Origin of the sequence: Sphingobacterium sp. UBA2610, assembly GCF_002339225.1 — a bacterium.
Taxonomy (GTDB): domain Bacteria; phylum Bacteroidota; class Bacteroidia; order Sphingobacteriales; family Sphingobacteriaceae; genus Sphingobacterium; species Sphingobacterium multivorum.
Window position 1 is genome coordinate 57672 of record NZ_DDKA01000013.1, and the last position, 57671, is coordinate 115342.

General features: G+C 38.9%; 44 protein-coding genes (2 of these 44 cut by a window edge). 14 read left to right on the top strand and 30 right to left on the bottom strand.

Annotation, left to right across the window (positions count from 1 at the left end):
* The 9 genes from B4Z47_RS09160 to B4Z47_RS09200 all read right to left on the bottom strand — a co-directional run.
* Nucleotides 1-1892: the 5' portion of a TonB-dependent receptor gene (locus B4Z47_RS09160; protein WP_286727251.1), read on the bottom strand. 1330 nt of this gene lie to the left of the window's left edge; the window shows 1892 of its 3222 coding nt (coding positions 1-1892); it begins with the start codon at nucleotides 1890-1892; its stop codon lies beyond the left edge, outside the window.
* Between the two features lie 130 nt (nucleotides 1893-2022).
* Complete coding sequence (locus tag B4Z47_RS09165; RefSeq protein ID WP_112373605.1) at nucleotides 2023-3021, bottom strand: fasciclin domain-containing protein; 999 nt, start codon at nucleotides 3019-3021, stop codon at nucleotides 2023-2025.
* 3 nt (nucleotides 3022-3024) lie between these two features.
* On the bottom strand, nucleotides 3025-4368 hold the full coding sequence (locus tag B4Z47_RS09170; protein WP_112373606.1) for a fasciclin domain-containing protein: 1344 nt from the start codon (nucleotides 4366-4368) through the stop codon (nucleotides 3025-3027).
* Nucleotides 4358-5479, bottom strand: a complete 1122-nt coding sequence (locus B4Z47_RS09175; protein ID WP_112373607.1) for a fasciclin domain-containing protein — start codon at nucleotides 5477-5479, stop codon at nucleotides 4358-4360. Before B4Z47_RS09175 ends, B4Z47_RS09170 begins: the two co-directional genes overlap by 11 nt.
* A gap of 11 nt (nucleotides 5480-5490) precedes the next feature.
* Nucleotides 5491-6696 carry a hypothetical protein gene (locus B4Z47_RS09180; RefSeq protein ID WP_112373608.1) on the bottom strand — a complete coding sequence of 402 codons (1206 nt, stop codon included), beginning with the start codon at nucleotides 6694-6696 and terminating at the stop codon, nucleotides 5491-5493.
* Nucleotides 6696-8330 carry a DUF4397 domain-containing protein gene (locus tag B4Z47_RS09185; protein ID WP_146752991.1) on the bottom strand — a complete coding sequence of 545 codons (1635 nt, stop codon included), beginning with the start codon at nucleotides 8328-8330 and terminating at the stop codon, nucleotides 6696-6698. The genes B4Z47_RS09180 and B4Z47_RS09185 overlap by 1 nt, the downstream gene beginning before the upstream one ends.
* 103 nt (nucleotides 8331-8433) lie before the next feature.
* Entirely contained in the window at nucleotides 8434-11898 is a 3465-nt protein-coding gene (locus B4Z47_RS09190) for a TonB-dependent receptor (protein WP_236560125.1), read from the bottom strand.
* Nucleotides 11899-12029: 131 nt separating this feature from the next.
* Entirely contained in the window at nucleotides 12030-13223 is a 1194-nt protein-coding gene (locus tag B4Z47_RS09195) for a FecR family protein (RefSeq protein WP_112373611.1), read from the bottom strand.
* Between the two features lie 60 nt (nucleotides 13224-13283).
* On the bottom strand, nucleotides 13284-13904 hold the full coding sequence (locus B4Z47_RS09200) for an RNA polymerase sigma factor (protein WP_112373612.1): 621 nt from the start codon (nucleotides 13902-13904) through the stop codon (nucleotides 13284-13286).
* 198 nt (nucleotides 13905-14102) lie between these two features.
* Here B4Z47_RS09200 and B4Z47_RS09205 point away from each other — a divergent pair, with 198 nt between their 5' ends.
* Nucleotides 14103-14576, top strand: coding sequence for a DinB family protein (locus B4Z47_RS09205; protein WP_159332781.1), 474 nt, complete (start codon nucleotides 14103-14105; stop codon nucleotides 14574-14576).
* A 4-nt stretch (nucleotides 14577-14580) separates the two neighbouring features.
* Here the strand turns inward: B4Z47_RS09205 and B4Z47_RS09210 are convergent, their stop codons facing one another.
* Nucleotides 14581-14967, bottom strand: a complete 387-nt coding sequence (locus tag B4Z47_RS09210) for a winged helix-turn-helix transcriptional regulator (protein WP_112374037.1) — start codon at nucleotides 14965-14967, stop codon at nucleotides 14581-14583.
* A 167-nt stretch (nucleotides 14968-15134) separates the two neighbouring features.
* Here B4Z47_RS09210 and B4Z47_RS09215 point away from each other — a divergent pair, with 167 nt between their 5' ends.
* The 6 genes from B4Z47_RS09215 (at nucleotide 15135) to B4Z47_RS09240 (ending at nucleotide 19876) form a co-directional block, all read left to right on the top strand.
* Nucleotides 15135-16127 carry a quinone oxidoreductase family protein gene (locus B4Z47_RS09215; protein ID WP_159332780.1) on the top strand — a complete coding sequence of 331 codons (993 nt, stop codon included), beginning with the start codon at nucleotides 15135-15137 and terminating at the stop codon, nucleotides 16125-16127.
* Nucleotides 16124-16591 carry a cupin domain-containing protein gene (locus tag B4Z47_RS09220; protein ID WP_112373615.1) on the top strand — a complete coding sequence of 156 codons (468 nt, stop codon included), beginning with the start codon at nucleotides 16124-16126 and terminating at the stop codon, nucleotides 16589-16591. The genes B4Z47_RS09215 and B4Z47_RS09220 overlap by 4 nt, the downstream gene beginning before the upstream one ends.
* Nucleotides 16592-16693: 102 nt before the next feature.
* On the top strand, nucleotides 16694-17260 hold the full coding sequence (locus tag B4Z47_RS09225) for a Crp/Fnr family transcriptional regulator (RefSeq protein ID WP_112373616.1): 567 nt from the start codon (nucleotides 16694-16696) through the stop codon (nucleotides 17258-17260).
* A gap of 58 nt (nucleotides 17261-17318) precedes the next feature.
* Nucleotides 17319-17900 (top strand): NAD(P)H-dependent oxidoreductase, encoded by a 582-nt coding sequence (locus tag B4Z47_RS09230; RefSeq protein WP_112373617.1) that lies wholly within the window; start codon nucleotides 17319-17321, stop codon nucleotides 17898-17900.
* Nucleotides 17901-18022: 122 nt separating this feature from the next.
* Nucleotides 18023-19297: an adenylosuccinate synthase gene (locus B4Z47_RS09235; protein WP_286727255.1), complete on the top strand. Its 1275-nt coding sequence runs from the start codon at nucleotides 18023-18025 to the stop codon at nucleotides 19295-19297.
* Between the two features lie 12 nt (nucleotides 19298-19309).
* The gene (locus tag B4Z47_RS09240; RefSeq protein WP_286727256.1) at nucleotides 19310-19876 is read left to right on the top strand and encodes a Crp/Fnr family transcriptional regulator; all 567 of its coding nucleotides are present in this window, start codon (nucleotides 19310-19312) and stop codon (nucleotides 19874-19876) included.
* Nucleotides 19877-19987: 111 nt separating this feature from the next.
* On the opposite strand, the gene B4Z47_RS09245 is transcribed toward B4Z47_RS09240, so the two are convergent.
* From B4Z47_RS09245 to B4Z47_RS09255, 3 genes are all read right to left on the bottom strand, one after another.
* A complete protein-coding gene (locus tag B4Z47_RS09245; protein WP_286727257.1) occupies nucleotides 19988-21223 on the bottom strand; it encodes a porin in 1236 nt (411 codons plus the stop codon).
* A gap of 280 nt (nucleotides 21224-21503) precedes the next feature.
* Nucleotides 21504-23039 (bottom strand): RagB/SusD family nutrient uptake outer membrane protein, encoded by a 1536-nt coding sequence (locus tag B4Z47_RS09250; protein ID WP_286727258.1) that lies wholly within the window; start codon nucleotides 23037-23039, stop codon nucleotides 21504-21506.
* Nucleotides 23040-23050: 11 nt separating this feature from the next.
* The gene (locus B4Z47_RS09255) at nucleotides 23051-26296 is read right to left on the bottom strand and encodes a SusC/RagA family TonB-linked outer membrane protein (RefSeq protein ID WP_286727259.1); all 3246 of its coding nucleotides are present in this window, start codon (nucleotides 26294-26296) and stop codon (nucleotides 23051-23053) included.
* A 478-nt stretch (nucleotides 26297-26774) separates the two neighbouring features.
* On the opposite strand from B4Z47_RS09255, the gene B4Z47_RS09260 reads away from it, so the two are divergent.
* Nucleotides 26775-27134 carry a VOC family protein gene (locus B4Z47_RS09260; protein WP_145327684.1) on the top strand — a complete coding sequence of 120 codons (360 nt, stop codon included), beginning with the start codon at nucleotides 26775-26777 and terminating at the stop codon, nucleotides 27132-27134.
* 55 nt (nucleotides 27135-27189) lie between these two features.
* On the opposite strand, the gene B4Z47_RS09265 is transcribed toward B4Z47_RS09260, so the two are convergent.
* The 6 genes from B4Z47_RS09265 to B4Z47_RS09290 form a co-directional block, all read right to left on the bottom strand.
* The gene (locus tag B4Z47_RS09265; RefSeq protein WP_145330249.1) at nucleotides 27190-27882 is read right to left on the bottom strand and encodes an energy transducer TonB; all 693 of its coding nucleotides are present in this window, start codon (nucleotides 27880-27882) and stop codon (nucleotides 27190-27192) included.
* A gap of 66 nt (nucleotides 27883-27948) precedes the next feature.
* The gene (locus B4Z47_RS09270; RefSeq protein ID WP_145330251.1) at nucleotides 27949-28809 is read right to left on the bottom strand and encodes a DUF1735 domain-containing protein; all 861 of its coding nucleotides are present in this window, start codon (nucleotides 28807-28809) and stop codon (nucleotides 27949-27951) included.
* Nucleotides 28810-28821: 12 nt separating this feature from the next.
* A complete protein-coding gene (locus B4Z47_RS09275) occupies nucleotides 28822-30444 on the bottom strand; it encodes a SusD/RagB family nutrient-binding outer membrane lipoprotein (RefSeq protein ID WP_145330253.1) in 1623 nt (540 codons plus the stop codon).
* An 11-nt stretch (nucleotides 30445-30455) separates the two neighbouring features.
* Nucleotides 30456-33593: a SusC/RagA family TonB-linked outer membrane protein gene (locus B4Z47_RS09280; protein WP_145330255.1), complete on the bottom strand. Its 3138-nt coding sequence runs from the start codon at nucleotides 33591-33593 to the stop codon at nucleotides 30456-30458.
* Nucleotides 33594-34048: 455 nt separating this feature from the next.
* Nucleotides 34049-35257 (bottom strand): FecR domain-containing protein, encoded by a 1209-nt coding sequence (locus tag B4Z47_RS09285; protein ID WP_286727261.1) that lies wholly within the window; start codon nucleotides 35255-35257, stop codon nucleotides 34049-34051.
* A gap of 56 nt (nucleotides 35258-35313) precedes the next feature.
* Nucleotides 35314-35880: an RNA polymerase sigma factor gene (locus B4Z47_RS09290; protein WP_145330259.1), complete on the bottom strand. Its 567-nt coding sequence runs from the start codon at nucleotides 35878-35880 to the stop codon at nucleotides 35314-35316.
* Between the two features lie 291 nt (nucleotides 35881-36171).
* On the opposite strand from B4Z47_RS09290, the gene B4Z47_RS09295 reads away from it, so the two are divergent.
* Together B4Z47_RS09295 and B4Z47_RS09300 are read left to right on the top strand one after the other, a co-directional pair.
* Entirely contained in the window at nucleotides 36172-36738 is a 567-nt protein-coding gene (locus B4Z47_RS09295; RefSeq protein WP_145330261.1) for a MauE/DoxX family redox-associated membrane protein, read from the top strand.
* A gap of 158 nt (nucleotides 36739-36896) precedes the next feature.
* Nucleotides 36897-37220: a hypothetical protein gene (locus B4Z47_RS09300; RefSeq protein ID WP_145330263.1), complete on the top strand. Its 324-nt coding sequence runs from the start codon at nucleotides 36897-36899 to the stop codon at nucleotides 37218-37220.
* Between the two features lie 64 nt (nucleotides 37221-37284).
* Here the strand turns inward: B4Z47_RS09300 and B4Z47_RS09305 are convergent, their stop codons facing one another.
* The 5 genes from B4Z47_RS09305 to B4Z47_RS09325 form a co-directional block, all read right to left on the bottom strand.
* Entirely contained in the window at nucleotides 37285-38634 is a 1350-nt protein-coding gene (locus B4Z47_RS09305; protein WP_145330265.1) for a RagB/SusD family nutrient uptake outer membrane protein, read from the bottom strand.
* A gap of 19 nt (nucleotides 38635-38653) precedes the next feature.
* Nucleotides 38654-39022, bottom strand: coding sequence for a hypothetical protein (locus B4Z47_RS09310; protein ID WP_286727264.1), 369 nt, complete (start codon nucleotides 39020-39022; stop codon nucleotides 38654-38656).
* A gap of 71 nt (nucleotides 39023-39093) precedes the next feature.
* Nucleotides 39094-41850 (bottom strand): SusC/RagA family TonB-linked outer membrane protein, encoded by a 2757-nt coding sequence (locus B4Z47_RS09315; RefSeq protein WP_286727266.1) that lies wholly within the window; start codon nucleotides 41848-41850, stop codon nucleotides 39094-39096.
* Nucleotides 41843-43909 carry a TlpA family protein disulfide reductase gene (locus tag B4Z47_RS09320; protein WP_145330269.1) on the bottom strand — a complete coding sequence of 689 codons (2067 nt, stop codon included), beginning with the start codon at nucleotides 43907-43909 and terminating at the stop codon, nucleotides 41843-41845. The genes B4Z47_RS09315 and B4Z47_RS09320 overlap by 8 nt, the downstream gene beginning before the upstream one ends.
* 14 nt (nucleotides 43910-43923) lie before the next feature.
* On the bottom strand, nucleotides 43924-44298 hold the full coding sequence (locus tag B4Z47_RS09325) for a hypothetical protein (protein ID WP_145330271.1): 375 nt from the start codon (nucleotides 44296-44298) through the stop codon (nucleotides 43924-43926).
* Between the two features lie 615 nt (nucleotides 44299-44913).
* On the opposite strand from B4Z47_RS09325, the gene B4Z47_RS09330 reads away from it, so the two are divergent.
* On the top strand, nucleotides 44914-45504 hold the full coding sequence (locus B4Z47_RS09330) for a hypothetical protein (RefSeq protein ID WP_145330273.1): 591 nt from the start codon (nucleotides 44914-44916) through the stop codon (nucleotides 45502-45504).
* A gap of 31 nt (nucleotides 45505-45535) precedes the next feature.
* A complete protein-coding gene (locus tag B4Z47_RS09335; protein ID WP_286727267.1) occupies nucleotides 45536-46183 on the top strand; it encodes a hypothetical protein in 648 nt (215 codons plus the stop codon).
* A 198-nt stretch (nucleotides 46184-46381) separates the two neighbouring features.
* On the opposite strand, the gene B4Z47_RS09340 is transcribed toward B4Z47_RS09335, so the two are convergent.
* From B4Z47_RS09340 to B4Z47_RS09365, 6 genes are all read right to left on the bottom strand, one after another.
* Nucleotides 46382-47407 carry a hypothetical protein gene (locus B4Z47_RS09340; protein ID WP_145330277.1) on the bottom strand — a complete coding sequence of 342 codons (1026 nt, stop codon included), beginning with the start codon at nucleotides 47405-47407 and terminating at the stop codon, nucleotides 46382-46384.
* Nucleotides 47398-47685: a hypothetical protein gene (locus B4Z47_RS09345; protein ID WP_145330279.1), complete on the bottom strand. Its 288-nt coding sequence runs from the start codon at nucleotides 47683-47685 to the stop codon at nucleotides 47398-47400. The genes B4Z47_RS09340 and B4Z47_RS09345 overlap by 10 nt, the downstream gene beginning before the upstream one ends.
* 517 nt (nucleotides 47686-48202) lie before the next feature.
* Nucleotides 48203-49693 carry a SusD/RagB family nutrient-binding outer membrane lipoprotein gene (locus B4Z47_RS09350; RefSeq protein ID WP_075991327.1) on the bottom strand — a complete coding sequence of 497 codons (1491 nt, stop codon included), beginning with the start codon at nucleotides 49691-49693 and terminating at the stop codon, nucleotides 48203-48205.
* Nucleotides 49694-49706: 13 nt separating this feature from the next.
* On the bottom strand, nucleotides 49707-52943 hold the full coding sequence (locus B4Z47_RS09355; RefSeq protein ID WP_145330281.1) for a SusC/RagA family TonB-linked outer membrane protein: 3237 nt from the start codon (nucleotides 52941-52943) through the stop codon (nucleotides 49707-49709).
* A 647-nt stretch (nucleotides 52944-53590) separates the two neighbouring features.
* Nucleotides 53591-54862 carry a serine--tRNA ligase gene (gene serS, locus B4Z47_RS09360; RefSeq protein ID WP_286727269.1) on the bottom strand — a complete coding sequence of 424 codons (1272 nt, stop codon included), beginning with the start codon at nucleotides 54860-54862 and terminating at the stop codon, nucleotides 53591-53593.
* Between the two features lie 305 nt (nucleotides 54863-55167).
* The gene (locus B4Z47_RS09365; RefSeq protein ID WP_115049722.1) at nucleotides 55168-56241 is read right to left on the bottom strand and encodes a class I fructose-bisphosphate aldolase; all 1074 of its coding nucleotides are present in this window, start codon (nucleotides 56239-56241) and stop codon (nucleotides 55168-55170) included.
* A gap of 111 nt (nucleotides 56242-56352) precedes the next feature.
* Here B4Z47_RS09365 and rsmI point away from each other — a divergent pair, with 111 nt between their 5' ends.
* Nucleotides 56353-57018, top strand: coding sequence for a 16S rRNA (cytidine(1402)-2'-O)-methyltransferase (gene rsmI, locus B4Z47_RS09370; RefSeq protein ID WP_112373630.1), 666 nt, complete (start codon nucleotides 56353-56355; stop codon nucleotides 57016-57018).
* 36 nt (nucleotides 57019-57054) lie between these two features.
* Nucleotides 57055-57671, top strand: partial view of a PH domain-containing protein gene (locus tag B4Z47_RS09375; protein WP_145330288.1) — the 5' portion only. 145 nt of this gene lie beyond the right edge of the window; 617 of the gene's 762 nt are visible here — the first part of the coding sequence; the start codon lies at nucleotides 57055-57057; its stop codon lies beyond the right edge, outside the window.

Below are 57671 nucleotides of genomic sequence, written 5' to 3' on the forward strand. Positions count from 1 at the left end.
TCCCATCGAAAGCCAATTCTCGGAGACAACTGTATCCTATTTAGAAACTCATTTCTTAACCGATTCGGCGGTGTATAGGTGTAGGTTGTACCAAAAGTGGGGTCAGACCACATGTCATTGACTTTATCACTTCGTGTCGGCATTGTTGGCAAAGCTGCCAAATCCGCACGGAATCCAGGTATGATTTGAAAACGATCATTTATACGGATTTCATCCTGAATGTAGAGACTATACATATCAACGGAGAAGTTAGCCGCGGGATGATCCAAAATGTAAGAGTGTGAATTATCCTTATAGTTGTAACTTCCTCTTACGCGATACGGAACATTCGCGACGAAATCTGCAATACTATTGTAATCAACCCGGCCATTCCAGCTGTTAACAAACCCATACCGAATGCGATAAAGCTCATTATGTGTTCCAAATAACAATTTATGCCTGCCTTTTGTCCAATTTAGATTGGCCGTAATCTCCCAGGTACCTTGTCGCATGTTAAATATACTAGCTTCACGATCAGTTCCAAGATAAATTGTTGTGCCCGGTGTACGCCCTTGTATCTGTACTTGAGGTAAGGAGGGATCACTTAAAGGGTCACGTCGATCATTTACCTGTGTATATCCCAACACAATATTGGAAGAAAGATTATTACTGAATCTACTTTTCAATTCTGCAACGGTACTTGTTTGGTTGTTTTCTTGTTCAAAGGCCATACTACTGAACCGAAAATCCTGTTGATCCCGATCCATATGAGTTGCCTTACTAAAGATTGTATTGTTACGGATTGCCAACTGATGTTTGGCATTTATATTCCAGTCTAAACGATTGAAAAACTTGGTTGACCGGGACCAATTTGTATAATTACCTGCGGTTCCAATATTAAAAATATCACCATAGCGTGAACGAGCGGCTTCGGCTATTGCTTCTACATCGCGCTGCTCCAAAATATGAGCTGTTTCGATAGTCCCAACACGCAACTGCGTAGGATCTTGGCGCCTGGTAAACTCCTCATTACTGAAAAAGAATAATTTATCTTTTATTAAAGGAAACCCTATTCGGAAACCTGTTTGATAATCATAAAAATCTTTATTCATTTTCCCCAAAGTTCCCACCCGGTCCTTACCCGTTAACGCGGCATTCCGTCCATAGGCGTAAACCGATCCTTCAACTTGGTTTGTACCACTTCGCGTGACAGCATTGACCGAACCGCCTGTAAAATTTCCGATCTTGACATCGTAGGGAGCCAAATATATTTGCATATCCTGAATGGCGTCTATTGATATGGGGTTTGTTCTTGTACTGCTCCCCGCCATTCCTGAGGTCCCGGTTTGTCCGCCAAGAGAGGGGCTAAAACCTATTGCATCATTATTGATGGCACCGTCTATCGTGACATTATTATACCTAAAGTTTGTACCACCGAAACTATTATCGCGACTTCCTTGCGGTGTAAGCCGAGTTACATCGGTAATCGAACGGTTGACTGTAGGCATATTCCTTACTTGCGCGCCACTGAAATGATTTCCTGTCCCTACTGTCCCAGCCCTTGTATCACCTTTCCGGCCAGTCACAACGACCTCACTAAGTGTTTCATTACGCTGTTGCATAATAAAATCCGTCTGCAAGGTTTCTCCCAAACGCACAAATATATTTTCTTTACGTTCTGTTTGTAATCCAATGCTACTTACATCAACTGTATATGGACCGCCAATACGAATATTATTTAAAGTAAAACGTCCATCTTTATCAGTCGATTGCACATAACGGGTCCCTGTTGGTGTGTGTATCACAGTAACGGTCGCCTTCTCCACAAGAGTTCCACTGCTACTTTGCACCTTTCCGTTAATTGTACCCGAAGTTTCCTGCGCAAAAGAATTGAGCGCTTGCAAAAGAAACAAAAAGAGTAAAATTAGCTTTAGTATTGACATTATAGGGTAGAAAGTCATGGTTGGCCTTCCTATGCATATACTGTCATTTTGATATCTATTCATTGCTATGTTTCATTAATTCGTTAGATAAATCTTCTTATTACTGTGTTAGCCGGAGCCCCTGATCAACAATATGTAGTACCCCATCTCCGGTAAGGATATCCTGTTTCTGTAATAAGACATCATTTGTATTCCCCAAACCCCGAAGTGTTATGCCGCTGAAAGAGCCCGGAGAACTGGTATTTGGAACCAACTTAATGTCAACACTGTTACCATCTAGCATGGTTTGCTTAGACATATTTGTATTACCCGTACTCAAGATATAGTCGTACACAAAACGACGGTCATGGAGAATATGATAGCGGACTATTTTTTTCAGATCATCTAAATTGGCCAGCTCCACATCCTGCACGGATTGAAATCCCAGCAGATTCATAGCAGCATTATTCGGTGCAAAAACCGTATAGGCTCCCTGATTTGTTTTTTCGGATAAAATGCCGGTCCTTTTTATAGCACGAGCAAATATGCTGATACTCGCATCTGCGTTGATAGCATCGACAATCTTATCATGTACATAGGGAGTCATAACGCGGTCGAGCACTTGAATCAGTCCATTAGATGCAGGCAAATTTTGTGTCAATATACGTGCTCCATTCAGTGTCAGTACTGTATCGGCGCCTTTGACCCAGTGTGTGGCATAGACCTTACCGCGACGTGTTTTCAATTCTTGATTAAACAGAAAAGGAAGCTTATTGAGCTCATATTTTCCATCCAGTATGTGATAATTAGCGATATTAGAAACTATTGCTGCGCGTTCAGACAGCATGCTCACCACAGTTGGATAACCCGCCTTTCCAAAGGCATTGTCGGATGGAACAAGCAAAGTATAGGGACCTTCGCCCTTTTGCAGCTCTTTATCCATATTACTGACGCGCAATGCAGCATTAAATACCGATAAATTAAAATTATCGGCAACGACCAAGTTGACCTTATTATTGTCAAAATTCGTCGTGTTTTCTTCCTTTTTACAAGCAAATAATAGATTGATCGTCAGCAAAAATAGGCTACACTTGCTATAACTAAAATTATGTCGTCTCATCTTTTATTTAAGTTTAAATCCTTTTGGAAGCAGTAGGTTATCAACAACGTGGATCGGTCCATTAACCGTATTTATATCTGTCTCAATAATATTGATCGGTGCTTGCTCGGTTTCTTTGATTTTCATTTGGATCTGGTTTCCATTTTTAGAAAAAGCTAAAGGCATCTTATAAGCGTATTGAACCTGACTACTCCCCCCTATATTCACATAGTAATCGTTTAACAAGGCAGGATCCAGATCATTACTATAAAAGACTGTATTATTGGACATCGCTATGCCATAAGCAGGATCCTCAGTTGCAAACACTCTGCCCCAATTGCGATGAAAACTGAATAAAGTATCTGTCGGATATGATCCACGTGGTTCAAAATACAAGTCGTCGTATCTTACGTCTCCCCGTTTAGCATTAAAAGCTAGAATATCGGCCACGCTATTAAACCCTGCTTTTCGAAAGGCATCATCTGTTGGTGCAAATGTGGCTGTCAGGTTGAGATTAGGTAACTCATTGTAAAATGGATCCCTATCGATATCCCATCCTCGTTGATAGGAAACTCTGGCCTCTGGATAATAGCTCAAAAACTCCTCTTTACTCATACGATATCCCCATAGAGGCTCAATATCATCCAACATTTTTTCATAAAACATTTCCTCGGATAAACGTTGGGATTCCACAAAAAAAGTAAACCTTCCGTCGGCTATTAGCGCCTCCAATATGGTCATAGTAGGCTTTTCGATCACTTTTTCCAACATATAGATACCGCCATTTGTCGCGGGCTCATAAGCTAATTTTCCTTTAGACTTACCATTGACTAGCAAATCGCCATCTTTCACAGCGAGATAATGACGATAAGCATAGATGTCGTAACGTCTGCCGACTGGCTCGGTATTATCATAAAAAGGTACTCGATAATTTTGATTTTTTAACATCGATCGAACCATGAGACTATATTTACCAAGTTTAATTTGGTTAAGATCTCCTAAAAAACTGTAAAATTGAACGAAATCGGCAGCTTCCTCAGTAGTCATTTTTTGAATAGTCTCTAGTGTTATTCCAACTTGCTTTAACGCATTATCGGTTGGCGCCAATACGGTCACTTTTGTATTGACTCCAGCAGCCTTACTCAGTGCTACAATGTTACTTTTCTGCCATGCTGCTAAAAAAACTTTTGCTTCGTTATGCGTTGTCAATAGTTGCGTAACATCCTGTGAAGCTTCGTTTTTATAGGGAACTTCCTCCCCCACAAGCTCCGGCATGAACTCAGTTTTTTGGCAAGATAGCAGTACAAACACAGCAGTAGTACATAACAACAGTATATACCAAACGGCATTTATTGATTTATTTTTCATCTTTTCCTTTTTTTATCGCTTGATCTGGGCTTACCAGCCCTTGATCTAAATCATGTACCAGACCATTACTACACAAATAGTCCATTTTAGCGCCGACAGCATACGTTACATCGGCGAGTATAACCGAATAGAAAGTATCATTGTCGCGGAGTCTCATATTATAACTCAATTTCCAAGTCGGATAGACTTCATTGGCAAAATATTCCATATAATGTACTTTATCTTTCAAGTGGTATTTGTAATTACCGTTCGAATTAATGATCGTAAAAACCTGTGAATCCGATATAAAAAAATGTTTATCGTACATGATGTAGGCACCAAACAATACCTCAGGGACGTAATTCTGTGGAACAGCACTATCCAAAAATTCCATCGTAATCCCTCTCTTTTCTAGGGCCTCATTTGTTGGTGCAAATACCGTAAAAGGGCCTTTTCCAGCAAACTGATCCCACAGACCAAATTTCTTCAGTCCAGCCACAAAAACGGTATAGTCTTTCTTGTCACTGAGCCAATCCTGAATATTTTTTTCAAATTGTGGTTTCATAACCTTATCCAGCACATGCAACACCCCGTTGGATAAAACCACGTCTTTGCGGATCGCTTTCGATCCGCTAAAAAATAGCATATTCACGGGATTAGTAGCTCCAGGTGAGATAGAACCGATTGAGGCATACAATTCGGAACCTTCGAGTGTTGCATACCTAAAATCCACTGAGTTACTCGGAATATCGCTCACATAAAGTCGCCTTGGGAGAATATGATAAGAAATCAGTCTCCGCAAGCTATCCTTATTCATTCGATCAAAATCGGTTGGGCGAAACACACCGATCTCATTAAAAGCGAGATCGTTTGGAACGAGAACTGTAAATGGACCTTTGCCATTTAGTTCGACATTCAGACCAGTTCTCTCCAACGCTGCATCAAAGAGGCGCATTTCATAATTATTACGAATAAAATCGGCTGCCGGTCGTATATTTTCATTAGGTTGGGGCACCGTGAGATTATCATGTTTGCAGCCTTGTAGCAACAAAATAAATAAGCACGCAGAAAACCAGCCTATAGCATGAAGCAGTGAAACCTTCTGTTCTATTTTGCTATTATATTGAATCATTTCTGCTAATTTTAGTAAATAGGTGGAGCATATTTTCGTTGTATAGTCGTTAGGTAGACGCGACCATTGACAATTTCGATCGTATTGACCGTTGCGAAAGTGCGTGGATTATCCTTTCCCGAATGTACGTTGACCAACAAATTTGGAAGCAGTGTTCCGTTTTCATTACTGGTCAATCCTACTTTTCCATTTAGGAGACAATTAAGTACAGCCCAGTTGCCACCTGTATTTGTCTCACTGTCATAAAATGGATTCGCGACGGGATCCATTCCAGGTGTAAAAAAGTCAAATCGTTGCCAAATAGCTGTGCGGATACCGTTGGATTTACTACTCGCCCATAACGGAAAACTTGCATAGGCGTTCACTTCATTTGAACTTGTATTACGTTTAACGGACGTCAAAAAACGCCCTTGGTAACCATTTACTTTCGCAGCATAATGGCTGAGCTCTTCCTGACTTTCATAAAGTGACAAAAATACATTCATATCATCCTTAACACCATTTTTGAAGCTTTTCAACCGATAATCATCATCTTTTAAGCTTGCATCGGCTTCCCAGAACCCTTTTGCACTCATATTGTAAAAGTTTACGTACACCAATGAATCTGATAAAGGGAGTTTATAGAAATTTTCATGTCTCAATAAGACTCCATGATCCTTCTTTAAAAAATCCCTTTGCAAAAGATGGAGTGTATAAACTTCTTTGCTTTGAAGATTGATCACCGTATCGATCAGAATGTCATTTTTCAAACGATCTTCCAATTCGAAGAAGGGTACCGTATTTTTTGGACGATACGCAAATACGACCCTTACTTCGCCTGAAGGCACCTGAGCCCAGCTACTTAAGTCAAATCCGTTTAAAATAGGACCGACTAGGACATTTTCCTTTCCTGGATATTCGGGATTGCTTGGGTCTGTACTGTTCCCGATGTGAGAAGGATATGGGGGAGCATAAGGATCTCGTTTATCCAAGAAATCACCTATAATTTCCGCTCCTGTAAATTTTCCATCAGAACCTATTTTTGGATTGATAAGCATACAGAAATAGGGTACTTTATCATCTTTGCTACCCATAGTCTGTACGTAATTGACATTATTAAAAACACGTAGATAAGCCGGCTCGGCAATCTGTGTATATTCAATTTTCGTACAGGAAGCAAGCAATAGTATAAAAATGGCCAGTAGCCAAATACGACTTGATATATTTTGCTTTTTCATTATTTATTATGTTTGATAATGATCATTCGCGCTTTTTCTTTATCGGACGATCCCGAACCACTTTTTCCAATCAATGCTACAGTATAAATCCCTGGCTCAAATGCTGGCAGAGGCCTTCCAATGGTTGTATACAGCGATTTATTTGCTATAAACTCCGTCGATTGCAATACGTCAATATCGTCGGCCCAGATACCCGGTATTACGTCTGGTTTAGAACGATAAGCCATTATTGCGTAGGGATTCGCCATAATATTTACATTGGTATAAGGCATATTAATCGAAGGGATCCCAGGTTGCAGATTTACATTGCCACTGTTTCCGAAAGGCTGTCCGTTAGGTAGCGTAAAGGTGATATAAGGATTGCTTGCCGATAGATTTAAAAAGCGATTAAAGAAGAAGAATTTAAAAGCTAGCCGGCTGTATGTCCCATCGTCTTCAGCCGGTAAAGGGAGCGTACCACTCAGATCATTGGAAATGAGAAGCAACTGAGCCTTTCCATTTCCATCAGGATAGAGCCATAACGTATAATTTTGATTGCTCCGCAATTCCTGTTTAATCGTCGCAAGTACGTTTCCAGTTGCATCTATAGCCTCAATATCATATTGCTTCTGGGTAAACACACTATAATTACTTCCTTTTCCAAATCCGATACCACTGGCAATAACCTTTCCATCGACCCTAAACCCTATCGATTGATCCTTATATGCATTTACACCTTGTATCCTCAAATAACTTTGATTCGTTGGCGCAGCAATATCTGTAATGATCTGAAACGAATTTTGATAGGCTGAAACTGTCTCATTCAGCTCATTGGAGAAATAATTAAATCGCTGTGGAGTGACTACGATCGTATAAACACCACCAGGTTGAAAATCCTGAATCGGAGCATAAGTAAAATTAGTAGACTTCGCATAATCTTTTGGAATGGTGGAAGTCGGTAAATCAATGAGCCCGTACTCAAACCGACCTGAGCCCAAAGAAGGAAGGGGTCTGCCATCTGCTACCAATATCTTGAATTGATAAGTCCCATAAGGCAACTCGATGTAATCAGAACTAATCTGAGAAGCTGCTATTGCACTGGTTTTTTGATTCACCAATGTACCATCGGCATAGGCTAAAGAAATTGGACCAACGAGATTTTCTTGCGGACCATTCATTCCAATAGCTGGATTTTTAATTGTCCCACCGAGATTAACAATGCGGATTTTAAAATGGTCTGGCTTAGTGGGACTAGTCATAGCACGCGTTAGTGCAACAACTTCCGGTTGACCATTCATGAATAAGGAAGGAAGCAAAAAATAATCCTTAGGTTGCTCATAACTATTGTCAACCTTGACTTTAAAATCATGGTTCAAACCAAAACCCTGATAAAAGCGAGCTGCAAACGTAAGGTCTGCCTCTTCTTTCTGGTCAAAAAGATCTTGTGGAACTGTCCATATCTTTGTCAAACGTCCGTCTATTGGGAAATATGAGGTTCCGGGATATTTATGATTCCCCGGATTTAACGGATGCAACACAACAAAACTTGTCAAGCTGTCGCCATTAGCAATAACCTGATTAAAGTCAGATAGATTAACAATTCTAGTATTTGAATTTGGCCGGTTTTCAGTTACAGGACGATTGTCATTAATCACATCCAGTTTTTCCTTTTTACAAGAAACAAAGGATAAAAAACATAAAGCTGTAACAGCAAAAAACCGACAACTCACGCGTTTACACATACTGATTTTCATTGGATTAAAATAAGTTATAGGTAAAACCGATCATAATTTCCGCACCGCGCTTATAACTTCTGTTGATATACTCATTTCCATACCACTTTCCTCCGGTTTGCGGATTCGCATAAACAGTTTTAATAGCAGGATTCATTATATTTTTGGCATAGCCTTTAAACAAGATCCGTTTATTTAGCTTTTGGGAAAAAACAAAATCAAGGTAAGGCACGGGCTGTGTATACAGATCTGGTTCCCCTGTCAGATTAATTTGGACTAAGCGTTCCCCAACCATATTAAAGGTCACAGTGAGATCGGTTCCTGATTTGTCGTTATCATAGTTTAACCAAGCATTAATCGAATAAGGAGCCTGCTCAAACAACGGACTATTTTTTGGGGTATATCTATCCAGTGAACGATTTGCTTCATAACGCTCCGCAGATTTTTTAATTTCACTTTGAGCCAATAAAAGATTGGTACCCAAAAACAAGTTTTTTAAAGGATCATATAATGTTCCCAAATTCTTGACAACTTCAAATTCCAATCCCCATACCTTACCAATATTACCGTCATTCTGAAATTGGATGGTTGGAAATTCAGGATAAGTAGCAGCTAACCCTTGGGTTTTTAGATTAAAGACCTTAACCAATTGATTTTCTATACGCTTTCCAAAAGCCGACACGGCAATAACCTCTCCTTTAGCAGCAAACCATTCCCATCGAAAATCCGCATTTTGGGTATATTGATTTTTCAAATTGGGATTACCAACAACTAAGCCCATTTGAAAGGCATCAAATTCAAATACATTGGTAATCTCACGCAATTCGGGTCTCGCCAGAGTCGTGTTGAAGGCCCCACGAAAATTCATATTGTCATTCAACGTATAGGTTGCATTGACAGAATAGAATGGTTTATATTTTGTTTTATAGACAGAATTGGGATTAATCGGATCCAGAGGAATACGTGTACCATCTGGAGATGTTGCGGTCAGTGCAGGGTCTAAAAACACATTCGCAGTATCCACTGTCGAACCAATATTTGTCATCTCAAACCGAACTCCTCCGGCCATGCGGAATCGTTCAGCAATCTTGAGATCCAGCATACCATATAATGCATTGGTTTCAAAATAACCTTTGTAGTTATTTGGCGATTTTTGGCTATTGTATAGAAAACCACCTACTGGCATCATACCTTCACCCTGCCCCGCTTTTGGTAATACAACACCTACAATTTCATTGCTTACCAAACGGTCTAAATTGCCCTGAACATCATATAATGGAATTGATTTATTGCCAGTGAAATTAGACCCTGGCAGAAACAGCTGGTTTTCTGTAAATTTACGATCCCTAAATAAATAATTGAACCCCGTTTTAAACAACTGCTTTTCACCCAATAGCCTGAAAGGAAAACTCAGATCAGCTTTAGCATTAAAATTATCTTCGTTCAAATTTCGCCATCTCCGACCATTAGGTTCAGCTTGAATAATACCATAATTTCCGAATCCGTTTACATAGCCCGATGTAAGTGCATAGAGATGTTCAGAATATACATAGTCATCAAAATGAGCCTGCTCACCTATAATGGGACGCCGATACCATCCTCCACCCCGAGGTTTGTAGTCTACAAGACTAGCAAATCTAAAATCCGGATCATTCTGTGTGGACTTTGAAGTTGCAACATTATAACTCAAACGAGGCGAGAGCTCATTTTTCAAAAACTTATGTTCACCCTGTAGGTTAAAGGTATTCAGATTACGGAAGGTCTGTTTAAGCGAATGAATAGTACTTCTGACTTCGCCAGGCAAGCCCGAATACTCATAGCGTCCATTTAAATTTGTTGCAATAGACTCTCCTCCCCAGCTTCCCAAATATTGCATACTGACCTCATGCTGTGGATTAAAACGGTAGGTGACCCCTACAAGTGTACCATAGTTTAGTGTTTCGGTTCCTGTATTTTCGCTATAAGTTTGATACTTCCCCATAAAAAGACTATTCGGTGTAATATAATTAGGGATATTCCTAAAACTAAAAATATCAGGATTACCAGTCACTACCCCTTGATAGATGCTATACTGGGTCAGTTCGCCCTGATAAATATCAGCGGTTCTTCTATAATAATTTCCTCCGACAATAAGCCCCAGTTTGTGTTTTCCAAAAACATCATAACTATTACCGAATGTTGCCGAGTAAAGCTGATTCATAGGTGCACGGCGGTATCGAGTTGTCATAACAGGATCGAACCCTTTCATAATTTTATTAACCCGGTTTACCTCCTGGTATCCTGAGGGACTATAGTTGCTATTGGCGATCATATCCTGGATGGAACTTAATCCATTGGGATATTGCGTTGCAAGATTTAAAAAATCCGAGGAAAGGTCTTTTTTATTGATTCGTGTCCCCAATAATCCCATCTCACTGTTCCAAAAGCTGTTGTAATTTCCTCCCAAACCGATGTTCGAATTGAGCCCGGTTTGAGCGATAAGCTCAAATGTCATTTTCTCAGGTACAGATTTCGTTTTGAGCTCAACGATACCCGAAGCAGCATCGGCAGGTTTATCTGGTGTTACTGTTTTATAAACGGTAATATTATCCAATAAGGAAGCCGGAACAAGGTCCAATGGGATGGCACTACGGTCAGGATCAGAAGAAGCCAATCTTACGCCGTTCAACTGACCGATCACAGATCGATCACCTAGCCCTCTTACCGCAACATATTTGTCATCAGTCACCGTAACGCCCGTGACGCGTTGCAATGCTTGTGTCGTTGTAATACTTGCGGTACGCTCGATCAATTCGGCCGAAATAGCATCCTGTACAATAGAAGCGCGTTTACGTTCTTCCAGCACGGCCGTTTCAGTGTTCATTTTACGCCTTGCCTGAACGGTGACCTCTTCCAATGCTGTAGCAAGAGGGCTCAATCCAATAACAAGGTTTTCCTTTACATCATTAATTTCAATTTCCTTGGTCTGATAGCCCAGATAGGAAAGAACGAGAACAGTAGGAATTTTAGAAATCGATAGCGAAAAGTTTCCATTTGTATCAGAATTCGTTCCTCCAGATGTCCCTTTAACACGGATAGAAACGCTGGCCAATGTCCTTTTTGTCTGTTGATCAATAACTCGACCAACCAAGCGCTGCTGCAATACATCGGCGGGCTCTTCCAGCACAGTCCGAAGCGCCGTAACAACAACCAGTTTATTTTTCACAACATAACCGAACGGTTGTCCTGCAAAACATATATTCAATGCTTCTTCAACAGTTGCATTGTTTAGATTGACATTAACGGGTTTTGCTCGGTTAAAGAGCCCATTATCGTAAAAAAAGTCATAACCGCTCTGCTGCCTTATTTCTTTTAAAATAGCTGGGATATGACTATTTTGTTTGTTAAGTGTAATACGTTGACCGTAAGTAAACGCACTGACTTTCACCAACAAACAAGTTAAAAATACCATGGTGATTTTCATAACACGCATGCATTGATAAAAACTCATATATTTGTTGTTGTTAATATTATTTGATGATCATTGAATCGCAACATGATCGATAAGCTTAACACATTGACCAAAGGTGTTACCAGCACCTTTGGTTGTTTTTATGCGGCTTATCGTAAAAATTAGATAGGTCAATCTATCACAATAAGCCTCCTTCCATTTAGCGTTAATTTTACTTTTCCTGTTGTTTGCAACATATCAATAATGGTAGATAGCGGCTGAGAACGCGATACCATACCATCAAATTTCAACTTCTCAAGTCGTTCGGGACATGCTACATCCACGTTGTACCACCTTGAAACTTTACGCAGCAGACTTACTAACTCTTCTCCTTTAAAAACAAAGTCACCATTTATCCAAGCTACTTCCTGAGAGATATCGACATTTTCTACACGCAGGGCTTCATTTAACAAGGCCCGCTGCCCTGGTTTTAAGAGCACCGATTCATTTCTTTTTTTCGAACTAACGCGTACAACTCCCTCCAATAAAGTTGTTGTTGTATAAGGTTCGTCATCATATGCGTTCACATTAAAATGCGTACCAAGCACCTCAATTTTTTGATTTGCTGTCTCCACGTAAAAAGGAATTCGCCCTCCCATTCCCGTCTCAATTTTTGCAATTTCAAAGTAAACCTCTCCGGTCATGTGAACATGCCGTTCGTTTTCACTAAATTTCAAAGGATAGGTCAACGTCGAATTTGCATTGAGAAATGCTTTGGATCCGTCGGGCAATATAATTTGATATTGGTTTCCGCGATTGGTCGTTATTTTATTCACAGCAGTGCTGGCTGCTTCCCCTTGTTCAACGGCTTTATAAACCAATTCACCGTCTTTATTCTTTTGTATTTCTACCCCGCCTTGCAGTGCTACCACACTTCCATTTTTTATATCAGCTAATGAAACAACGGAGCCATCTTTTAGTGTTAATAGGGCATCATCCTTTCCTGGAGCACCAATATGCTGCACGTTTTTTGGCTGTTCTTCAGCAAGCTGTTGTTTAAATAGAAACAGTGAGATAGCGCCAACAGCGACTAGGAGCGCCGCAATTTTTAACCAGACAGCCATACCAATTTCTGTAAAGCGGTGTTGGTTAGCGCGCTTTTTTATTTGAGACTGCAAACGATCATAGTTTGTTTGAACGGATAGTTCACCCGCATAATGTCCCATTGCCACAATGGTCTCCTGCAACTCCGCTATGGACGCTTTATGTTCAGGATGTTTTTGTAACCATTTTTCCCATTTTTCGATATCCTCTTTATTCGTTCCCTTGCAATAGTTCACAAAAGATTCGTCCAATAATAACGCTTGCAAATTAAGTTCGTTCATATCACTCTAATCGTAATTTATACAATAGAGTGGTCAGGGTCATTTTTTCACTACTCGTTTTTAAGAAAAAATCAACAAAAATGAAGAAAGTAGCCCTACGGCAACTTTAAGAAAGATTTCTTGTTCACTAGAAAGGTTATTTTTTATTTTTTCTAGGGATTTATAAATGGTATTATAGATCGTATGGATCGAAACCTGATTGGCATCAGCGATTTCCTGATAAGAAAGATCCAAAAAAAATCGTTGGTAAATCACCAGCCGTTGTTTTGTTCCCAATTGCTCCATATGCTCCTCAACCAACTGTGTTACGGTATTTGTTGTTACCGCACGTATATGTTGTTCTTCAACAGAGTGATGGATTGACGGATCATGGATTTCTTCCACAAAATCCAAATCTGTCAGTTGTAGTGTTTCCTTGCGAAAAAGTTTTTGAAAGAAAACCGTAATAATATAATTATGATGATTGCGTATTTTTTGATTGTCAGTCTTCTTTTCCCAAAGGTGTAGAAATACATCATTCACACTATCCTGAATACGCTGTACCGACATTTTCTTTTTCGTTCCCAAATAGGAAAGATAATGGTAATAATGTTTGTATAAAGCATAAAATGAATCTTCACAGTCCTCTTTCACAAATTGGTCCCAAACATTTTTTAGATCTCTTCCGGTTAGTGTAAACATAGTTTCGTGGTAACAATGACTTTATACAAAAAAAGAAAAGTCTTATTAACAAGAGGTTAACTGAAGATGAAGAATCGGAAAATTGTATGTAAATTGGACAGATAGTCGATTATAATTCCTCGACGATGCTGTATAGTGTAAACGTATAATAAAACAAAAGCAGTAGAACAACTGATTATTAGAAAGATAAATTACAAAATGGAAAGACGTATATTTATTGCAGACAGGCTTCGCGAAGTTTTTTTGAATGGACGTTGGATTGCCAACACCAACTATCAGGAACAACTATTGAATACGATCTGGGAACAGGCCATATTCAAAATAAATGATCTGAATTCCATCGCTGCGCTAACCTATCATATCAATTATTACCTAGAAGGTCTATTAGCTGCATTTACGTATGGAAAATTGGAAATTAGTGATAAATACAGCTTTGATATCCCGCCTATCCAATCCAAAGCAGACTGGGATACACTAGTAGATCGATTCCTGAAAAATGCCAAATTATTTTGTGACTGTATCGCATCGTTCGATCAAAACCTCTTCGATCAGCCATTTATTGATAAAAAGTATGGATCTTACCTCAGAAATATCGAAGCTGTAATCGAACATAGCTATTATCACCTTGGTCAGATTTCACTGATCAAAAAGTTAATTCTTCAATCGGAATAAATTGTTATTTCGTTAATGCAGCGAGTTCTTGTTTCACTTTCTCTCGGTATTCCAACCCCCAACTGACCAGTGATTCGGTAACGGGGAATACACTTTTACCATAGGCGGTAATTTTATAGAACACTTTCACGGGGTCTTCACTGGGCTGGCGGGCGACTAACAAGTTTAATTCAAGGTCTCGAAGTTCTTTTGTCAACACTTTTGCAGAAATTCCCTGAATCTCCCGTTCCATTTTTTTGAAATAAATTTCCTGCAACTCCCGATTAGCCAAATAACGCAATATCATCAATTTCCATTTTCCGCCCAAAATATCCAGCGCGTCACGTATAGCGCGCAATTCTTCTGTACAACTCGCCTCCCGCATTTGATTTCCTTCCAAAACTTGTCCCATATTGATTTCCAACGACTAGTTACCACTTGTTAACTACCAACAAATATATAGCAAACGAAAGGTAGATTTGTCATATCAACTATATAAGATGAAAGAATGCTGATATAACATACATTATTTCGGCAGGAATTTTTCATAGGGATGCCATCATTTAAATAAATAGCGATATGAACGCGGTTATACTGGATAAAGACAATCAATTGATAAATGCGGAGGTTGAGCTTCCTCAACTGAAGTCCAACGAAGTGAAAATTAAAATATTAGCTTCAGCACTCAACCCCATAGACTACCAGATGCGTGAAAATGAATTTGAACGACGTTATATTTTTTCACCCATACTTGGTAGAGAAGGGGCAGGAATTGTCACAGATAAAGGTTCAGATGTAAGTGAATACGCAATTGGAGATGAAGTATTTTTTGCCTGTGGCAGCATGGGCAGTAACGGAACCTATGCAGCATACATTCAGTTACCAGCCGGCCTCGTTGCCCCTAAGCCAAAAAATATTTCGTTTGAGCAAGCAGCAGCACTTCCTACCGCTGGCATCACCGCATTGCAGGTTTTCGACCGAGCAGCAATTAATCCGCAAGATCATATTTTCCTAACCGGAGCGTCTGGAGGCGTGGGTCTTTTTGCATTAAAATTACTCCTGGCTAACGGCATTAAAAATATCGTTGCGACAGCAGGAAGTATGGGCAGTATTGAAAAATTACGCCAACTAGGACTGCAAAAAGACAGTGTCATCAATTATCGAAATGAGAATTTAACGGAAATAATCAAGCTTAAAAGTAATCAGCAAGGTATTGACGTCGCTATTGATGCGGTGGGGCAGCATCTCTCGGAAGTCGCCGCCGCAGTATTAAAACCCTATGGAACTTATATCGACATCACACATTTTACGACCGCGGCAGCAAGAGACCAACTATTTAGTTCGGCCGCACAGATCATCAATATATCCAACTTTATCCATGCGCAAAGACTGAATTATCCCTATTTCAAAAAGGGGTTGGATCGAATCAGACACACTATTGAGCAAGAAATTATTCAACCTGCCCCTATTTATCTTATCGGTAACTTAAGCCCCGAAACAATCGAAAAAGGGCATCTAATGCTCAAAAACAACCAGACTCAAGGCAATAAATTAATTATACAAAATCAATGAGAACTATACCTAGACGAATCGTGACAGGCATACGTGCCGGCAAATCCTTTATCGAAGCGGATGCATTGGTTGATAATGTATCAGAGCACTATCCCAATCTTGTTATTTCCGATATCTGGCAAACCAGCCAAATGCCGGCCAAGTTTGAGAAAGAGCATCCCATAGAAAACAGCGCTATACCCCAAGTCATCAAAAATGGCACGTACTTCCGCTATGTACAGATCCCACCCGATCGGGAACTTGGTATAGAAACGACGATTGGTACCCCTCATCCCCTCATGCATCAGACAGCAAGTTTAGATTACATCGTTATTCTTTCAGGAGAGATTTACTTGATTACAGACACAGAAGAAACGCTTTTACAAGCCGGCGATATTGTCATCCAACGCGGCACCAATCATGCTTGGAGCAATCGCTCCGATCAAATGTGCCTGCAATTGGCCATTCTAATTGATGCGAATTAAAAATCTACCCTGTTGCTCAATCGGCAAACTAAACATTGAACCGATTAAAACACATCGAATTTATCTTGTAGGAACACCGCAATTTTTCTAAGTTTGGACTTCATGATAGCAACATATTTTCGGTCTTTGCGTCTGTTCGACGAAGAAGAGATCAATCAGATTGTTCAGCTTTTTGAATACAGAAAGCTGAACAAAAACGACTTTTTTGTTAAAGAGAATCAACCTTGTCATGAGGTTGCATTTATACAATCAGGGATCTTCCGTTCTTATTATAGCAGTGCGAATAGGGAAGATATTACCTATTGTTTCCGCTTTCCCAATACATGGATAGCGGCCTACTCCTCCTTTATCACGGGCGGGCCAAGCGTGGAGACCATGCAGGCCCTTACCCCTGTCGAACTGTGGACGATCAAAAAAAATATGATTGATAAGCTTGCTAAAAATAGCCTAAAATGGACAAAATACCTTAAAATGATTGCCGAGGAACAATATCTTGAACTTGAAAAACGCGTCTTTCAATTACAAAAAGAAACCGCATCACAACGTTATGCCAATTTACTCAAAGATCATCCTGATTTTATCCAACAGCTTCCTTTACAATACCTCGCTTCCTATTTAGGCATTACACAACGTCATTTAAGTCGTATTCGCAGCGAAATTTCTTTTTAGACATTTGTCCTGTAAAGACGGTAGCCCTATTTCTATTTTTGTGATGTAATAAAACATCATGGAGAAAAAAATACTGATTATCAATGGCCACCCGAATCGGGAATCTTTCAATTTTGGCATCGCAAATGCCTATCAAGAAGCTGCGGCAGCGTCCGGAGCTACAGTACGAACAATCCATATTATTGACCTAGATTTCAATCCAAACCTTGAATTTGGTTATCGTAAACGGACAGAACTTGAGCAGGACCTACTTCTTGCCTGGGAAGACATCTTATGGGCCGATCATTTGGTCTGGATACATCCCGTTTGGTGGGGCGGTCTTCCAGCCTTGATGAAAGGCTTTATCGATAGACTTTTTTTACCTGGACGGGCTTTTCAATATCGCGAAAACTCTCTTTTTTGGGACAAATTACTCAAAGGAAAATCTGCTCGGATCATTACAACACTCGATCAACCAAGTTGGTATTATGCTTTAGTTTACGGCAGACCAAGTGTTAATCAATTAAAAAGATCAACCCTCCAATTTTGTGGAATATCGCCTGTGAAAGTCACTTATATCGGTATTATCAAAACTTCCGATCCTATTAAGCGAAATAAATGGATACAAAAAGTACAACAGCTCGGACACAAACAAGCTTAAGCGCAATCCAAACGCATTAAGACTGCTGGCCAAATGATAATGAGGAGCACTTTTTGCCAAATGGCAATTGGCCTCCGCCTTGCAAGCCCTAGCTTTGACCATAATTTCAAGACAAACGCAACATGGACATTCTAATTGGGCTCCAATGGGGAGACGAAGGTAAAGGAAAATTCATTGATCTGATCGGAAGCGACTATGATATTATCGCTCGGTTTAATGGCGGCGCGAATGCCGGACATAGTATTTACTATCAAGGTAACAAAGTTACGCTTAAACTACTCCCATCAGGCATCTTTTCACCGCATGTCAAAAACATTATCGGCACCGGTGTGGTGGTTGACCCATTAGCATTTAAAGCAGAAATCGAAGAACTAGCGCACATTATGCCAGATCAAGATCTCGTTGATAGAATTTTGATATCCCAAAAAGCGCATCTCGTTTTACCGACCCATCGTTATTGGGATATCTATATGGAACAGTCCCCACTGTATCGCACGATAGGAACGACCAAAAATGGAATTGCGCAAAGTTATTCCAATAAAATACTCAGACAGAACCTTCGCGTTGGTGATATTCACTCGGATAGTTTTGATACTGACGTATATCAAAATTTAAACCGTCAATACAAAGAACTACAGTTTTTGGGGCAAGAAATGCCTGCATTCGAAGAGCTCTACCACACTTTTATTCAAGGATGCACTTCCTTAAAACAAGTGCCAATTATAGATACCGAAATCTTTCTGAATAAGGCAATCCGAGATGGGAAGAAGGTATTGGCGGAAGGCGCGCAGGCAACTCTGCTTGATATCGACCATGGAAGTTATCCCTATGTGACCTCATCAAATACGATAGCCTCCGCAGCCTGTGTAAGCTTGGGTGTGTCGCCTAAAGTGGTGGACAAAATTTATGGTGTTACAAAAGCCTATTGCACCCGCGTAGGTAACGGCATTTTCCCAACAGAGATCACTGGGCAAGCCGCCAATGATTTACGGGACAAAGGAGCTGAATTCGGTTCCAATACCAAACGTCCCCCTCGTGTCGGCTGGCTGGATATCCCAGCATTGAAATATGCCATCATGTTAAACGGAGTAACGGAACTCGTTCTTACGAAAGCCGACATTTTGAACGAAATGGCTGAAATCCCCGTCTGTACCCATTATGAAATAGATGAACAAAAAATTTCGTTAGCATTTCCCCAATCTTCTGAACAAAAAATTATACCGATCTGGAAATATTTAAAAGGTTGGAATACCGATTTCTCTAATATCAAGCAGGCAGACTTACTTCCAGAAACCTTGGGTACATTTATCTCCTTTTTAGAAGAAGAGTTACAAGTTCCCATAACGTATCTTTCAACAGGACCACAACGTGAAGATTTGATTAACTTAGCGAAGTAATACAAAGGTAACATGGAGCAATTACTGGAATACATCCGAAAATTTGGACAGCTCGATTTGCGTGAAGAGAATTTAATTCGACAGGCATTCGAAAAAAAGAATATTTCAAAGTCAAGCTATTTTGTCGCTTGCGGTAAAGTAAACAATAGCATTGCTTTTGTGGAATCGGGGGTATTCCGTTCGCTCTATTACAACAGTAAAGGCGACGATTTTACGCGTTATTTTATTTATGAAGGTCGTTTTATTGGGGATCTTCAGAGCTTCTTGGATCGAACACCTTCCAACGACTATATAAAATCCCTCACAGATAGTAAGATCTGGAGCCTTGATTTTGAGAATTTTACGCTTCTTGAAAAGGAAATTAAAGTTTGGCCCTTGTTGATGGCCAAACTTTATGCTTTTGTGGTGGAAAGTAAGCTAAAAACGGCAAATACCATGATGAATCTCGATGCCAAAGAACGCTATCTCCTGTTCTTGAAGCTTTACCCGGGTTTAGCCAATCGTGTTCCATTAGCCATGTTAGCATCCTATTTAGGGATTACCGCATCATCCCTGAGCCGGATTCGGAAAAATATCTAATCCCCTCGCAGCATCTAAATTAAATCGCGCCCCCTAATGCATTAGTCACACGAATACGAATCCTTTCGATCAACTCCGATCATTGCGATAAAACCTTAGCCCCGAACCAACTTACCAACGATAAAGCAGTCTTGTTGTGAAGACATTATCTTTCAAATCAGCAGAAAAGTTTGGTAAACTTGTCGCTTCGTTGGTTACATGCTCGTTGTATACCGTGAATTTAAGTCTATTGCTAAATTGATAAGCGACTCCATAACCGAGCGTACTAAACTTAACATCGCCATCGGCCGTAAAATTATCAGGCATGCCGATTGTCATGCCACTTGCTTTCGTATTTGGATCATATACGTCATACGCTATCAATGCAGTAATACCGGTCTTCGCAATCTCCTGCGTAAACCAAAGATAGTATCCATTAAATTTACGTTGATAAAGGTCTGTTGTCGGCTGGGTTGTAAAACTTCTGCTGGCGTAAGGTCCTTTAATATCGACACCACCGGCAACTCCAGGCTGGTCTCCTGCCACATATTCGGTTTTGAAACTGGATTTCCCGAAGCTATTATCAAACTCGACCTGTAAGTTTGCTCCATAATAGTTCCTGCCGATGGCTTTACCTTCATTCTCGTCGCTGGTATGCGCTGTATAACCATTGCTATTGGGCGTATAGTACGTTTTCGTATCATTACGCACTGAACCTTTATAGAACGAGCCGCCAAAACCCAAATGAAGTTTTTTATCGGCTAAACTATCAAATTTAAAAGCAAGATTACCGATCAGATCCTTTTTAGAATCATAGTCCTTAGCGGAGTGACCACTACCGTTCACCAAGGCTAAATCTAAATTTAAGAATTTAACTTTACCGCCAGGATGATAACTTACCATCCCTCCAAGATCACGTTCGCGTGGCATCAACGTTTGGAATACACGTGCCCGTTCCGGAAAGTCACGATAGCCCGATGAGTATACAATGGAATATCCAAAAGGTCTATTGAAAAGTCCCGCAGTTAAACTAAGGCCTTTTTGACTTGGGTGACGCAATTGAATAAAGGCATCCATTAACTGCACGCCATCTTGAGTAGCATCCAATTGAAAGACAATACTCGAGTAGGTATCCACACGGTCAATTTTAAGACGTCCCCTGCGGATCATAAATCTGTTATCCGAATTCTTTGAAAAATCCCCACCTGAAAAGGACGTAATTCCAGGAGATTGCGCCTTTTGAAACTGTGTTTGAAGGTACCCCGTAATCTTGATATCATGTGGATCATAGCTGGAGGGCGCATTATTATTTTGCGCAAGTGCTACAACGGGTCCTATCAGAGCTAAGAGTAAAAGTGCTTTTTTCATGAGAATTTTAAATAAATTATCTTTTTCGCTTTTGATGATATGGTACGAGCAGAATCATTTTTCCTTCTTCTATTCCATCATCTTTCAACGGCGTAAAAATAGATTCTCAATATTAAGTTAATATTAATAAATTGTTAGTCTATTAATTTATATACATAAAATTAATGATTTGGTAATATATCACCTTGCAGGTAGTTTCTATACATTGAGAAATTTTTAAAATAAAAAGGCCGATACAAAATTGTACCGGCCTTTCAATCCTATTGATTCATACCTAGAATTACTCCAACCCCTTATTATAATCGCTCTCACGAAGAGGAATAGACCAAGTCCACTTATTTTTATCTTGAGGATTAATCGTAACAGCTAGAGATGTAAGGAAATTACCTCCGTTCGCATTATTTCTTCTTACAATAGTATCTCCCCAACGTTTCATATCAAACCAATCGAATCCTTCGCCCCATAGTTCAACCGCGCGATACAGCTTAATTTCATTAAGTAGATCTGTGCCTGTTTTTGTACAAACATAATTCACATTCCTTCCTGAAGAAGCGTTTAATGTATTAAGCACACCTTGAACTTCGCTTGCTGCTTTATTTTGGAAAAATTTCGCTTCAGCTTCAATGAGGTACATCTCGGAAGCCCTAAAGTGATTTAAGTTTCCAACACCCGGTAGATCATTCGCTTTAAACTTAAAATTCATGTAAGCGTATGGCACAGCGTTAGACTGTAATTCAGGATATAAGGCAAATGCCCTAGCCTTCATCGTCGCTCCGGCCAATCCTGTAGCTGTTGTATACGCTTCGCCTTTTGGATCTAAGAAAAGATCTCTTCTAATATCTGTTGAAGGAATTTTATCGAACAATTCTCTACTGATACATTTCGGCGCTGTTCTAACAGCACTTGCCGATGAATTATATGCAATATACGATTGAAATGAATAGAAGTATAATGTTTCATCAGACGCACCGTAGCTACTCCAAATCCATTCTCCATTTGGATTTGCAAAGCCACTTTTATACTCCGTATTGTTCATCAATTTATAATTAGCACGCGCTAGAATAGCATATTTCTCAGCATTGACATAATCCTGCTTGTTCAAAGCAGCTCGAGCATAAACCGCATAAGCAACATCTTTATTCACTTGATAATTGGCATTTGGATTACGGTTAATTTTTGAAGATTCATATAATGAAATGGCATCATTCAAATCCGTATAGATCAAATCATAAGTTTGGCTCAAGGTTGATAAAGGCATATCTCCAGTTGACACATCTTTTCTTAACACCAATCCATTTGTCTGCCCATTATTTGAGTCACTCCATCTATTTCCATAGATTTGAGCTAGCATCATGTAACTGTAAGCACGGTAAGTCAATGCTTGCGCTTTTATAAATTGTTTGTCGGCTAAGTTTCCATTCGCAGCATCTATATTTTCGACAATTTGATTTGCGTTACCAATGATCTTATAGTAATAAAACCAAGGATAATACAAGTAAATACTTGTTAAGTTTTGATTATAATTTGCATTAATAATGTCTGCCCAGCCACTTAAGTTGACAAAAAAATTGTTTCCAGGATAGTTTCCATAGTACATTTTGATTGTCCCCTCTCCATTAAAGCCTTGGCTACCTAAATACTGTTGGGTCATCATTTTTGCCAAACCGTTAACGGCTACTTCAGCATTTTTTGTCGTCTCAAATACTTTAGAAAGCTCAACGGAATCTGTAGGACTTGTATTTAGATAGTCTTTTTTGCAAGAAGAAACAAGAATCATTCCTGCTAACAATACTTTTATATATTTATTATTTTTCATTGTTTAATTTCTTATAATCCAATTTTTACACCAAAAGAAATTGTACGTGGAGTAACCCACGCATTTGTGCTGGTACCATTCCATTGCTGTTGTGGGTTCATTCCTTTACGTTTTGTCATTGTAGACAAGTTTTCAATTCCAGCAACAACTCTCACGGAAGACAAATCTATTTTACTAACCAATTTTTTTGGCAAACTATAACCCACCGCAATATTCTTGATAACCAAATAGGATCCGTCAACTAAGAAACGATCGCTAGTAGCATAATTATTCATACTACTTTGAGAAAAGTTAATAGCTGGAATGCCATTTACATCCAATCTATTTGCCGAGGATGCTGTCATTCCATCAGGGATACCGTTCCACGATTTCATGATATCCGAGTGCAACGCACTTGGTGTACCGGACATGGCCATCAAACCAGCATAGGAAGAATCGTATACTTTACCACCGATAGCGTAAGTGAATAACGCTGAGAAGCTGAAGTTTTTATACTCAAAGCTGGTATTGAAACTTCCATTCATTTTAGGAATAACCGATCCGGACCAGCCCCTTAGACCATAGCTAGAAGCATTAGTTACGTAGTATTTTCCATTAATTTCAACAAGTTCCGCTGTAGGGATCTCTGCTTTTCCTGGCGCAGAACCATTCACATTAAAACGCTGTGTATCTGCCAGGTAAAGTGAACGACCAGTAAGCTGATCTACCCCAGCATATTTAAACAACCAAAAATCATAACGTCCACCGCCTTCAACCCATTTGAAATTACCAGTTACAATTCCGTTCTCCCTATTCTCTTCAGGTAGTGATAAAATTTTATTTGTCAACCAAGTCGCATTGGCACCAACATTCCATCTCCAACCATCACCTTTTAACACGTCTACATCAAAAGTTAACTCAAAGCCTCTATTTGACATTGAGCCTATATTTTTTGTAACTGTTGATACCGCACTTGAAGATGATGTTGCTCCGGCAGATAATGGTAGATTAACATCGAAGATCAAATTTTGTGACTGCTTATTAAAGTATTCAAAGCTCAAGTTTGCACGTTTGAATAATCTTGCCTCTATTGCTGCCGAGAAAGAGCTTGAAGTTTCCCATATTAAATCAGGAGAAGGGTTTTGACTTTTAAAGACCGCACCTGCATTCGCATTCTGGCTTAACTCATATAATGATAAATAGGAATATTTATTTGCACTTTCATCATTACCTACTTCACCGTAAGATGCTCTCACCTTTAACTCATTAACGGTATTCAGCATATCTTTAAAGAAATCTTCTTTAGATACACTCCAGCTACCACCTAATGACCAAAAATTCCCCCAACGATTGTCTGGGCTGAATCGAGATGAACCATCTCTTCTAAACGACGCCTCCGCAAAATATTTACCAGCGTAATTATAACGAGCACGAGACAAGAAACTTTCTACACGATAATCTTCCTGATAGTCATACAGCGATGTAATTTTGGTAAAATTTACCATATCAGTTTGGCCTTCAAAAATTTCATCTGTTTTATAGCCATATAGATAACTCCAGTTGTCAGAATAATTCTCATGTCCTGCCAATAAGTCCAGATGGTGTAAGCCAAAATCTTTGTTCCAAGTCAATAATTGTTGAACTGTATAGTTTTTGTAGCGATAAATATTCCTAGCCGCTCTACCCTGACCGGCACCATCCCCTATTATTGCGTTATTATACGTACGACGTTCTGAATTGCGAAGATTTAAATCACCGTTTAAAGTTAGTGTAAAATCTTTCAGAAACTTGAACTCAAGAAAGCCTCTACCATTTACTGTATTACGAACTGTTTGGTCTCTGTTTAATTCATTTTCCCAAATGGTATGTCTTCCGACATATTGCAATCTTGTGGATTCACCATTATCATACTGTATTTTTCCAGCCTCGTCCAATGCATAAGATCCGTCTGCATTATGCAAATGAATTGGATAGATTGGTGCTATCGATCTTGCATAGTTATACGGATTAACAAATGAACCTGCATCGTCAGTAGAACCACTAATTTGATTTGAGATTTGATGTGAACCTGCTAAGTTAAAGCCATATTTGAACCAATCTTTAGCTTGAAGTTCGGCATTTAATCGTCCAGTAAATCTTTTTAAACCCGAATTTTTAATGTATCCTTTCTCGTCTAGGTATCCTGTCGAATAAAAAACCTTTGCTTTATCTGTAGCAGTAGTTCCATCAATGTTATAATTTTGACGATGGCCCACACGATCTACTTCTTTAAACCAGTCCAAATCGTCTGCATATCCATTTTTTATTTGGGCATCAGAGACAAGCTTTCCATTGGAATCAAATAGTTTATCATCAGCTTTATCATAGATGTTTAATTTCAAATAGTTGCTCACCAAAGATTTGGTTGCTTCATCATTTGCAGATGCAACTGTTGGATAGGATGCCGAATTGTTAGTCAATAAACTATTTCTATACCCCAACCACATGGCTTCCATAAATTGTCTATCATTCACGCGATCGTATTCAGCAATACCTCTCGAGTAGAAACCCTGATCTGTTGAGATATTAACCTGAGAGCGGCCAGCCTTTCCTTTCTTGGTGGTAATAATAATCACCCCGTTACTAGCCCGACTTCCATAAAGTGCAGATGATGAAGCATCTTTTAACACTGAAATACTTTCCACATCATTTGGGTTAATATCAGAAATATTACCACCAAAAGGTACACCATCCACGACATAAAGTGGATTGTTAGAACCATTTAGTGATGAAAATCCACGTATCCGTATACTAGGTTCTGCGCCTGGCATACCAGAAGTATTGTTCAGTTGAATACCAGCAGCAGATCCCTCTAAAGCTGCAAATGCATTAGTAACCGGTCTCTTTTCGATATCTTTTGCAGAGACAGAGGTTACGGATCCAGTCACAGATTCTTTTTTGGCAGTACCATAAGCGACTACAACAACCTCATCTAACGCTGTATTCTGATCCTCTAATGATACATTGAATAATGACTGTCCTTCTTTAACGATTATAGTTTTGTCAGAATGACCGACATACCTGAAAACCATTACTTTACCAACAGGAACTGATAAAGAATATTTTCCATTCGCATCTGTTTGAGTAGCAATGTTTGATCCTTGAACGGCAATTGTAACTCCTACCAACGGTTTCCCATCAGCGCCAGTTACACGACCGCTAATCTTCTTCTCTTGCGCAAAAGCAACAGACGACAGGATCATACTCCCCACGAAAAAACTGAGTAGTTTGTGTTTCATATGTTTATGTTTGTTTAAATAAGTAGTTTATCTAACTAAATACGATAAAAGCACCGAAGAAACTTTTAATATATGTTTTTCAAAAGTGATTGGCCCAACAGGCTAATACAGTTAGTGTGCAAAACTAGACATGAAATGTTAAGGTTTTGTTAAAAGCAAAGATAAAACAAACTTTTAAACAAGCAACAAGAAGTTAGAAATAGAATTAAAAAACTTGAAAAACAAACGATATAAATCATAGTATTTCACACAAAAAAATAACACACAAAAACACTAAATACCAAACAATTACACAAACAACAAACCTTAATCGAAAAAAGTAACTATTTTTTTTATGAAGTAACAATAAATACTGTAATATTTTGTATTTTTCATCATAAAACTATCCTTACAATCGATAATAATAAAAAAACACGTGTAACTGCTATCAAAAAGACAAAACAATAGTTCGAACCAATCAAAGGCAAAAAAAAAAAAGATGAACTACAAAAGCTTAAATCCAATATTATATACAAAAAGCTTAGATCAAACTATTCAGTTCTACACTGAAAAACTCGGATTTACATGTATTGAAAAAAATGAAGCATTGAACTGGACTTTACTGCGAAGTGGAACCATCGAAATCATGTTTTCACATCCTGTTGAAAGCATTGCTTTTGAAACAGCACAATTTACCGGGTCCCTTTATTTTAACATAGCGGATGTTGATAATTTATGGGAAAGTTTGAGAGATAATGTCAAAATATGTTATGAAATAGCAACTTTCGAATGGGGAATGCGCGAGTTTGCTATTTATGATAATAATGGATATGTACTTCAGTTTGGTGAAAAAATATAGAGGCAGCAAAATACTTGCTACCTCTATATTACATAAAAATTCCTTTTTGATCTAACTAGATATGTGTTCTGAATTCTTTCAAATTCAATTTGAATGGAACAACAACAGAAGACTTTACAGCCTCCCCGTTTTGGGTTGCTGGCTTCCACTTACCTGCTCTGTTAAGGGCGCGTTGCGCGCTCGTTAACACGCCATAACCAGGATCATCTTTTAATTTAACACCAGTAATTTTCCCATCTTCTTTCACAATAAAATTTAACTCATAATCACCCGACAAACCTGCTTTCAGTGCTTCAGGTGGATATTGGAAATTTTTATAGAATTTTTCAATGAAAGTAGACATGCCTTCAATTGGTTCTGCTTTTACTATTGCAGCTGAATTTGCAGACTCTTTAAAGCTCAACACTTTGTAAGGAAAACGTACCCAAGAAGCAATCGGTTTTCCATTTTTCGTAGCAGGTTCCCAATCCCCAGACATTTTAACAGCCTTCAACAAACGTATCCCCATCCCTTTTTCAATATCCTTCGCGATATCAGCTGAATCAATTTTTCCAAATTGATTTACACGGATGTCCAATATGATTTCCCCTGAAATATCTTTAGAGATCTCACTATCCGTTAATTTGAAAGAACGATTGACCTGTTTGACAAAACTGTCATATCCTATTTTTGGTAGGGCTGCATTTTCCTGTCCAAAGGAGAATACGCAACTAAGCATCCCGATTAAGCTAAAAATTATTGCTTTCATATCTTATTGTTTCAGAAAATTCACATTATTTAAAAGGGGAAATTCGACACTTCCCCCTTTCTAAATCTATCTTGATCCAGTGTAAACAAACTTTTCTTCAAACGTTCTGGCTCCACCATTTGATGTCCAGTTAACCGTTAATGTCTTTGTTGCTGGATCATAAACACTGGTGGACTTAGTCGCAATTGGCAGAAGAGAAAACATTTCTACAGTAATTTTATTAGTAGCTTGATCAATTGTATAATTTACCTGATTAGAATAAGTTCCTAGCAAACCAGGGTCTAGCATACATTTATTGCTTCCAATCGTTACTAATTTGACTGTTTTATTTGCATTAGGGACTAAAGCCGTATTCGCAGATGTCGTATATTTGTAAACACCGTCAAAGAAGTTTTTAGCTCCTAAATTCAATATAATCTTGCCAAAATTTCCCGAAATTTCTCCAGAGGATACTGTTTTTATAGCTAAACCAACAGCATAATCAGCATCAAAAGTAAACTGATCCGGTTTCAAATTAATTGGGACAGCGACTTCTCTTTCACCCTTTTTTATTACCGCCTCAGTCGCACTTAAACTATACTGTGAAGCAGGCATCGCCTCATATTCGGTTTCATTTTCGTCATTATATTTTTCTAGTAATGAGTTGTCAACAGCTATTGTTACTTTAATATCACTTTCTGCTGTTTTAGCTCCAACACATTTCAATTTCAAATTTACTACTCCAGTAGGAGCAATATCAAATGCTAAAGAGTATAAAGGTATAGAACTCGATTCGTTAGATATTGGAACAGATACATCCCCAAATTCTATAATATTCGCAACAGCACCATCAGCATCCGGTCCTATTAAGTCTTTATCCTTTAAACAAGACGTTAGCACTAATGGAGAAGCTAACGCTAAGAAAATATATTTTATTATTTTTTTCATGTTAATCTAAATTTATTTAGCCCAAAATATTTTAGAAGAATACTTATTTATATCTGCAGGAACATTTGCTGCATTATAACTAAATTCAGTATTTGGATATAATATTCTAGTTGGTAATTTGTCTTCCGACGTTGCACGTGACGCTATTGAAACAAACGTCGTTCTAGCATTCGCAGTAGTGTTTAAACCAACATTCTTTGGATATCCACTGCGACGAAATTCATTCCATGCCTCATGGCCAAATAGAAAATTCAAAGCAATATACTTTTGTGTTATGATAGCTTCGCGTTTTTGTTCTTTCCCAGTCTCTTTTCTTTCAGGTTTATTAGGGTTAGACTGATCTAAATAATCTACAAATTTCACTAAATAAGTATCATTATTATCAGTTTCATATTTCGTTAAATAAGCTTGAGCATCAGCTGCACTTTTAGTAGGCGCATCACCTTCGTTCATGTATAAGTAGTTATAAGATGCCATTATTCCCTTTCTAAAATAAGTTCGGGATGCTTCATCTCCACCAGAAATAAGTCCGTCTAATGCAGCTTCAGCAGCCAAAAATTGACTTTCTGCAGCTAACATCAATGGTTGACCAGCAGCAGGACCTTTGATAACGCCTAACCCTCTATAATTTGTACCGCTTATCGTACCCGAGACTGGACGCATGACCCAGGCAGATGGCGCAACTCCAGTTGGAGGATTATCAACATTTCCAAGTTGATTTTTATTGGTTGATATTCCATTTGCGAAGACTAATGATGCACGTTCCGAGTCAGATATTTTAAAACCATCGTAGAAAGCCATTATATAATTGGTAGGAATAAATTGGGTTCCCCATGTTCCCACAGCGGCATTATCAGCGCCATAAGCCCAAGTATTCCACATCGGATTTTGCTTACCCGAAATTTTGGTAAATACAGGTTGTACAATTACATCGCTTTCAATAACGCCAATATTATCTATTGTCTTATTAGCAAATGTAGCTTTACTACCAGCTCTTAACACCAACCTCAATTTCAATGTATTAGCAAATTTAGCCCACGAGGTCGTATTACCTTTGAATATAACATCTGCCGTTTTAAAATCATCACTAGCAGTAGCCGATTTAAAGAAAGCCACTGCTGCATCCAATTTTTTAGCAAGATCGACATAGATATCAGCTGCCTTATCGTATTTAGGAGTTAGCGAAGCAGCGCCCTTTAACGCATCTGAATAAGGAACATCATTATAGGTATCCACAAGATTCGCATAATTATACACTTTCATGACCTCTGCAGCTTGTACAAAAAGGGCTTTCCCTTCGCCTGCTTTTTCTACAACATACTGAAGATCAGTCAATGTATTATATGGAGTACTCCACAAGCCAGTCATAAACCCGGTTGAAAAATCGTAGGTAATCATATCACCCCAACCAGAGACCCCGCCCGATGTAGCATAATAACCTACTAATCGTCCGCCATAGGTATTATATGTTGGAACAGAAAGCGCTGTTGCAACCATAGCTTGAGGCAAAACAAGCTCTGGGGTCGACTGAGTCGGTGAATTTGGATTATCATTGATATCCAAAGCCTTTTTACAGGAAGAAGCTACCAATAAAGTAGACATTGCTACGGATAAATATTTTATTTTATTGTTCATGAGATTCGATATTAAAAAGTTAAACTAACAGAAAAACCAACGTAACGAGACGGCGGTGTTTGACTTAAACCTGTCAAACCAAGCGCATTTCCATTGGATGATCCGTTTCCATCAGAATATTCTGGATCGGTATAAACATTTGTAGCAGGTGTCCATAGAAACAAGTTACGACCTTGTACACTCACTCGAGCCTTCTTAATCACATTTTGACCGGCAAGAAAAGATTTCGGTAAATTATAAGACAATGACATTTCACGGATTTTCCAGAATGCTGCTGAAGTCACATAGGTTTCGTCAATATTTCGTCGTCCAGTAGCCATTGTCCAATAATCAGCTCCACCATCATAAACAGTAATGTTTGTATTTTTTACATAAGAATTTGTTGCTTCATCCCAATAAGATGAATTTGGAATAACAAATCGTTCACGATCGTAAGCAACGGTATTTATTCCTGATCCGGAGAAATCAAACAAATCTGCTCCATTATTAAAGATATAGTTACCTGTACGATACTCAGCACTTGTGTAAAATGTTAGATCTTTATAAGATAATGAAAAGTTTAAACCTAATGTATGCGTTGGAAGCGCTGCTCCCAGCACCTTCAATGTACCATCTGTAGTTGGATATCCTGTAATACGATCCACAATAATACGTCCTTCAGGATCTCTATTATAAGTAGAACCCATGATTACAGGGAAAGCTTCGCCTTTTACTGCGTAAGATCCTGTACCACCTGTGTACGTAGCCAAAGCCAACTGATCTAAACCTTCTGCAATTTCGACAACCTTATTCTGAATATAAGTAAAATTTCCGCCTAAAGTCAAGTCCCAATCTGCCGTACGGATTGGTGATACGCTTAGTCTCGATTCGATACCTTTACCTGTGGTTGTTCCTGCATTCAGTAAATATTTATTATAACCAGATGCCCAAGAAATATCTGTTGGAACTGTATTGTCTGTTGTTTTATTATTAAAATATGTGACATCTGCAGATACCCTATTATTCCACCATGCAGATTCAAAACCAAATTCAATAGATCGCGTCATTTCCGGCTTTAATCCAGGTTGAACTATCTGATTACCAACTGTATGACCACCAATTCCATTATATGGATATCCGGAACCTTGGCCAAAAGTAGGTACCGTTGCATAGGCTCCAAAGTTGGATGAGCTACCAACGTTGACTTGACCTACTTTAGATAAACTCCCTCTTAGCTTCAAAAAGTTCAATGGTTGAAAATCTTTTAATGCTTCAATTGCATCAGTTGCAACAAATGAAACAGTTGCCCCTGGATAGAAGAATGAACGATTGTCTGGATCTAAAATTGAAACCCAATCATTACGTCCCGTTAATGTCAAAAATAAATAATTTTTGTAGGCTACATCAATTTTACCAGCTAGACCAAAAGTTCTCGCTAGATAATCCGCTTGGCCTGTAGATGGAGGATTCAAACTATTTCCCTGATTGTAAATACCATCGACAACCAAACCATTAACTGTAGCTGACAAATTCGAAGATTGATTCTGAACATATTGAAATAACGCCGTATAGTCGAATTTGAAATCTCCGTTTGTATGTGTCGCATGTGCATTAAAATCAGACACAATACTTGTCGAATAACTTGCTGCATCGGAAACGCTACCAGTAATATTCGTTCCTTTATATGCACCATGCAAACCAGCAGCATAAGGTGTAAAGGTGAATTTACCAGTCGTATATTTATAGGATTGATTAGAAGTGGTCATACCCACACGTCCCATAAAGTCTAACCAAGACAAAGGTTTAAAATTCAATTCCACATTACCCATGAAATAATCATTCCTAATTTTTTGGCGATTATTTGCGGCAATAAAATAAGGGTTATTATAGTAAGCGTTATAATAACCATTTGGATTTGCAAAAGGATTATTTTGCCAATCTTTATAGCTTGTTAACGGCACCTGACCCGGAGATTGCAAAACCGCATCATAAATATTTGCGTTTGCAGATGTTTGATCGTATCTATTTTGAGCGTAATATGAAGTATAATTAATATTGAGAATATCATTTAATTTTCGACTTCCGTTTACACGAGCAGATGCTCTATTATATTTATCAAAAGGAACGGTACCTGTCGATTTTAAATATTGCCCTGAAAAACGGAAAGAGCTATTCTCATGTTTGGATGCCACGGCCAAATTTGTCATGTTTGTCACTCCTGTTTCCCAAAATTTATCCTTTCCACCATTCCACGAATAAGGTCCTGTTTGTGTTGATCCATCCTCTAGAGGATCACCAATTTGCACTATAGACCCATCAAAAGCAGGTCCATATTGTTGGTTTTCGTAGGGTACATAAAAGATATCATGCGCCGAATAGCCTGAACCAAAACGTTTTTGAACTTCAGGCAAAAAGTTAACATTCTCAAATGTAGTCGTATTATCGATAGTTACCTCTAATCCATTACTAGCAGCACCTCTTTTCGTTTTAATAATCAAAGCACCGTTAGAAGCTTGCGAACCATATAAGGCAGCCGCGGAAGATCCGTTTAGAACTGTAATATCTTCAACATCGTCTGGGTTTAAATTCCCCAGCATAGAAGATGGAGAAATTACGTTGTCAATAACAATCAATGCTTGGTTATTACCAGTTAACGAACGCATCCCCCTTAACATGACACGGTAATTAGGGTTCACACCCGATCCTACACCTTGTACAGTAAGACCTGCGACTTTACCAGTTAAACCTGTGACGATATTGGTTGGCTTAGCCTGTTGTAAATCCTCCGCTTTAATTGTGGTCTGTGCAGCTCCAATTGAACGACGACTAGCAGTTAACCCCGCACCAGTCACAACGACTTCATCAAGAACAGATTCATTTCCACTAAGTTGTATGTTATACAAACTTGAACCTTGTGCAACTGTGATTGTTTTGTCTGAATAACCTACAGAACGAAAGACTAAAATTTTTCCCGTAGGAACATTAATGGAATAGTTACCGTTTGCGTCGGTTTGTGTGGCTTGGTTAGTACCTTGAATAACAATAGTAACGCCTGGCAACCCCTCGCCATTTGTACCTGTCACTCGTCCACTAACCTTCTTTTCTTGAGCGAATGCTACCGAAGTTAGAATAGCACCCCCCAATAAAAAACTGAGTAGCTTGTGTTTCATATGTTTATGTTTAATTAAGTATGTTTATTTAAATTCTCGGCAATTACAACGATCTAGGCTAGTTAAGATCACTTTTCAATTATTGTGATAATCTGTTTTTAAGTTAGTCGTACATTTTTTAGCTGTGAGCTGTTAAAAAATGTTAAATACAAAATTATAACTTTTTTTAACTTCTGCAATGCAGGCATAACTTTATTATAACAATTATTTTATAGAAACACATAAACCACTATAAAACAGCATATTATTTTTTTTTAAAAAGATAATATTAGCTAGGAATATTATTAAAACCAACAATATACATAGGTCGTTTCTTATTCAATTCACCTCATCTAGGAAGCGTCATATCCCGATCAGACTTCCATTTTTAAACATAAATTTCTCGTAAAATTCATTCCAACCTTAATCCCCAAAGCCCACTTATCTGTACACTTTACCTGACTCACAAATACCTCTCATTTCATCGCCGTACGACTATCTCTATGATCTTCAGGACAAAAACTTATCATCCCTTTTTTCTCATACATCAACACGCCAGCATCGCGTATCGCTGCGTAGACCTTTTCCCGAGTGGTCTTATAGCAGACAGTCGTACTTATCAACTTGTTCGGTATGCATTTCATGTTTTTAACCGTAAATCCATGCCAGCGGCTCATCTGCCAGACAAATTCTGTCAGTGGGACATCTTTATATTCACGAACAGCATTCGCCCATTGCGAAGCTTGTTCAAAATCCCCGTTCGTTAAATAAAATAAACTATCCCTTCGTATTTCTTCACCCTTCGGTAAATAGGATTTGATAACCGCAACTTCATCCAAACATTGAAGCACCTGTCTTTTGCTTGATCTGCGATCAGAAACTAAAACTTCTCCATATGATACCGTTGCTCGCGTAAACTGGGCATAAGAAGCTAATTCAAACCTCCCGTAATCACTCAAAATTTTTCCATTGCTAGTTTGTATTACCATCACGCTCCCAAATAGTTGACTAGGAATATCTATAAGCGCCTCGCCCTCGATAAACAGATGTGTACTATCTCCTTGCGTCAACGGATAACGAAGGGTTGATTGGGCATTTAGCCGGACCCGCATACCGTAAGGGAATTCTATAACACATTGCTGACGAGGAGCTGTTCTGATCACAATAGCCGTGTCGTTTGTATTTACTTCCCGCCCGCTGGATGATTTATCAACTTCCAATATCCCCTCGGCGGTCTTGGCGAGCGAAATACCGTTTAAATCAAGCAATACTCCGGTTGCATTCGTATCCAGTCGAATAATAGATGAATCAGCAAGCATTATTGTACCTACAGATTCAGACAATGGTATTTCCGTACCAGAGGACATACTAGCACATTCCAGACCGATTTCAGCCCTATAATTCCTGTGTTTTGAAATCAAAATTACACCCGACACTATAAGGAATAAAACCGCTGCTGCAGCACATCCCCACCATAATTGCCTTTTCTTTTTTCTAGCTGACCGATCTCCCGCAGACCGGATCTGTTCAAAATCAGGCCGCCACTCGATGGACAGTTCGTTTGACCGATTAGTAGACATTTCTTCGATCACCTCGGCAATCATTGCATCAACTTCCTCTTCACTAAAAATTTTCTCCGCTGCTTCTAATTGATCGGATTCTGTAAAACTGATACTCGCGTCCATACGCTTCCTAATCAGTTCCTTTACATATGTTCTGTTGTAAATCATTTCACCTTGTATTAAACAAATAAGCCCATAAGATCTTTCAACTTTTTTCGGATCACCTTCAGTGCCCTAGACAATTTATTTTTCACCGTCTGTTCTGCCATTCCATAGGTTGCCATTAATTCCTTGTTACTCCTACCCTCAAACTTCGATTTAATGACGAGCTCCCGATCCTGGGGAGGCAATTCTTCACAAGCCTCCAAGATCAGCATCTCAAGTTCGTTATAGGCAAATATATCGTCTGCGCATTGACCACTAGCCATGTCCAGGCCATTATCGAGAGAAATCTTATTATATTTTGCCTCATCTCTAATGTAATAAAGAGCTTTATTTTTCGCTACGCGCTGCATCCAATATACGGGTGCTTCTAGCTTCGCGACCAATTGCCTTTTTTCCCAGATTACGATTAATGTCTCATTCAATACATCCTTGATTAGATCGTCATGATCATAAATAAAACGACGGATATACTTTTCCAGACTCCCGCCATAACGCGCAAAAATCTGCTCAAGCGCTGCATTAGGCTTTGAGTCTAATAATTGAAAAAAGTAACGATCGTACATATTTGTTTCTTTTGCCATTCGTCTACCCTCTCTAATATCATTTTGATAAAATTATAAACTTAAAAATCAGATACTTATAAAAATTACAGCGTATTAGCAGGTACGAACTAGCCTTTATTGCTAGTAGTATATAGAAGAATTAGAAGATTAGATTTTAAATCATTAATAAATCAAAGATAATAAAAGCCATATAACAAACCAAGAAATATAATTTACAATATACTGATTTACAAATAGTTGAATTCAAAATTCAACCCGATACTCTTATGCTTCTTTTATAGATTAGAAAAGACAGTAACAACTAAAAAAATGAATGCAAAAACAGCACATATCACAATGGAAAGTATCCGAATCGCATTTATGGTCTTTTGGATCTATGTAGCTATAGACAAGCTCATGGAACCCAGCGCATTCCAAGCTGCTCTTCTCCGGCAACCGTTACCAAGCAGCTGGGCAAAACCTCTTTCTTTGACACTTCCTGCTATTGAGCTCGCTACCGGAATCCTTTTAGCCGGTCGGTATAAAAAAATAGGATTACTGCTATCTATAGCTTTATTATCCTCTTTCAGTGTCTATATTGCATTGGGACTACTCAATCTATATCCGCAGAAACCGTGTGGCTGCGCATCCGTATTTGAAAGTTTGTCGTGGGAATGGCACTTGGTGGTAAATATGGTCCTTTTTACGTTATCCATATTGGGATGGTACTTGACTGGCCCAACCAGCCCCATGGAAAGGCACAAGAAAAGGAACCTATCAATTGGCTTTACCTTTATACCGCCCATTCATTTAGGTATTGTCACACTCTGTCTTTATCACACTTCTCAAATACGCTTTCCGCGAAAATTTGCACTATTCCCGGCTTGGCCGGTATAGAAATAAATTATGACACGTGATGGACAGCCCGTAAAAATCGATCCCGAGGTATAAAACAGACTGAAGCGCCTCGTTAAAGCAAAGATTCAGTCATTAATAAAAAAATTGAGTTTTTTGTGGAGGTAAACTTTTTTTGCTCTTATAAAAAAGGCCTCGGTATGAAAGCAATATCTTTCATCAAAAAGCATGCAACGGTGATGTTAGCCGGAGCTGCAATAATTGGATTCTCCAGCTTCAAGATTGCTGAGAACTATAATAAAGCTGGTTTAATGTGGTACCCTGTAGATTCGTCTGGAAATATCTCCAGTACGGGGAGTACTTCGCCCACGAGCGACTGTAGCGAGGAAGAACTTCCAATTGTCTGTGAAATACAATTGGAATCCAACTCAAATGGCACACCTCCAGCTACGCATATCAATGATACAGAACTGAAAGGAGGTTCTGTCCCATTTAATGATGCAAAATTCCGTAACGAAGATTAATCAATAACGGATAATCAGCTATCTCCCGCCTCGTAATATGTGGGAGATAGCTGATTAGAAATAATTAATTCTGTTCGTACTTACCCAGGTCAACTACAGCTTTTGGAATCGGCATTGCATATCGTTCACTATTCGGTTCCAAGATATAAGTACTGCCTTCAACACTCCTTGTAATTGTTCGCGCAGTTTCTTTATCCAAATTAAGCCGTTTCAGATCCGACCATGCAATACAGCGCAAAAGCAATTCCTTTCTTCTCTCCAAGAGTATCCGCTTCAATAGCTCGGCGTTTGGCAAATCCTTTATAGGTTGAAAGTCCGAGTAACGATTTATCAATAAATGATTGAGGTCCGCCAGACTCTTGTCTGCATCACCCGTTCGCAAATATGATTCGGACCGAATGAGATAAAGTTCATCTTTTGCAAGTCCTGCAAAGTAAACACCAGATCCTATATAAGAACCCTTAAAATTGTAAATACCGTTTTTCAGGTTAAAAAAACCTTTCTTGCGAAGGTCATTGTCTTCATAAGTTTTCAACAGTTCTGCGTTTACATCAATACGAGTATCCGAGATAATCTGCGCATAACTCATGGAAGCATAAAAAATCACTTCGGTATTATTTTCTTTAAATGGGTAGGCCAAGGAAAGATTCAATTTGTTGTAATCCAAAAGTGTTCCGTCAATCTTTATGGCCTCGTCACTATGAACTAAAGCTTCCTTATAGTCTTGCATAATTAGATTAACTCTTGCTAGCATCATAAGTGCCGACTTCTTATTGGGCTGATAAATGTTTTCAGAGTTTTTATCTAATAAGGATACCGCTTCTTCCAAATCCGTCTTAACCAGCATATAAGTTTGTTCTAGCGTTGAACGGTCTAATTTTACATCGAGATCAGTTCCCTCTCTCAATGGCAGACCCCGCTTACTTTTATTCTGTTCGCTGTAAGACATGCAATATACTTGTGCCAATTGAAAGTAAGCCCATGACCGGAAGAATAGTGCCCTGCCGCGAATATTATTAAATTTATTGGTATCGGTGGTTTTATCATTTTTTGACAGGATGTCCAGCGCCAAATTAGCGTAATAGATTTGCTGATAAAAGTTACCCCAGTTTTCCAGCCCAACGTTATCAATAAAAACTTCATCTCGCCAGAGGTAGGCGTTCGCCTGCCATGGAACCAGACTCGACCAATAACTAGGTGGAACCACAAAATCTCCTGCGGCAATATCGCCCAGCGGCGAGGCTCTGCTGGCATTCATGATAGACGTTCTATTAAGAATAGCTTCTGCATCTACAAGGGTGCTCGGTATGACCAATCCTTTGGATGACCGGATCTCCAGCCATTCTTTTTTACATCCCTGCATAAGGATGGAAAAGAAGACGAAGAGTAATGTTAGTGTATTTCTAGCTTTCATGATCTCTGTTCATTTAAGGTTAATAGCTCATTTTAATTCCAAGAGAAAAAATACGTGGTGAAAGGTAATAAGAGGCAGACGGATAATCGGGGTCCAAACCCAGCTTATTTTTGCGCCACAAGATTCCGACATTGTTTAAATACCCATAAATTGATAGATCCTTTATCTTGAAGCGATTATGTAGCAATTTAGACAGCGAATAATCTAGTCTGATATCGCGCAGGCGTATATGATCTCCTTTTTCTGCCAATATCTCAGACTGCGTATACACGATATCTCTGTTCGCAATATTTGCAAAAGGATTTGACGGTACATTTGTCACAGCTTCATCACCCGCTTGCTTCCAACGATTGAGATAATCTTCGTGCATGCCTTTGCCATTTGTCATCAGCAAGCTGTATTCCACTGAATTTCGTCTGAAATAGTATCCTAATTTAAAAGCGATATTGAAACTCAGGGTTAGGTCTTTCCATCTAAAATTATTTCTCCAAGCCCCAGTCCAGATGGCACACTGCTGCCATGGTTAACAAGGTCATTCATTGATAAACTATTTATATATTTGGTATACTCGGTATTCCTTACGCCATCATTGATCACCAAGGGATTGCCGGTAGTATGATCAAGACCGAACCAAGGCAAGCTATACAGCGCATCCAGTGACTTATCTTTTATTGGACGCTTATCCATACCCGTTGTATAGCCCATTACAGTAATAGTGTTGTCACCATAATAATCGGTCACCCGGTTGCTAGTTTTCGATAACCAAAATTCATTGGACCATTTAATTCTGCTGCCTATTTCTCCATAGCCCAAAGTCAGATCCATTCCAGCAGTTTCCATTTTCGCATAATTACGTTTTAACTTAGCCTGAGAACCTCCATAATACACTGTGGGATCGATAAGATCAATACCGATAAGATCATCCGATTTCTTTCGATAGTAATCCACTGATCCTCTAAATTTTCCTTTGATCCTGAAATCCATTCCCACATTTAACGTCGCCACTTTTTCCCAGCGCAGATTTTGATTACCTGGCGATGTGACCAAGGCCTGCTGTAAATTGGTCGATGAGTTGACACTATATGACACTGTAGGATAGGCAGTCATACTTCGGTCAATATTACCGTTCTTGCCATAGGAAACACGCCATTTCAGTTGCTGAACAACATCGTTTTTAAAGAAATTTTCGTCGCCCATATTCCATGCTAAACCAACAGACCAGAGCGGAATACCCTTTTGGTTGGTATTGACGCCAAACAGATTGGAAGCATCCCAGCGCACACTCCCCGACAACAGGTATTTAGATTTCCAATCATAGCCCAAATTGGCATAATAAGACAGGTATCGATCAATATTTTCTTTAAGCGTACTCATCGGAAAAGGAATTCTTCCGGAAGACTGCGGGCGAAGTGGATAAACCTTAGTATAATCAAGTATCATCTGTGATGTTAACAATTCATCATTATAGCCATACAGTGTGTAATCATCCAGCTTAGTGACCACTTCACGCTGCTCCATGCCTGAAAGAAATACAACACGATGAGATCCAAACTGACGATCGACATCAAGCTGCAGTCTGCCAGACTTAGAGGTCAGTTGCTGCCGGCTCTGACTGAGTATATCTCCATAAGGAAACACCCGGCTCCCATCGGCCTGTGTATAGCGATTAACCAAATTCCGTACATAATAAGCATCCTTTTTCTCCAGATTGCGATAATTGGTCGATGCCATCAATGACTGCAGATTGAGAGACAAGCGTATTCCTTTGACAATTCCATAATTGATCGCTAAAGACCACCTATTCTCATTCATGCCGGAGCGCTTACTTTGAAGATTGAGCTCATCCAATGGTCTATAGTTCCAGTCTAGCAATCCTGAAGTTGGAGCTTCCGCTACATATTCTAAGTTATAATCCCTTAGAACAGGTGCATTTCCGTCCTCCTGCTTCAACGACATATAAGGATAGAGGTAATCAAAATTTCTAAAATCCACCGTGTTAGCCACATTGTTATTTGCAATAAAGCCGTATCCAAAATCAAACTTCAGCTGACTTATCGGATAATAACTGACTGAAGATGAAAAGGTGGTTCTTTTTTGACTATTGCCAATATCATGGAGACGCTGTCCATCCCATCCGCCAGAGAAAAAATAACTGAGATCCGAAGAACCGCCCCGCATATTTACATTGTATTGCTGCAAAAAGGAAGACCTATAAAGGTACCGCTTCGCCTCATCGCGCAGATCTATCTGTGCGGCACTACGTAATCGCTGGTCCAGATCGGTATCGCTAATCTTATTATTCCTATGCTGATATAGCCATGTAACCACCGGCGACAATGGAGATTTGCTCGCATCGCTATACCGTGCATCATATATTCCCTTTTCAAAAAAAACTTTCTCCAAATCAATATAGTCCTTGGCATTAATAAAATCCTTACCATACGTCAAATCCGGTCTAGGAGAAAAAGAATTAACTGCATTTAGGCTGACTGTCAATGGCTGATCTCTCTTTCCTTTTTTTGAAGTCAGCACAATAACACCATTTGAAGCCCTTGCACCCCATATAGACGTCGCAGCCGCATCTTTAAGCACCGTTATTGATTCAATATCGTTAGGGTTGAGCCCATTGATATCACCGTCATACGGAAAATTATCCAATATGATCAAAGGAGAACCATCGGCATAGATTGTATTGGTACCACGAAGGCGCATAGCAGTCCGGTTATTATCGCTGTTCATCTGACCTATTTTTCTTTTGTCGAACTGAAGTGAAGGAGCAATATCTTCCAATCGATCCAGTATCGCCGAAGAAGTATTCCGCTGCAATGTCTTTCTATCGATAAAATCAAAGCTACCTGTAGCACGCTCCTTTGGTAATGAATAATAACCGGTACTGATCTGCACCTCCTCTATCATCACCGATTCGGGCATCAGACTGACCAACACATTTTTCTGTTCACGCTTAATAGCAAGCTTTTTTGCTTTATACCCAACCGATGAAATCCAGACCGTATCGTATGTCTTTAAAGAAAAAACAAAAGCACCTTCGCTGTCCGTTTTTGCCAGTACCAACGAATGATCGGCCTTGATAGTGGCCCCTGCAATACCTTTCTGCGTCTTTTCGTCGACAACTCTCCCTTTAATAGATGATTGACCCTTGGCAGTAAAAAATGTAATTAGAACGAGGAAAGCAAGTATACAATAACGATTAATCATGATCGCCCCTCCTTTCTATCACCAGCATAGGCAAGGCTATTGTATCTCTCTTTATCCCCAGGCCGTAACGTTGCAAAGCAGCATCAACTGCGCAGAGGTTTTTTGTATCAGCGTAAAGATCCATGCTGACATTCCCCGCATAACCAGTAGCATCAGTAACAGGCAATTTATCTTTATAATTATTATCGGCTAGATAGGAAACCAAAGATTGCAGAGGTCTATTGACCAAACTAAAATAGCCCTTGTCAGCTTTTATTTTTCCTGTAGCACCACTCTTACTGTAGCATTTTTTGAAGACAGCTGCATCCCGAATATAGAGACACCAAGCTTCTACCCTGCTTGTCGCAACGTAGGATCGGGCATTAAATTTTAGTTCAAGCAATTTAGCTAGATCCAATTTTAATAGATCTGTCTTCTGTTGTTCGTCCAGCATCTCGTTACTTTTAAGATAATAGCAATATAAATTGGAACTTTTCCAAGCTCTTAATGCATTTTCCTTTTCATACTTCTTTGTATTGATAAGCTCTACCGGCAATTCCATCCAATACCGCGTTGAATCTGCTACGTTCCATATGACCCGATTACGCATCCCTACGAAAGGAATTTCTTTACGATTCGCATAAAGCAAAAGACCTAAAACAGAATGATTGTATAAAGTCAGCGAATATTTTGTATCGAATTTTGCAAAAACACTGTATGGCAAAGACTTAGCAAACACACTACTTAATATCACCTGTCCAATTCTATTTGAGTCTATATCCGGCTTAGATAGATTACGTAGTTCCTCGCGACTTATTTCCGCATTCTTTGGCAGCAATTGAACAGGTTTGTTGTGCACCAATTTATTTATATTGGCAACGGAAGTGAGGTTTCCATCTGTAATATAGGCTACCCGACCATCTTTGATCCAGATCTGATGAGGGACGCTTACATGGGGAAAATATTTTCTCAGGAGAGAATCTGCGTAGATGGAAGAAAAACCAATATTATTCTGTTGTAGTATCCGGCCTGCTGCATGTGCATCGTTTATGGTAACGGGTATGACTACCGCATTAGTATCTATCAGTGTTTGACTGGCCGATAACTCTTTCAGTTTACGAATGCATGGTGCACACCATACTGTCCAGAAATCCAGAATAAGAAGTTTCTTGCCGCGATACTTCTGCAATGTTATTGTTTTTTCAACTTTAGTGTGATCGATAGTCTTCAATGGCATATTCCATAATTGATTTTCAATAATGCTCCCTACTTCCAGCGATTTGATTGAAAGCCCATCGGCCCCGCTGTCCTTGCGGGGGGTCTGAGCTGATAAACTAAACATAGAAACAAAACATAAAAACATCCATGTTAAAACCATGCGATACGCACGCTTATAATATGCAACGAATAAAAAGCATTTTAAAGCCCGCTGAACAACTAAGCCTATTGATCCAAGCAAAGTATTGGCTCGAAACTCCAAAGCCTTACAGATCGACTTAAAGAACCTTAAAACAGATCGTTCAGATTCTACTCCATAAGTCAATCTAGACTCTCCCACCTGCTGAAAAGCTTGCTTTTGTTGGGTGGGACTTGTGCAATCGTTTAGTTGTCCTTGTGTATAACAAGGGCTTAGCAAGGGTGAACCTAGGGTCGCGCTATAGTCAAGCTTGTGTGTTTCTTGTGCGAACGTATAGTCAACCGTTAAATAACCAATAACTACCGAATTTCTACGTTTCATCGGATTTTCATCGGGTCGGCATCGGGTTTTGATCGGTGTGGCCCGATGAAATCCCGATGAAAACTCGATGCCAATAGCATGAAAGGCAGAAGCTGGGGCGAAGTTGGGCAGACAAAAGTCCGAAGAAGCCTCCATCTTTATTAGGTTTTGAAAGTCGCTCGTGTAGCGCTTTTTTAGCAGGATCGAAATACCTTTAAAGTACGTTTTTCCTTGTCTAATTTTCTTGCGCAACAGATGTGTAAATAGTACTATATCTGTGCTTAAGTACTGCTTGACAGGTACTTGAAAGATATAGGTTATATAGGCCTTTAAAAAGGTTATTAATTTTAGGGTATTCATCATTTTTTTGTTAGTGGTTACTTCGATAACCGACCGAAAAACTCAGCGACCTTTCTGCTCAACTCTAGCTCTTTTCCGATGCGCTCTTTTGCTTCTGCAGACAGCTGTACTGTACTCAGGTCTATATGGTGATGATTGGCGATACAATAAGCAATCAATACGCGATACAAGGCAGTTGCAAATTCTTGTATTTCCTCATCTTTCAGAAGCCTATTTTTCTTCACGTCACCATCAACATAAGCAATTAATAGTTCCGAAGTATTAGCAGATACAGTCTCCAGCGCATAGTGATTCCAGAATGTCTCAATCTCCTTTATAGGGTCATAATCGAGGCAATGGACATCATAAATCATACGATCAAAAGCAAATTGTAGCGCTAAAATCCTGTTCATTTTTCAGTAGATAAATCATAACCGAAAGTACATAGCATGCCCCTTCCGATCGAAATCAGCTTTTTATTGGGAGCCTGATGTTACTCAGTTCACATTAGTAATAATTAATTCATTCTGGGAGCCAGAGCGCGTTTGATTGAGGGATCACAAAGGTGTATAATATTGGCGTTACGCGTTCCATGGTGAGAGAAGCCAAATCTTATTTGGCCAAACCAGCCGAGCTACTCGGGGGCAGTGATGATGTTTTTTGATCTTTGTTTTTTGTTCATAACTCGTTTATTGGTAACGAGTCTTGTCGGTAGGTTTCCTAATGATAAATGTGGGGCTACAAACCGTACCTGAAATAAAGTTCTCACGCCTTACACAACACGGATTTACAGTAGCGCCCACATCTATCTTACATGCAAATATAGCATAAAAGTATAGACGTGGGTATTTAAACTACTGCCTTGCGTTGTGGCGTGAGAAATTACAGGCGCAAGACTCTTGATTTAAACACCTAAACTATAGATGACTGATCTAATATCTTTCTAAAACAAAGATAATAAAATAGAATTTAAAAATCAAATTATTTAAGACATAAAGCATAAGGATATCTTATTACTTCCTTTATTTATGGCTACAAATATTTGGTTTTTATTTCCTATAGAGCTTTATTTGATTATACAGGTAAGACGTATAAGATTAGATTTAAATATCGTTGCAGAAGAGCTTTCAAACTTTTTAAAGAAAGGAGAGAAATATATTGGACATATTGAAAGTCGTGCACATAACTCAAAATACAATGATGAGATTTTGAGTGAAATTGCTATATACTTTTCTCAAATTGCAAAAATGAGGCAACAAGAACTTAAGGATTCAGGAGATAGCTCTATCATCAAAACAGATTACAGGATATATGACTTCTATCCCGCAGAAATTTTATCTAATGATAAAGTTCTCAAAGAAGTTCCTCCTATCCCACCTGGTGCGGGTCCAGCGCCTACCCTAAATGCGTTAATGGAAGACCAAACTTTTTTCAGAAAAGCAAAGACCCTAAATGAAATTGTGATTAAAGCCAATGAAGTCCAAAATCAAAATTGGGAAGCAAAAGACTTTACCCGTCCATTAGAACGCGCTGTAAAGGGCAACGGTAAAAGACTCAAAATAGTGCTTAAAGGAGACCTTAATACATACATCCTTGTCAGTAAACACAAAAAGGATTAGTATCTTTGTGGTCAAAGAAATGGCCAATTTTATGCAAGTTGATCTTAGATTTGAAATAACTAACATTACTACAATGCCACGAATAGAGGTCGAAAAAATGCTCAATGTATTTCTTTTGAGGAAGAAAAGAGGTTATAGTCAATTCGAGCTATCTTTTCTCATGGGCCAACGCGACTTTTATGTTCGTGACGCTGAAGATCCCACCCATACTTTAATTTACTCCGTGCCATTTAATAATATATTCCGTGAGATTTTCGATTGTAGCATTGAGCAAATAGTTCCAGATATAACTCAAATAGATTATACAATTCAAATATCTGTAGCAAGGAATGAATCGGCTCCAGTTGTTTATAAAGCTGAAAAATTCTTCAAAGATGGTCGAACAGAACTTTTAGGCGACTTATCTGCTGAACGAAAAGATGTATTACTTCAATCCCCAAGTATAATATCGGAACAATCTGTTAAAGATTGGGTATTTCATCAAATTTCCACAGGATACTTTAACGAAAATAAAAATGCGCTACAAATTCTCAAAGACTATGAGAAGGAACTTGGTAGCACAATACGTCCATTGTTTCTTGCGAATGCATTAAAGGCATGCAAAGGTACAAAAGGAACACCTAAACTGACAAGTAAGAAAGATGAGAACGGGCGGTTTGTTTACCAGAAAAGTAGTTAATAAAAATATCTCCTCAAAATATCGAACATCTAAAGTTACCATAGAAAATAAATCCCTAAACCGAAGTTCTTTAGAAAACTAGGGTTTATTAAGATGCATTGCTCTTTATCATTTTCAAATTTAGCATACGAAAGAGATCTGATAGGTTTTAGGGAAAATACAAAAAAAACCTAGAGTCTTAGTCTAGGCTTTTATATTCTAGTTTTTAATAGGTCTTGCTGGTAATATTCTTAATATACGAGATTTTTCCATTACACCACACTCTCCATTCGATCTAATATAGATTTCGACATCGTCTCCTCTTCCTTTGTCCATCAAAGGATAATTTGTCGGAACTGAAATTTTAAAAGTATATTTATCTACCTGGGTGGTAATTAGATGAGGTGAATCTACCGACCAATTTACGTTTGTATAATCCATACCAGGTTCTGGTTTAAAATAGAAGTAATTATCATTCCATCCTTGCTTGATTCCAACTGGCCCATCTATTGTACCTTTCATTTCAGAACTTACTTCAATAGGATAATTGAATACTTTTCCCTCATAAGTTGATCTAAGGATGACCGTTCCTACAGCATTTCCAATCCTAATGACTTTCCACTGATTATTCCCTAATGATGTCAATGTAGCAATACCAGCTGCGTTTTCAAGAGTTACTTTATAAGGATTTGTAATTGTGTAAACACTTTCTCCACATGTGGAATTTGATCCGCTAAAACTGGAAGCAGGAATTTCATCTGGATTAAGAGCAAAAGGCCTTGTGCTAGCGTAATACCACTCGGTCCATCCATTTGTAGTCTCAGGGTCAGGATAGCCTTCTTTATAATATCTCCACCTAGCTTGCACATCCACAACTGGATTACTAACTGTCACAGTATTTGCTGGAACTGTAAAATCTTTCTGAATCATTTGTGAAAATGTTCCTCCAGACGGCCAATCAGCATTAGTGAAAGGAGCCGTTACCAAAACAACCTCCTGATTATCTTTATAGTAGAATAACTTAGCTTCTCCTTTCACAGGTAAGCCAGACCAAGGGGCAATTGCTGGTTTGGACATCATGAAATAAAATCTCATAGCGGTAGGAGCATTATATTTTAAAAATATGACGTTTCCTTTAAAAGAAACGTTTGTAAGCCCAGCCGATTCTAACCTAATTCGTTGTCCAAATCCTAAATTACATAAGGAAATAAATAAAATTGCAATAAAAAATCTTCTTATTTCCATAATTTGCCAGCTTTAGCGGTTCTTAAATCAGTGGCAAACTTGTCCATATTCATGGAAAAATTGAGATAGTCTATGTTCAAGGTGTGAGTCTTTGAATTGTAGTGAATACTGTCTTTTGGTATATTCAGTATTTTCGAGGTAGTGGTGTAAACAAAGTCTTTTCCGAATTCTTCGCCATCAATTACAATAGTCTCTTCTTTAGGTTTTACGGCTTCTTCTTTCTTACACGCGCTAAAGCCTAGCCCTAGCAGTGCAATAAACATCAAATATCTTTTCATTTTTATATAAGTTTGCAAGCATACTAATTTTAAATACATTTTATATGCCTATTGGTTAATTCTACACAAAAGTGTGTACTGATAAACCGTACCGAATATTTTAATCGGAGCTTTTAGCTATTTAACTAGAATCATAAAAAATAAGAGCTACTTATTTTTTCAACCATTCGGTAGAGATGTTGTAATGTACATTATTTACTTTTTTTGGCCTTCCTAACAACAAAATGATAATTTTCAGAAAACTATCACTTTCGAGATCTATTATTCAAATATTCTCTTGAATAAAACAAACCTAGTCACCTTTATTAAACTAAACATGGATGAAACAGGATATTATAGAAAGCACAGTAAAATAATTGGGATTTCCTTGTGTTTTTTGATGAGCCAGAAAATATGTCGGGGCTCAACCCCAAATTTTTCCAATAAAATTAAGTATGGATATCCCTGCTATTTATAGCGAAAAAAAGCGGCAATTTCTTTCGAAATTGCCGCTCCCACAAGCATATAATCTAAGAGACTACTTAACGTCCCACCATACCGGTGTATAGATTACAACGTTACCTGGATAATTGCTATTTGTTGTTGCTTCACTAAGTGCGTAAGGCATGCGCAAAGGCATTCTGTCTTCACCTAAAGTTGAAGCTGCAGATTTAACAAAGAAGGTTGGATACCCCGTTCTTCGCCATTCAGTCCAAGCTTCGAAGCCTTGGAAACCACACATTGCATAATACTTTTGTGTGATAATAGCTTTTACTTTAGCCTCCACATCGCCAGTGAATTTAGCATCTGGCGCATCAGCAATATATTTGGCAGCATCTGCGGCGTTACCTGTTGCTTTAAAGCTCTCTGTAATACCAGCACTATATAAGCTCTGTGCATCTCCCGTTCCCCAACCTCTTACAACTGCCTCAGCCTGTAAGAACAAACTTTCGCTTGCAGAAAACAGTTTTACTGGTGCTACTGCAGATGTTTGACTCATGGCATTACCTCCAACCATTGGAGAAGGAGTAGATACTAATTTTTTTGAATTACTTGAATACGTCCCTTGAGCAATGTAAGCAATTGTATCCTGTATCTTTGGTTCGTTCGTTTCTGGATCTGTGTATTCAACTTTGTCATAGAAAGCAAATCTGCGAGGATCATTATTTTTGACAAAAGCTTGCACAACGGTTCCACTAGCTACAACATTTTGAGTTTTTCCTAAACCAACCATTTCATTGTAGAAAGGATTTTCATTACCCCCTGTTGTTGTATAAGTGATTGTCGCATCTTGATTCAAGAAAACAGCATTGCTCGCATAAAGTGCTTTAATACCTGCAGCAGCTTTGGTTGCGTTCACATTAGAAAGGCGTAAATAAGCTCTTAATTTTAAGGTATTAGCAAAAGCCTTCCATTTTTCAAGATCGCCATTGAAAATCATATCCTGACTTGCTACTGGAATGGCTTGTTTCACAGCTAGTAAAGATAGTCCTTTATCAATATAATTAAAAATTGAATCGTATACAACTTCCTGAGCTTCATATTTTGGACTCAAATTTCCATCAGCCTTTGATGCTTCAGAAAGCGGAATATCCCCGAAAGCATCGGTTGCAACCTGATATGCATAAGCTTTCAAAATGTGAGCGATACCTTTATAATTTTCGTTATCCGCCACTTTTGAATTGATAATCAATTCAGCGTTGTTTAAAGTTCCCCTGTAGATATTACCCCAAACTCTATCCATAGAAGTATTGGTGATTCTATACTGATCGATAACTCTATATTGAGAAGACGTTGGGTTTTGTGTCCAATACTGTCCCCAAATATTACCAAATACCTGAAAAGAATTTCCAACCACCTGACTGATTGAGGCTTCTACTGTCGGCAATAACAAACTAGGTGTTGCTGACTCCGGGTTATTTGGATTCTCATTGATATCCAAGAATTTATTACATCCAGTCAAGCCCATTGTCGCAACTAAAGCCACAACTAGGAATTTCTTGGTATTATTAAATTTTATAGTTTTCATACTTTATTCGCTTTTAAAATGAAACTTTAACATTAATGCCATAGTTACGCAGTGAAGGTTGTGCGGTAAAATCAAAACCTTGTGCATTACCAGCACCTGATGAATTCACCTCCGGATCAGCATATTTATTTTCGCTTGGCGTCCAGATAAACAGGTTATTTCCAAACAAACCAATAGAAGCAGCTCCAAAAGGCGTGTTTTTCAATTGATTTTTCGTGAATTTATAGCTCAGTGTCAAGTTACGAAGCTTGATGTAAGTTGCGTCCACTACATTCATTCCAGACTCCAGTGAACCATAGTAATTTTGCTTATCGTAGGTTACCGATGTATTTTCAATAGAGTTTCCGTTATCATCCAAGTAGACAGAATTTGGGAAAATCTGTGCAATTCGCTCACCACCGGTTTCAGCAGATGTTCCAACGAAAGCCATGATATCTTTTGTTCTTGAAAAGAATACACCGCCTTGTTTTGTATCAAATAAAGCACTCATTGACCAATTTTTGTAGGTCAGGTTAGTACCCAAGGATGCTTGGAAATCTGGATTATAGGTACCTAAATATTGTGGTTTTTCAGTAGCTAATGGCATACCGGATGCCTGATCTACAATCGTACGACCCTGAGCGTCCGTAGCATTTGTAACTCCATAAAACTCACCATATGGACGACCTACCGCTGCCACGATATTCATACCAGAGAAACCACCGACAGAAACCTGTTCTACACCGGGCATCAATTCGATAACTTTACTGTTATTTTTTGTGAATGTTCCAAACAATTCCCATGTCAAATTCTCTGTTTTCACCGGTGTTCCTCTCAATGTCAATTCAACACCATTATTTTGGACCTTACCAGCATTTACCAAGGCAAATCCGTAACCTGTTGAAACTGGAATTGGAATACTTAGGATTTGATTTTTCGAATTATTTTTGTAATAAGTGAAATCTGCGTAAAGACGATTATTTAAGAAACCTAATTCAGCACCTACTTCGAATGATGTTGTGATTTCAGGTTTCAAACCTGCATTTCCAATTGTATTACTTGACATCAACGCGGATACGTTTCCAAATGGAAAAGTTGTTGAACCAAAACCGCCAGCAATCGTACTTCTAGAGAACGTTGTAATTAATTGATATGGATCTGTATCTGAACCAACTTGCGCCCAGTTTGCACGTAATTTGGCATAATTGAACTTGCTCTTCAATTCAGGTTTAAACAATTCAGATAGAACAAATGATCCACTTACGCTTGGGTAAAAGAAAGAATTATTTTGTTTTGGCAAAGTGGATGACCAATCGTTACGTGCTGTAGCTTGTAAATAAGCTATATTTTTATACGAAACATTCAAATCTCCATAAACACCTACTAAACGACGATTGCTCCAAGTATCTTCGATTAGATCCAATGGACCATTCGAGTTAGCTAAATTATACCAACCTGGTACTACAAGTCCTCCACTTGAATTGGTAGCAGTGCTATTATTCGAAGTTTTGCGTTGACGAATATTATTACCAATCATAAATGATGCATCCCAGTCCTCATTAAATTTATGAGTAGCGGTTGCCATGAAATCATGTACAATTTCATTCACATTAAATTGATCGATTCTATAACTTCCTGGATCCGTTTGAACGTTTCCTTTCACATAATTACCTGTAGAGTTATCAGCAGGCAGGTAGCTATATTTTGGAGACTGCGCTCTTCTACGATCGGTATAATTGTCTAAACCTACACGTTCTTGAAATGTTAACCATTCGGTCGGCTTATAATTCACATTGAAGTTCCCCATAATGCGGTTCACATCATTGTAATTATTATAATTCGCTAATACCCAATAAGGGTTCATGGTATAAGCACCGTAATAACCGTATACATCATCATGCAAAACACCGTTTGCATCCGTATATCCATACGCATTATACGGATTTGAAAGATCTTTCAATCCTTTAACATCAATATCGCGCGGGGTCTGCAATAGGTTGTTATAAACAGAACCGCCACCTTGGCCACCACCGACATTGTTACTGTTAATACGGCTATAATTTACAGAAACACCGGCACTGAATTTATCAGAGAATTCCGTGGTTCCATTAAATCTGACACCATATTTATTGTAGTTATCTTTCTTCCCAGGATAAACACCATTTGAATTCAAGGCATTTAATCCCAGATAGAATGTAGACTTTTCTGAACCGCCTGAAAAACTAAGGTTATTGTCAGAAGCAATACCCAGATCAAAGAAATCGCGTACATTATCTTTTACTGCAGAATAAGCTTTCTTCTGGCGAACGCCATCTATCGCCTGTCCCCATTCTTGAACATTGCCTGTAAAAGGAGCTCCCCACGAACCATTTTCCCTCGGATCATTCACATAATCAATAAAAGCTCCTGTCTTTTCATCAAATGCAGCATAGCCTTGTCCGTATTCATTTTGAAATTCAGGTAACTTCAAAATAGAAGACAATGTATTGGTGGAGCTAAATGTAATGGCACTTTTCGCACCTTTTTTTCCACTTTTCGTTGTAATGATCAACGCACCATTCGAAGCTCTTGAACCATACAATGCCGCCGCCGCAGGGCCTTTTAATACGGTCACGGATTCGATATCATCCGGATTGATATCATTACCACGGTTACCAAAATCCACACTTGAAAGATCACTTGATCCACCAACTTTACTTGTATTATCAATCGGCGTACCATCAACAACAATCAGTGCTTGGTTATTTCCAGCAATAGAAGAACCACCACGTAATACAACACGAGATGAACTACCTGGAGAATTTGATGTAGAGGTAATGTTTACCCCTGCAACTTTACCAGCTAAAGAATTGATCGCACTCGAATTACGGCCTTCTGTCAATTCGTCGCTCTTAATTGTTGGCGCAGAATAACCTAACGAACGTTTCTCCCTCTTAATTGCATTTGCTGTAACAACAACTTCTTCCAAAGCATTGTCATGATTTACTAAAGAGACATTGAATACCGTACTGTTGTTATTAACAATAATAGTTTTATCATCAAAACCAACGGAACGGAATACGACAACCTTACCTGCCGGTACATTCAATGAATAATTACCATCAGTATCAGTCTGCGTTGCCTGATTAGTTCCTTGTACAACTACTGTCACCCCTGGTATTGCTTTACCGTCAGCAGATGTAACACGACCACTAATCTTCTTTTCTTGAGCGAATGCAACCGAAGTCAGAATCATACCGCCAACAAGAAAACTTAGTAATGTTTGTTTCATGTTTTAGTTAGTTAATTTTATTATTTTTTCTAATCCTATATATTGATATAAATTATATCCGTTATCATAACCGTCTAAACATAAATTGCCTAGACAATAAACAGCAAAAACATAACATGCTATTGCAGTTTATTCAGTAACAGTTGAAAATATTTTTGGAAAAGCGGGCCCCAGGTAGATGCAGGGTCAGTCCTTAGATAAATATCCAGCTGTAAAATTTGCTCTTTTCAGCATTTACAGTAAATAATAGTTAGTGCGATTTTTATTAGCGGCGTCAAATATAGAAAGCCAAAGTTGCTTTTACAAGTTTTTTAACATAATCTCCAGAAAACAGGAAATACCGCAATAATAAGTTCACAATTTTACAAATTGTTACAAAAGAATCATTTTAGAATAAAAATTCTTCAAACAATTTTCAAACAGAATTTTATACGGAATCAGCCATAATTAACAAAACATTAACAATGTTATAAGAAAACGTTAACATGTTATTCTATTATTTTTCTGTATTAAAACACAAGTAATTTATAATGATTCTAAACACTTTAAAATCGAATTATAACAAAAAAAAGACGCTCTACCTTCTCAGGCTGAGCGTCTTTCACTGTGATGTTAAATTAGTGCAAAAGCAACTTATTTATTGATATTTAATCGATATACTCAAATTTAGTGTACGGCACCAAAACTGCAGGAATCTTAATTCCTTTTTCCGTTTGATTATTCTCCAATAGCGCTGCGACAATACGTGGTAAAGCTAACGCCGAACCGTTCAAGGTATGTGCCAGCTGCATCTTGCCATCAGCATTTTTAAAACGGACTTTCAAACGATTCGCTTGATAAGTTTCAAAATTGGAAACGGAAGATACTTCTAACCAACGTTTCTGAGCAGAACTATACACTTCCATGTCATAGGTCAATGCAGAAGTAAAACTCATATCTCCACCGCAAAGGCGCAATACACGGTAAGGAAGCTCTAATTTCTGCAACAGACGCTGTACGTATAAACTCATTTCCTCGAGCACTTCATAAGACTTTTCAGGATGTACAAGCTGCACCGTCTCCACTTTGTCAAATTGGTGTAGTCGGTTCAATCCACGTACATGTGCCCCATATGAACCTGCTTCACGACGGAAACATGGTGTATAAGCACAATGTTTAATTGGAAACTGTGCTTCTTTCACAATCTCGTCTCTATAAATGTTGGTGACCGGAACTTCAGCTGTAGGGATCAAATACAGATTGTCGTTACCCACATAGTACATCTGTCCTTCTTTATCCGGTAATTGTCCCGTAGCAAATGCAGAATCTTCATTGACCAAAATGGGCACCTGTACTTCCTCATAACCTTCTTCTGCGGCCTGATCTAAAAAGAAATTGATCAATGCCCGTTGCAATTTAGCACCTTTACCTTTATAGATAGGAAAACCTGCACCGGCAACTTTTACGCCAAGCTCTAAATCAACAATATCATATTTGTTCAACAATTCCCAATGCGGCAATGCCTCCTCCGACAAAGCCGGGATTTCGCCATGGCTCAAAACAACTTCGTTGTCCTCAGCACTTACTCCTGCTGGAACCGATTGATGCGGTAAATTAGGTAATTGTACGATCTTCTCATTCAATTGTGCCTCAATTGTACCCAATTGATCCAAAAGTTGCTTCACTTGCTCTTTATATCCCGAGGATTTGGATTTAACGGTTTCAGCTTCTTCTTTTTTACCTTGGCGCATCAGATCTCCAATCTGTTTTGCTGCCGCATTAGCCTCTGCCGAAAGTGCGTCCGATTCCGATTGGATCTTACGGCGATCTTCATCTAAACTGATGATATCGTCGACCAATCCAATTTCCTTGAAATGCTTGACAGCCAATCTTTCGATTACCGTATCCCTGTTCTCACGGATATAATTCAATTGCAACATAATAATGTGTTATTTAAAATAGTGAACAAACTTAGATAAATTTGCCTTTATTTACAAGCTATTTTATTCCTATACCACTATCCAAAAGGCTTTTTGACTGCTTTACGGCGCACTATTTCCATCGCACCGGTTAACATTCATCAACCCATTGAAGGTCTGTCTTCAATGGGATAGATCTTTACAAACCCTTATCCATAGAAAGAGCGTATCGATTAAATGCTTAATCGATACGCTCTACAATTTGATTTATACTTGCAAACCCTATGCTGAGACTCAACCTGATGAACTCAGGGGTCGCGCATTTGCTAAGCTATGCTTACTTCGTCGCATAAATAAACATCCTGAATGGCATGTAATAATGCGACACCTTCATTCATTGGTTTTTGAAAGGCCTTACGACCGGAGATCAAACCTGTTCCACCTGCGCGCTTGTTGATAACCGCTGTTTTTACAGCTTCTTGTATATCATTCTGCCCCGAAGCCCCGCCAGAATTGATCAAGCCTGCCCTACCGGCAAAGCAATTAAGCACCTGGTAGCGGCACAGATCAATAGGATGATCGGAAGAAAGCTGGGTATACATGCGTTCATCCAGCTTTCCATAACTGCTTTTACCCATATTCAGCGCTTTAAAGCCGCCGTTCAATTCGGGTAGTTTTTGCTTAATAATATCTGCTTTGATCGTTACGCCCAAATGATTAGCCTGTCCGGTAAGATCCGCAGCCAAATGATAATCTGTATCGCCAACTTTAAACGCCGAATTGCGCAGATAACACCATAATACCGTCGCCATCCCCAAGGAATGGGCTTCTTCAAATGCTTTTGCTACCTCTATAATCTGACGGTCGGATTCCTCAGACCCAAAGTAAATCGTTGCCCCTACCGCAACAGCCCCCATATTCCAGGCCTCGCGAATTGTTCCGTACAAGATTTGATCGGCTCGATTAGGATAGGTCAATAGTTCATTATGATTTATTTTAACCAAAAACGGAATCTTATGTGCATATTTTCGCGCAACAGCGCCCAAAACACCAAAGGTAGAAGCCACGGCATTACAATTTCCCTCCAAGGCTAGCTTGACGATATTTTCTGGATCAAAATACTGTGGATTTGGCGCAAAAGAAGCTCCTGCACTGTGTTCGATTCCCTGATCAACAGGCAGTATCGAAAGATAACCGGTATTGGCTAATCGACCCGTTCCAAAAAGTTGCCCCAAACTCCGCAAGACCTGAGGACTACGGTCACTCGAACTATATACTTGGTCAATAAATGCTGCTTGTGGAAGATGAAGCATTGTTTTGGAAACTGCGGGTTGATCAAATTCTAACAAATAACTCGCTTCAGCACCCAGATGTGCCTGTATTTTTTCAATGTATTGCATAATTTATTTAAAATAAAGTGATGGAGTTTACCATAATCTTTAAAATAAAACTCCAAAAAGCACAGAATGTTTTAGCGCATATTATATAGTAAAAAAAACTTAACTTTGACCATGTTATATTTAGTTCCAACACCTATTGGCAATCTGGAGGACATGACGTTCCGTGCGATCAATGTCCTGAAAGAAGTGGACCTCATCTTAGCAGAGGATACAAGGACCAGCGCTCCGCTTTTGAAGCATTTTGGAATCGACAAAAAAGTATTTGCGCATCATCAGCACAATGAACATAAAGCGGTATCTGAAATCATTAAATTCTTGAAAGAAGGGCAAAACATTGCATTGATTTCAGACGCAGGGACACCGGCGATCTCAGATCCGGGATTTTTGCTTGTGCGTGAAGCCATCAAAGAAGGGCTTGAAGTGCAGTGCTTACCAGGCGCAACAGCTTTTGTTCCAGCGCTTGTCAATTCGGGCCTTCCCAACGACCGTTTTTGCTTTGAAGGCTTTCTACCCGTAAAAAAGGGAAGACAAACACGCTTAAAAGCGTTGGCAGAAGAAAAAAGAACAATGATCTTCTACGAGTCACCACATCGTATTCTCAAAACCATCGAAGAATTTATCACCGTTTTTGGACCAGAAAGACAGGCGTCGATATCACGTGAGTTGAGCAAACTCTATGAAGAAAATGTTCGGGGAACATTAACTGATTTAAAATTACACTTTGAAAACAATCCGATTAAAGGAGAATTTGTATTTTGTGTAGCAGGATTGGAATAAATTTTGACAATCTTTAGGTATTAAAAAGTATTTGACATGAACATGGAACAATTTGCACAGGATGGGCAGGACATAAAAATCATTGAAAAATTGGTGACTAAAGTCCAAGATATGCTTACTCCAGGAGAAAAAATAGATTATATCGCAGTTCAAAAGAAACCTGCTGTGACCATTTTACCGGATAGTATCACGATTAGTAATAAACGCATTTTTATGTGCGAATTTACCAAACTGGGCTTGGCCACTGATTTTGAAATCTTCGGCTGGCAAGACATCAAGGATATTGCTTTTAAGGAAGAAATATTTGGTTCAAAAGTGACTGTTATCCCTTTTACAGGAGAAAATCTGAGCATAGATTATATCCCGAAAGTTCAGGCGAGAAAGCTTTATCAATATATTAAAGCTGCACTTGAAAATTATAAAAAAGCCGAACTGGCCGCCGAAAAAGAAAAAATAGTCATTGCTCCAACAGTTGCAAAGGAAGTGATCATCGAGCGACAAGAAAATAATGCAGCGGTTCAGCCAGCAGTTACAGCGCCTGCTCCATCGGCACCACAGTCCTATGTATCTGGCCAGCCAACTCCAGCGGCGCCAATTCAGGCACAGCAACCGACCGGATCAACCCCTGCTGTTCCTCCGGTTTCGGCAGCCCC

What these genes read in the sequence shown, in the direction of transcription:
- B4Z47_RS09165 (WP_112373605.1), bottom strand. Translation starts at nt 3,021, where the DNA reads ATGAGACGACATAATTTTAGTTATAGCAAGTGTAGCCTATTTTTGCTG.
- B4Z47_RS09170 (WP_112373606.1), bottom strand. Translation starts at nt 4,368, where the DNA reads ATGAAAAATAAATCAATAAATGCCGTTTGGTATATACTGTTGTTATGT.
- B4Z47_RS09175 (WP_112373607.1), bottom strand. Translation starts at nt 5,479, where the DNA reads ATGATTCAATATAATAGCAAAATAGAACAGAAGGTTTCACTGCTTCAT.
- B4Z47_RS09180 (WP_112373608.1), bottom strand. Translation starts at nt 6,696, where the DNA reads ATGAAAAAGCAAAATATATCAAGTCGTATTTGGCTACTGGCCATTTTT.
- B4Z47_RS09190 (WP_236560125.1), bottom strand. Translation starts at nt 11,898, where the DNA reads ATGAGTTTTTATCAATGCATGCGTGTTATGAAAATCACCATGGTATTT.
- B4Z47_RS09195 (WP_112373611.1), bottom strand. Translation starts at nt 13,223, where the DNA reads ATGAACGAACTTAATTTGCAAGCGTTATTATTGGACGAATCTTTTGTG.
- B4Z47_RS09200 (WP_112373612.1), bottom strand. Translation starts at nt 13,904, where the DNA reads ATGTTTACACTAACCGGAAGAGATCTAAAAAATGTTTGGGACCAATTT.
- B4Z47_RS09205 (WP_159332781.1), top strand. Translation starts at nt 14,103, where the DNA reads ATGGAAAGACGTATATTTATTGCAGACAGGCTTCGCGAAGTTTTTTTG.
- B4Z47_RS09210 (WP_112374037.1), bottom strand. Translation starts at nt 14,967, where the DNA reads ATGGGACAAGTTTTGGAAGGAAATCAAATGCGGGAGGCGAGTTGTACA.
- B4Z47_RS09215 (WP_159332780.1), top strand. Translation starts at nt 15,135, where the DNA reads ATGAACGCGGTTATACTGGATAAAGACAATCAATTGATAAATGCGGAG.
- B4Z47_RS09220 (WP_112373615.1), top strand. Translation starts at nt 16,124, where the DNA reads ATGAGAACTATACCTAGACGAATCGTGACAGGCATACGTGCCGGCAAA.
- B4Z47_RS09225 (WP_112373616.1), top strand. Translation starts at nt 16,694, where the DNA reads ATGATAGCAACATATTTTCGGTCTTTGCGTCTGTTCGACGAAGAAGAG.
- B4Z47_RS09230 (WP_112373617.1), top strand. Translation starts at nt 17,319, where the DNA reads ATGGAGAAAAAAATACTGATTATCAATGGCCACCCGAATCGGGAATCT.
- B4Z47_RS09235 (WP_286727255.1), top strand. Translation starts at nt 18,023, where the DNA reads ATGGACATTCTAATTGGGCTCCAATGGGGAGACGAAGGTAAAGGAAAA.
- B4Z47_RS09240 (WP_286727256.1), top strand. Translation starts at nt 19,310, where the DNA reads ATGGAGCAATTACTGGAATACATCCGAAAATTTGGACAGCTCGATTTG.
- B4Z47_RS09245 (WP_286727257.1), bottom strand. Translation starts at nt 21,223, where the DNA reads ATGAAAAAAGCACTTTTACTCTTAGCTCTGATAGGACCCGTTGTAGCA.
- B4Z47_RS09250 (WP_286727258.1), bottom strand. Translation starts at nt 23,039, where the DNA reads ATGAAAAATAATAAATATATAAAAGTATTGTTAGCAGGAATGATTCTT.
- B4Z47_RS09255 (WP_286727259.1), bottom strand. Translation starts at nt 26,296, where the DNA reads ATGAAACACAAACTACTCAGTTTTTTCGTGGGGAGTATGATCCTGTCG.
- B4Z47_RS09260 (WP_145327684.1), top strand. Translation starts at nt 26,775, where the DNA reads ATGAACTACAAAAGCTTAAATCCAATATTATATACAAAAAGCTTAGAT.
- B4Z47_RS09265 (WP_145330249.1), bottom strand. Translation starts at nt 27,882, where the DNA reads ATGAAAGCAATAATTTTTAGCTTAATCGGGATGCTTAGTTGCGTATTC.
- B4Z47_RS09270 (WP_145330251.1), bottom strand. Translation starts at nt 28,809, where the DNA reads ATGAAAAAAATAATAAAATATATTTTCTTAGCGTTAGCTTCTCCATTA.
- B4Z47_RS09275 (WP_145330253.1), bottom strand. Translation starts at nt 30,444, where the DNA reads ATGAACAATAAAATAAAATATTTATCCGTAGCAATGTCTACTTTATTG.
- B4Z47_RS09280 (WP_145330255.1), bottom strand. Translation starts at nt 33,593, where the DNA reads ATGAAACACAAGCTACTCAGTTTTTTATTGGGGGGTGCTATTCTAACT.
- B4Z47_RS09285 (WP_286727261.1), bottom strand. Translation starts at nt 35,257, where the DNA reads ATGGACGCGAGTATCAGTTTTACAGAATCCGATCAATTAGAAGCAGCG.
- B4Z47_RS09290 (WP_145330259.1), bottom strand. Translation starts at nt 35,880, where the DNA reads ATGGCAAAAGAAACAAATATGTACGATCGTTACTTTTTTCAATTATTA.
- B4Z47_RS09295 (WP_145330261.1), top strand. Translation starts at nt 36,172, where the DNA reads ATGAATGCAAAAACAGCACATATCACAATGGAAAGTATCCGAATCGCA.
- B4Z47_RS09300 (WP_145330263.1), top strand. Translation starts at nt 36,897, where the DNA reads ATGAAAGCAATATCTTTCATCAAAAAGCATGCAACGGTGATGTTAGCC.
- B4Z47_RS09305 (WP_145330265.1), bottom strand. Translation starts at nt 38,634, where the DNA reads ATGAAAGCTAGAAATACACTAACATTACTCTTCGTCTTCTTTTCCATC.
- B4Z47_RS09310 (WP_286727264.1), bottom strand. Translation starts at nt 39,022, where the DNA reads ATGACAAATGGCAAAGGCATGCACGAAGATTATCTCAATCGTTGGAAG.
- B4Z47_RS09315 (WP_286727266.1), bottom strand. Translation starts at nt 41,850, where the DNA reads ATGATTAATCGTTATTGTATACTTGCTTTCCTCGTTCTAATTACATTT.
- B4Z47_RS09320 (WP_145330269.1), bottom strand. Translation starts at nt 43,909, where the DNA reads ATGATGAATACCCTAAAATTAATAACCTTTTTAAAGGCCTATATAACC.
- B4Z47_RS09325 (WP_145330271.1), bottom strand. Translation starts at nt 44,298, where the DNA reads ATGAACAGGATTTTAGCGCTACAATTTGCTTTTGATCGTATGATTTAT.
- B4Z47_RS09330 (WP_145330273.1), top strand. Translation starts at nt 44,914, where the DNA reads ATGGCTACAAATATTTGGTTTTTATTTCCTATAGAGCTTTATTTGATT.
- B4Z47_RS09335 (WP_286727267.1), top strand. Translation starts at nt 45,536, where the DNA reads ATGCAAGTTGATCTTAGATTTGAAATAACTAACATTACTACAATGCCA.
- B4Z47_RS09340 (WP_145330277.1), bottom strand. Translation starts at nt 47,407, where the DNA reads ATGGAAATAAGAAGATTTTTTATTGCAATTTTATTTATTTCCTTATGT.
- B4Z47_RS09345 (WP_145330279.1), bottom strand. Translation starts at nt 47,685, where the DNA reads ATGAAAAGATATTTGATGTTTATTGCACTGCTAGGGCTAGGCTTTAGC.
- B4Z47_RS09350 (WP_075991327.1), bottom strand. Translation starts at nt 49,693, where the DNA reads ATGAAAACTATAAAATTTAATAATACCAAGAAATTCCTAGTTGTGGCT.
- B4Z47_RS09355 (WP_145330281.1), bottom strand. Translation starts at nt 52,943, where the DNA reads ATGAAACAAACATTACTAAGTTTTCTTGTTGGCGGTATGATTCTGACT.
- serS (WP_286727269.1), bottom strand. Translation starts at nt 54,862, where the DNA reads ATGTTGCAATTGAATTATATCCGTGAGAACAGGGATACGGTAATCGAA.
- B4Z47_RS09365 (WP_115049722.1), bottom strand. Translation starts at nt 56,241, where the DNA reads ATGCAATACATTGAAAAAATACAGGCACATCTGGGTGCTGAAGCGAGT.
- rsmI (WP_112373630.1), top strand. Translation starts at nt 56,353, where the DNA reads ATGTTATATTTAGTTCCAACACCTATTGGCAATCTGGAGGACATGACG.